This window comes from Pseudomonas sp. CFBP13508, assembly GCF_005233515.1.
GTDB classification, from domain to species: domain Bacteria; phylum Pseudomonadota; class Gammaproteobacteria; order Pseudomonadales; family Pseudomonadaceae; genus Aquipseudomonas; species Aquipseudomonas mercuritolerans.
Map to the genome: position 1 here is coordinate 57,539 of NZ_QFZZ01000010.1, position 57,671 is coordinate 115,209.

The 57,671-nt window shown below is 61.6% G+C and carries 46 protein-coding genes (2 of these 46 running past the window's edge); 16 read left to right on the forward strand and 30 right to left on the reverse strand.

From position 1 onward, the window contains the following. The 3 genes from PspCFBP13508_RS23820 to PspCFBP13508_RS23830 all read left to right on the forward strand — a co-directional run. Positions 1–171, forward strand: partial view of an NAD(P)H-dependent oxidoreductase gene (locus tag PspCFBP13508_RS23820; RefSeq protein ID WP_137215860.1) — the 3' portion only. The gene continues 468 nt to the left of window position 1, outside the view; 171 of the gene's 639 nt are visible here — the last part of the coding sequence; its start codon lies off the left edge, out of view; its stop codon occupies positions 169–171. Next, on the forward strand, positions 172–477 hold the full coding sequence (locus PspCFBP13508_RS23825; protein WP_130910645.1) for a multidrug efflux SMR transporter: 306 nt from the start codon (positions 172–174) through the stop codon (positions 475–477). A gap of 90 nt (positions 478–567) precedes the next feature. Next, entirely contained in the window at positions 568–1,446 is an 879-nt protein-coding gene (locus PspCFBP13508_RS23830; protein WP_137215861.1) for a triacylglycerol lipase, read from the forward strand. Between the two features lie 96 nt (positions 1,447–1,542). Here PspCFBP13508_RS23830 and PspCFBP13508_RS23835 read toward each other — a convergent pair whose 3' ends face one another. Continuing rightward, positions 1,543–2,430, reverse strand: coding sequence for a DMT family transporter (locus PspCFBP13508_RS23835; protein WP_137215862.1), 888 nt, complete (start codon positions 2,428–2,430; stop codon positions 1,543–1,545). A gap of 96 nt (positions 2,431–2,526) precedes the next feature. Here PspCFBP13508_RS23835 and PspCFBP13508_RS23840 point away from each other — a divergent pair, with 96 nt between their 5' ends. The 3 genes from PspCFBP13508_RS23840 (at position 2,527) to PspCFBP13508_RS23850 (ending at position 4,959) form a co-directional block, all read left to right on the forward strand. Beyond that, complete coding sequence (locus PspCFBP13508_RS23840; RefSeq protein ID WP_137215863.1) at positions 2,527–3,321, forward strand: helix-turn-helix transcriptional regulator; 795 nt, start codon at positions 2,527–2,529, stop codon at positions 3,319–3,321. A gap of 63 nt (positions 3,322–3,384) precedes the next feature. Beyond that, entirely contained in the window at positions 3,385–3,690 is a 306-nt protein-coding gene (locus PspCFBP13508_RS23845; RefSeq protein WP_016771900.1) for a PsiF family protein, read from the forward strand. A 255-nt stretch (positions 3,691–3,945) separates the two neighbouring features. After that, positions 3,946–4,959 carry a hypothetical protein gene (locus tag PspCFBP13508_RS23850; protein ID WP_101158351.1) on the forward strand — a complete coding sequence of 338 codons (1,014 nt, stop codon included), beginning with the start codon at positions 3,946–3,948 and terminating at the stop codon, positions 4,957–4,959. Positions 4,960–5,068: 109 nt separating this feature from the next. On the opposite strand, the gene PspCFBP13508_RS23855 is transcribed toward PspCFBP13508_RS23850, so the two are convergent. Then, complete coding sequence (locus tag PspCFBP13508_RS23855) at positions 5,069–6,337, reverse strand: Hsp70 family protein (protein WP_130912266.1); 1,269 nt, start codon at positions 6,335–6,337, stop codon at positions 5,069–5,071. A 290-nt stretch (positions 6,338–6,627) separates the two neighbouring features. On the opposite strand from PspCFBP13508_RS23855, the gene PspCFBP13508_RS23860 reads away from it, so the two are divergent. The 4 genes from PspCFBP13508_RS23860 to PspCFBP13508_RS23875 all read left to right on the forward strand — a co-directional run bounded on the left by PspCFBP13508_RS23860 (position 6,628) and on the right by PspCFBP13508_RS23875 (position 11,305). Continuing rightward, the gene (locus PspCFBP13508_RS23860) at positions 6,628–7,572 is read left to right on the forward strand and encodes a DnaJ C-terminal domain-containing protein (RefSeq protein WP_110603615.1); all 945 of its coding nucleotides are present in this window, start codon (positions 6,628–6,630) and stop codon (positions 7,570–7,572) included. A 23-nt stretch (positions 7,573–7,595) separates the two neighbouring features. Next, entirely contained in the window at positions 7,596–7,901 is a 306-nt protein-coding gene (locus PspCFBP13508_RS23865) for a chaperone modulator CbpM (RefSeq protein ID WP_016771896.1), read from the forward strand. A gap of 205 nt (positions 7,902–8,106) precedes the next feature. After that, positions 8,107–9,684, forward strand: coding sequence for a hypothetical protein (locus PspCFBP13508_RS23870; protein WP_137215864.1), 1,578 nt, complete (start codon positions 8,107–8,109; stop codon positions 9,682–9,684). A 214-nt stretch (positions 9,685–9,898) separates the two neighbouring features. Next, entirely contained in the window at positions 9,899–11,305 is a 1,407-nt protein-coding gene (locus PspCFBP13508_RS23875; RefSeq protein ID WP_241669547.1) for a hypothetical protein, read from the forward strand. A 60-nt stretch (positions 11,306–11,365) separates the two neighbouring features. Here PspCFBP13508_RS23875 and ureC read toward each other — a convergent pair whose 3' ends face one another. The 11 genes from ureC to urtA all read right to left on the reverse strand — a co-directional run bounded on the left by ureC (position 11,366) and on the right by urtA (position 21,729). Further along, entirely contained in the window at positions 11,366–13,066 is a 1,701-nt protein-coding gene (ureC, locus tag PspCFBP13508_RS23880; RefSeq protein ID WP_137215865.1) for an urease subunit alpha, read from the reverse strand. 159 nt (positions 13,067–13,225) lie between these two features. Beyond that, on the reverse strand, positions 13,226–13,534 hold the full coding sequence (locus PspCFBP13508_RS23885; RefSeq protein WP_137215866.1) for an urease subunit beta: 309 nt from the start codon (positions 13,532–13,534) through the stop codon (positions 13,226–13,228). After that, complete coding sequence (locus PspCFBP13508_RS23890) at positions 13,531–14,067, reverse strand: GNAT family N-acetyltransferase (protein ID WP_073471741.1); 537 nt, start codon at positions 14,065–14,067, stop codon at positions 13,531–13,533. The genes PspCFBP13508_RS23885 and PspCFBP13508_RS23890 overlap by 4 nt, the downstream gene beginning before the upstream one ends. A gap of 5 nt (positions 14,068–14,072) precedes the next feature. Then, entirely contained in the window at positions 14,073–14,606 is a 534-nt protein-coding gene (locus PspCFBP13508_RS23895) for a GNAT family N-acetyltransferase (protein WP_130912245.1), read from the reverse strand. A gap of 9 nt (positions 14,607–14,615) precedes the next feature. After that, positions 14,616–14,918 (reverse strand): urease subunit gamma, encoded by a 303-nt coding sequence (gene ureA / locus PspCFBP13508_RS23900; RefSeq protein ID WP_003221215.1) that lies wholly within the window; start codon positions 14,916–14,918, stop codon positions 14,616–14,618. A 161-nt stretch (positions 14,919–15,079) separates the two neighbouring features. Further along, positions 15,080–15,919, reverse strand: a complete 840-nt coding sequence (locus PspCFBP13508_RS23905; RefSeq protein WP_137215867.1) for an urease accessory protein UreD — start codon at positions 15,917–15,919, stop codon at positions 15,080–15,082. Between the two features lie 44 nt (positions 15,920–15,963). After that, the gene (gene urtE / locus PspCFBP13508_RS23910; RefSeq protein WP_137215868.1) at positions 15,964–16,662 is read right to left on the reverse strand and encodes an urea ABC transporter ATP-binding subunit UrtE; all 699 of its coding nucleotides are present in this window, start codon (positions 16,660–16,662) and stop codon (positions 15,964–15,966) included. A 116-nt stretch (positions 16,663–16,778) separates the two neighbouring features. Then, entirely contained in the window at positions 16,779–17,621 is an 843-nt protein-coding gene (gene urtD / locus PspCFBP13508_RS23915) for an urea ABC transporter ATP-binding protein UrtD (protein ID WP_172834043.1), read from the reverse strand. 23 nt (positions 17,622–17,644) lie between these two features. After that, positions 17,645–18,724 carry an urea ABC transporter permease subunit UrtC gene (gene urtC, locus PspCFBP13508_RS23920; protein WP_137215869.1) on the reverse strand — a complete coding sequence of 360 codons (1,080 nt, stop codon included), beginning with the start codon at positions 18,722–18,724 and terminating at the stop codon, positions 17,645–17,647. Then, the gene (urtB, locus tag PspCFBP13508_RS23925) at positions 18,724–20,226 is read right to left on the reverse strand and encodes an urea ABC transporter permease subunit UrtB (protein WP_130912242.1); all 1,503 of its coding nucleotides are present in this window, start codon (positions 20,224–20,226) and stop codon (positions 18,724–18,726) included. Before urtB ends, urtC begins: the two co-directional genes overlap by 1 nt. Positions 20,227–20,463: 237 nt before the next feature. Beyond that, positions 20,464–21,729, reverse strand: a complete 1,266-nt coding sequence (gene urtA / locus PspCFBP13508_RS23930; protein ID WP_016771886.1) for an urea ABC transporter substrate-binding protein — start codon at positions 21,727–21,729, stop codon at positions 20,464–20,466. A gap of 294 nt (positions 21,730–22,023) precedes the next feature. Between urtA and PspCFBP13508_RS23935 the strand changes: the two genes are divergently transcribed. Continuing rightward, positions 22,024–26,880 carry a DUF4329 domain-containing protein gene (locus PspCFBP13508_RS23935; protein ID WP_137215870.1) on the forward strand — a complete coding sequence of 1,619 codons (4,857 nt, stop codon included), beginning with the start codon at positions 22,024–22,026 and terminating at the stop codon, positions 26,878–26,880. Between the two features lie 62 nt (positions 26,881–26,942). Here the strand turns inward: PspCFBP13508_RS23935 and PspCFBP13508_RS23940 are convergent, their stop codons facing one another. The 9 genes from PspCFBP13508_RS23940 to cbiE all read right to left on the reverse strand — a co-directional run bounded on the left by PspCFBP13508_RS23940 (position 26,943) and on the right by cbiE (position 35,660). After that, entirely contained in the window at positions 26,943–28,313 is a 1,371-nt protein-coding gene (locus PspCFBP13508_RS23940) for a PepSY domain-containing protein (RefSeq protein ID WP_137215871.1), read from the reverse strand. 126 nt (positions 28,314–28,439) lie between these two features. Continuing rightward, positions 28,440–30,560 (reverse strand): TonB-dependent copper receptor, encoded by a 2,121-nt coding sequence (locus PspCFBP13508_RS23945; protein ID WP_137215872.1) that lies wholly within the window; start codon positions 30,558–30,560, stop codon positions 28,440–28,442. Positions 30,561–30,644: 84 nt separating this feature from the next. After that, entirely contained in the window at positions 30,645–31,091 is a 447-nt protein-coding gene (locus PspCFBP13508_RS23950) for a DUF2946 domain-containing protein (RefSeq protein WP_137215873.1), read from the reverse strand. A 21-nt stretch (positions 31,092–31,112) separates the two neighbouring features. Beyond that, positions 31,113–31,592, reverse strand: a complete 480-nt coding sequence (locus PspCFBP13508_RS23955) for a copper chaperone PCu(A)C (RefSeq protein WP_137215874.1) — start codon at positions 31,590–31,592, stop codon at positions 31,113–31,115. Positions 31,593–31,640: 48 nt separating this feature from the next. Then, positions 31,641–32,039 (reverse strand): DUF2946 domain-containing protein, encoded by a 399-nt coding sequence (locus PspCFBP13508_RS23960; RefSeq protein ID WP_137215875.1) that lies wholly within the window; start codon positions 32,037–32,039, stop codon positions 31,641–31,643. A gap of 48 nt (positions 32,040–32,087) precedes the next feature. Further along, positions 32,088–32,399 carry a hypothetical protein gene (locus PspCFBP13508_RS23965; protein ID WP_133337093.1) on the reverse strand — a complete coding sequence of 104 codons (312 nt, stop codon included), beginning with the start codon at positions 32,397–32,399 and terminating at the stop codon, positions 32,088–32,090. 246 nt (positions 32,400–32,645) lie between these two features. Further along, complete coding sequence (locus PspCFBP13508_RS23970; protein WP_137215876.1) at positions 32,646–33,362, reverse strand: cobalt-precorrin-6A reductase; 717 nt, start codon at positions 33,360–33,362, stop codon at positions 32,646–32,648. Then, a complete protein-coding gene (locus PspCFBP13508_RS23975) occupies positions 33,359–34,456 on the reverse strand; it encodes a cobalt-precorrin-5B (C(1))-methyltransferase (RefSeq protein ID WP_137215877.1) in 1,098 nt (365 codons plus the stop codon). The genes PspCFBP13508_RS23970 and PspCFBP13508_RS23975 overlap by 4 nt, the downstream gene beginning before the upstream one ends. Next, positions 34,449–35,660: a precorrin-6y C5,15-methyltransferase (decarboxylating) subunit CbiE gene (gene cbiE, locus PspCFBP13508_RS23980; RefSeq protein WP_137215878.1), complete on the reverse strand. Its 1,212-nt coding sequence runs from the start codon at positions 35,658–35,660 to the stop codon at positions 34,449–34,451. Before cbiE ends, PspCFBP13508_RS23975 begins: the two co-directional genes overlap by 8 nt. Before the next feature lie 132 nt (positions 35,661–35,792). Between cbiE and cobG the strand changes: the two genes are divergently transcribed. From cobG to PspCFBP13508_RS24005, 5 genes are all read left to right on the forward strand, one after another. Continuing rightward, complete coding sequence (gene cobG, locus PspCFBP13508_RS23985; RefSeq protein ID WP_343287077.1) at positions 35,793–37,091, forward strand: precorrin-3B synthase; 1,299 nt, start codon at positions 35,793–35,795, stop codon at positions 37,089–37,091. Next, positions 37,084–37,710, forward strand: a complete 627-nt coding sequence (locus tag PspCFBP13508_RS23990) for a precorrin-8X methylmutase (RefSeq protein WP_130910593.1) — start codon at positions 37,084–37,086, stop codon at positions 37,708–37,710. Before cobG ends, PspCFBP13508_RS23990 begins: the two co-directional genes overlap by 8 nt. After that, positions 37,710–38,441, forward strand: coding sequence for a precorrin-2 C(20)-methyltransferase (locus tag PspCFBP13508_RS23995; protein ID WP_039757046.1), 732 nt, complete (start codon positions 37,710–37,712; stop codon positions 38,439–38,441). The genes PspCFBP13508_RS23990 and PspCFBP13508_RS23995 overlap by 1 nt, the downstream gene beginning before the upstream one ends. Beyond that, positions 38,441–40,141, forward strand: coding sequence for a precorrin-3B C(17)-methyltransferase (gene cobJ, locus PspCFBP13508_RS24000; protein WP_137215880.1), 1,701 nt, complete (start codon positions 38,441–38,443; stop codon positions 40,139–40,141). Before PspCFBP13508_RS23995 ends, cobJ begins: the two co-directional genes overlap by 1 nt. A 587-nt stretch (positions 40,142–40,728) precedes the next feature. Next, the gene (locus PspCFBP13508_RS24005; protein WP_241669548.1) at positions 40,729–47,592 is read left to right on the forward strand and encodes a TcdA/TcdB pore-forming domain-containing protein; all 6,864 of its coding nucleotides are present in this window, start codon (positions 40,729–40,731) and stop codon (positions 47,590–47,592) included. Positions 47,593–47,678: 86 nt separating this feature from the next. Here the strand turns inward: PspCFBP13508_RS24005 and PspCFBP13508_RS24010 are convergent, their stop codons facing one another. The 8 genes from PspCFBP13508_RS24010 to prmA all read right to left on the reverse strand — a co-directional run. Then, positions 47,679–48,275: a MarC family protein gene (locus tag PspCFBP13508_RS24010; protein WP_016771870.1), complete on the reverse strand. Its 597-nt coding sequence runs from the start codon at positions 48,273–48,275 to the stop codon at positions 47,679–47,681. Positions 48,276–48,337: 62 nt separating this feature from the next. After that, positions 48,338–51,115: a hybrid sensor histidine kinase/response regulator gene (locus tag PspCFBP13508_RS24015; protein ID WP_130910590.1), complete on the reverse strand. Its 2,778-nt coding sequence runs from the start codon at positions 51,113–51,115 to the stop codon at positions 48,338–48,340. A 99-nt stretch (positions 51,116–51,214) separates the two neighbouring features. Continuing rightward, positions 51,215–52,510, reverse strand: coding sequence for a phosphoribosylamine--glycine ligase (purD, locus tag PspCFBP13508_RS24020; protein ID WP_137215882.1), 1,296 nt, complete (start codon positions 52,508–52,510; stop codon positions 51,215–51,217). A gap of 173 nt (positions 52,511–52,683) precedes the next feature. Beyond that, the gene (gene purH / locus PspCFBP13508_RS24025) at positions 52,684–54,291 is read right to left on the reverse strand and encodes a bifunctional phosphoribosylaminoimidazolecarboxamide formyltransferase/IMP cyclohydrolase (protein WP_137215883.1); all 1,608 of its coding nucleotides are present in this window, start codon (positions 54,289–54,291) and stop codon (positions 52,684–52,686) included. 83 nt (positions 54,292–54,374) lie between these two features. Then, the gene (gene fis, locus PspCFBP13508_RS24030; RefSeq protein WP_002555375.1) at positions 54,375–54,695 is read right to left on the reverse strand and encodes a DNA-binding transcriptional regulator Fis; all 321 of its coding nucleotides are present in this window, start codon (positions 54,693–54,695) and stop codon (positions 54,375–54,377) included. Then, on the reverse strand, positions 54,692–55,702 hold the full coding sequence (gene dusB / locus PspCFBP13508_RS24035) for a tRNA dihydrouridine synthase DusB (protein WP_041480672.1): 1,011 nt from the start codon (positions 55,700–55,702) through the stop codon (positions 54,692–54,694). The genes fis and dusB overlap by 4 nt, the downstream gene beginning before the upstream one ends. Positions 55,703–55,887: 185 nt before the next feature. Beyond that, entirely contained in the window at positions 55,888–57,156 is a 1,269-nt protein-coding gene (locus tag PspCFBP13508_RS24040; RefSeq protein WP_137215884.1) for a DUF3426 domain-containing protein, read from the reverse strand. Between the two features lie 30 nt (positions 57,157–57,186). Then, on the reverse strand, positions 57,187–57,671 hold the 3' portion of the coding sequence (prmA, locus tag PspCFBP13508_RS24045; protein ID WP_137215885.1) for a 50S ribosomal protein L11 methyltransferase. The gene runs 394 nt beyond the window's last position; only the last 485 of its 879 coding nucleotides appear in the window; its start codon lies beyond the right edge, outside the window — the gene reads right to left on this strand; the stop codon is at positions 57,187–57,189.

Here is a 57,671-nt window from a genome sequence, read left to right on the forward strand (position 1 = left end):
CTGGCGGCGCTCAATCATGCCGATCCATGGCTGCGCACCGCGCTGGGCTTTATCGGTATCAATGACGTCAGCGTGGTCGCGGCCGAGGGCGAGGAGTCCGCTGAACGCAGCTTTGCGGTGTCGGTGGCCGAAGCCGAGCAGCGGCTGCTCGAGCTGGCCCGGGAGTTCTAAATGGCCTGGCTCTTTCTGCTGATCGCCGCCGGCTTCGAGGTGACCTTCGCCATGGGTATGAAGTACGCCGACGGCTTCACTCGTTTGTGGCCGTCGCTGATCACCGTGGTCGCGGCGGTCGGCGGCATCGGCTTTCTGACCCTGGCCATGCGTGACTTGCCGGTGAGCATCGCCTATCCGATCTGGACGGCGATCGGTTCACTCGGCACGGTGTTTCTCGGTTTCGCGCTGCTTGGCGAGAGTCTGACGCTGGTGAAACTGCTTTCGGTGGGGCTGATTGTGGCGGGGGTGGCGGGGCTGAAGTAGGCTCATCGTTCAGTTGTCATCGTCAAGGAGGATGCTTGGCGGGCGTCTTGCACGTCTGGCATCCACTCACCGCGCACAAGGATGTAACCCATGTCGACACGTTATCCACTGGTGCTGGTGCCGGGCATGCTCGGCTTTATCCGGCTGGTGCTTTACCCGTATTGGTTCGGCATCATCAAGGCCTTGCGCCGTGGTGGTGCGACGGTGGTTGCTGTGCAGGTTTCGCCACTCAATTCCACGGAAGTGCGCGGCGAGCAATTGTTGATGCGGATCGAGGAGATCCTGCGCGAAACGGGGGCGCAGAAGGTCAATCTGTTCGGCCACAGTCAGGGCGCGTTGACCGCACGGTATGCAGCGGCGAAACGCCCGGATCTGGTTGCTTCGGTGACGTCGGTGGCCGGGCCGAATCACGGTTCGGAGTTGGCAGACTATCTGGAAGATCACTATCCGGCGAACAGCGCCAAAGGGCGTCTGCTCGAAGTCTTGTTGCGCTTGATCGGCTGGGTCATGGCATTGCTCGACACTGGTTATCACGGGCCGAAACTACCGATGGATATCCACGCTTCCCACCAATCGCTGACCACGGCGGGCGTTGCAATATTCAATCAGCGTTATCCACAAGGACTGCCGCAAACGTGGGGCGGGCAGGGGCCGGAAGAGGTCAATGGCGTGCGCTATTACTCCTGGTCAGGGACGCTGCAACCGGGCAAGACCGATCGTGGTGGCAATCTCTTTGACGGCACCAATCGCAGTTGCCGCTTGTTCGCCAGGACCTTTGTTCGCGAGCCGGGGCAGTGCGACGGCATGGTCGGGCGTTACAGCTCGCATCTGGGCACGGTGATCGGTGATGACTATCCGCTGGATCATTTCGACATTGTCAATCAGTCGCTGGGGCTGGTGGGCAAGGGCGCAGATCCGGTAAGGCTGTTTGTCGAGCATGCGGCGCGGCTGGAGGCGGCTGGGTTATAGCCAAACAGACCGCGTCATCGTTCTTCGCGAGCAGGCTCGCTCCCACAGGTGTCTGCATTTCAACGTGGGAGCGAGCCTGCTCGCGAAGGGGCCTTATCAGGCAGCGCCGATCCGCCGGCCCAACACCGTGGTCCAGCGCTCCGACAAAACCACCCCACCCAAGGTCAGCAACCCGCCCACCAGGTGATACATCGCCAACTGCTCCTTCAACACCAGCGCCGCAATCAGCGCGGTAATCAGCGGCAGCAGATTGAAGAACAACGTCGTCCTGCTCGGCCCCAGCCGCTGCACCGCTTGCATCCACGCCAGCGGCGCGACCATCGAAGCCAGCAGGCACGCATACAGCACCAGCGGCACGTTCTGCAGGTTCAGCCCGGTCTTCGGCGACATCGCGAACAGCGGAAACAACACCACAATCGCCACCAGCACCTGCAAGTACAGCAACACCAGTGGCGGCAGGCGCAGTTGCCACTTTTTCAGCAGGGTGCTGTAAACGGCGTACGCCAGCGTGGCGATCAGCATCATCGCATCGCCCAGATTGACCCCGTGTTGCAACAGCGCACCGAGGCTGCCGGATGACACCACCACCAGCACGCCAGCGAACGACAGCAGCGCACCGACCAACGCACCAGCGGTCAGGCGCTGGCCAAGGCTGATGATCGCCATGGCCAGCGACATCAACGGCATCAGCGACAGGATGATGCCCATATTGGTTGCGGTGGTCAGTGTTGCGGCGAAATAGGCGAGGCTCTGATACACCGCCATGCCGAGTACGCCGAGGACGAAAATCCGCCCCAGGTTCGGCCGAATCTGCGGCCAGTGCGCGATGACTTTGCTGAGCATGAATGGCGTGAACAGCACGCCGGCCAGCAGCCAGCGATAGAATCCGATCTCGGCGGGGAAGATCGCGCCGACCGCCAGTTTGTTGATCACGGTGTTGCCGGCCCAGATGAAAATCGCCAGCAGGGGAAACGCGTATTGCATGGGACAAAACCAGAACGTTGATGAAGCGCGATTATCGCCTGTCTGGATGCAGGCCTATACTGCAAACCGGACAACCTGCCTCTGCATCCGGACAGCATGAACAGCAAACACATCGACCTGCTCGATTTCAGCGAACTGCCGTCAGCGGTGTATTTCCGCTACGCCGATTTCAATGCCCACGAATATGCCGCGCCACACCGGCATCCTTGGGGCACGCTGGAATACGCGGCCCATGGCGTGCTGCACATGGATGTCGACGGCAGTCGCTTCATGTCGCCGCCGCAGTACGCGGTGTGGGTGCCGCCCGAGGTCGAGCACAGTTTCTACAGCCATCAGCCGGTCAACTATCGCGCGGTGTGTCTTGATCCCAGTGTTTGCACACGGTTGCCGGCGCGGGCCTGCACCTTGGCGATCAGTGACATTCTCAAGGCGATTCTCAAGGACTTCGCCGCCCGCGATGTGAAGATTCCCGAGCATGAAGCCGATCAGCGTCTGGCCCAGGTACTGGTCGATCAACTGCAACAGGCACCGGTGCAGGAATGTTTCCTGCCGTATGCGAGCAGCCCGGGCTTGCTGACGATTCTCGAGGCCTTGCAGGCCGAACCTGGCAACAATCAGCCTCTGGCGCACTGGGCGGCGCAAGTGCATGCCAGTGAACGGACTCTGGCGCGGCAGTTCGTTCGTGAACTGGGCATGAGCTTTGGCGAATGGCGCCAGCGCTTGCGTTATCTGGCGGCGATCGAGGCGCTGGAAACCTCGCGTTCGGTGCAGGAAATCGCTTTCGACCTCGGCTACAGCAGCGGCTCGGCCTTCATCGCCATGTTCGCCCGCCAGGCCGGTTGCACGCCGGAGCAATATCGACGCAGCCACCTCGAGGGCAGGAAGGTGTAACAAGCTTTGGCTACACTGCGACAGAGGCCGCACCCATCGGTGCGGCAACAAGGAGAAAACTCCATGAAGATGTTGCGTGTGCCGTTGTTGATGATCGGGCTGCTTGTGTGTTCCCAGGGTTTCGCCGCCACGGCGCAACAGAACAAGATGACCACCTGCAATGCCGATGCGACCGCCAAGAGCTTGAAGGGCGACGAGCGCAAGGCGTTCATGAGCACCTGCCTGAAAGCGGCACCAGCGGCCAACGATGGCAAGGAGCTGACCCCGCAGCAGCAGAAAATGACCACCTGCAATGCCGATGCGAAAACCAAGGCGCTGACCGGCGATGCGCGCAAGGCGTTCATGAGTGAGTGTCTGAAGAAGAAATAAGATCAAAAGATCGCAGCCTTCGGCAGCTCCTACATGAGACCGCGGTCCTGTAGGAGGCCGCGATCTTTTCGGCGTGCCGGCCTCTTCGCGAGCAGGCTCGCTCCCACATTTGAAATGCATTCCCCTGTGGGAGCGAGCCTGCTCGCGAAAGCGTCGCTGAATGCACCGCCAATCCCACGCCCCGCATATCCCTAGTGCTAACCCCGGATCGCTGGCAGACTGCCCATCCTTTCACGCCGTTCGTTTTGAGGCTGTATGCCAACGTTTTCTCAGCGTCATGTTGTGTTCTGGGTCAGTTGCATAATCATTTTCGGCGGTTTGCTGCTGGTGCTGCCGCTGCGCCTGTTGCCGAGCCTGCTGGCCGGGTTGCTGGTGTTCGAGCTGGTCAACATGCTCACCCCGCAATTGCAACGGCTGATCGAAGGGCGGCGTGCGCGCTGGCTGGCCGTGGCGCTGCTCGGCACGCTGGTGGTGAGTGTGCTGGCGTTGATTTTCGCCGGGGCAATCAGTTTCCTCCTGCATGAAGCGGAAAACCCCGGCGCCTCGCTGGATAAGTTCATGGGCGTGGTCGATCGCGCGCGCGGACAGTTGCCGCCGTTCATCGACGCTTATCTGCCGGCCAGCGCGGCGGAATTCCGCGTGGCGATCGGCGAGTGGGCGAGCAAGCATCTGGCCGACCTGCAACTGGTCGGCAAGGACGCCGCGCACATGTTCGTCACCCTGCTGATCGGCATGGTGCTCGGCGCGATCATCGCCCTGCAGCGCATCCCCGACGTGACCAAGCGCAAGCCGCTGGCCGCCGCGTTGTTCGACCGTTTGCATCTGCTGGTGCAGGCGTTCCGCAATATCGTCTTCGCGCAGATCAAGATTTCCCTGCTTAACACCGTGTTCACCGGGATCTTCCTCGCGGTGATCCTGCCGATGTTCGGCATCAAGCTGCCGCTGACCAAAACCCTGATCGTGCTGACCTTCCTGCTCGGCCTGCTGCCGGTGATCGGCAACCTGATGTCGAACACGCTGATCACCATCGTCGGCCTGTCGCTGTCGATCTGGGTGGCAATCGCCGCGCTGGGCTACCTGATCGTTATCCACAAGCTCGAATACTTTCTCAACGCGCGCATCGTCGGCGGGCAGATCAGTGCCAAGTCATGGGAGTTGCTTCTGGCGATGCTGGTGTTCGAAGCCGCGTTCGGTTTGCCGGGGGTGGTGGCGGGGCCGATTTATTACGCGTATCTGAAGAGTGAGTTGAAGCTCGGAGGAATGGTCTAGAAAAGCAGCTTCGAGTTGCAAGCTTCAAGCTGCAAGTTAAAGCAGAAGCGAGAGCCGCAGTGGCTTTTGCTCTTACTTGCAGCTTGCAGCTTAAAACTTGCAGCTGCCCCTAAACGCCATAGCGTTTGCGGGCTTCAATCGCCAAACCGCTACCAATGCTGCCAAAGATGTTCCCTTCCACATGCCGCGCTTTCGGCAGCATCGCCGAGACGCTGTTGCGCAGGGCCGGGATGCCGCTCGAACCACCAGTGAAGAACACCGTGTCGACCTGATCGACCGCCACGCCGGCATCATTGAGCAATTGCGTAACGCTGCCGCGCACCCGCTCGAGCAGGGCTTCGATCGCCGATTCGAACAACGCGCGACTCAGCTCGACGCTCAGCCCGGCTTCGATGCGGTCAAGCGGCACATGGCGGCTGTCGGCGTGGGTCAGCTGGATCTTGGTTTCCTCCACTTCCATCGCCAGCCAGTGCCCGGCGCGCTGTTCGATCAGCTTGAACAGACGATCGATGCCGCCGGTGTCTTCGATGTCGTAGCGCATGCTGCCCAGCGCCAGCGTGGACTTCTGCGAGTACACCGAGTTGATCGTGTGCCAGGTCGCCAGGTTCATGTGGTGGCTGGTCGGCATGTAGGCGCCGCTCTTCATCCGGCTGCCATAGCCGAACAGCGGCATCAGGCCTTGCAGGCTCAGCTGTTTGTCGAAGTCGGTCCCGCCGATGTGCACGCCGCCAGTGGCGAGGATGTCGTCATGACGGTTGTCGACACCGCGACGCTCGGGCGAAAGACGTACCAGCGAGAAGTCAGAGGTACCACCGCCGATGTCGACGATCAGCACCAGCTCTTCTTTCTCGATGGTCGACTCGTAGTCGAATGCCGCGGCGATCGGCTCGTACTGGAACGACACCTCTTTGAAGCCGATCTTGCGAGCCACTTCGACCAAAGTGTCTTCGGCTTCCTGGTCGGCGAGCGGATCGTCGTCGACGAAGAACACCGGGCGGCCCAGCACCACTTGCTCGAATTCCCGACCGGCGGCGGTTTCGGCGCGACTCTTGAGCTGGCCGATGAACAGCCCGAGCAGATCCTTGAACGGCATCGCCGTGCCGAGGACGCTGGTGTCGTGCTTGATCAGCTTGGAGCCGAGCAGGCTCTTGAGCGAGCGCATCAGTCGGCCTTCGTAGCCTTCCAGATACTCGTGCAGGGCCAGGCGACCGTAGACCGGGCGACGTTCCTCGATGTTGAAGAAAACCACCGACGGCAGGGTGATCTTGTCGTCTTCCAGCGCGATCATGGTTTCCATGCCGGGGCGCAGCCAGCCGACGGTGGAGTTGGACGTGCCGAAGTCGATGCCGCAGGCACGGGCTGGAGAGGCGTCTTTCATGTCTTTCGGATTCCGGTGAAAAAACGGCCGCGCAGTGTATGCCAGTGCGCGGCAGATTCGAAGGCCGGTCATCCGCTATTTCGCCGGCAGACAGCTTGAAAAGCGCCGCTTCGCCCCAAACTTGCTGGCATGGGCCGGCAGACACACCGGCGGTCGCAAGAACCGTCGTCCACTGCCGATAAACTTCTGCGGCGCCACCCGGTCACAAACTTGAGATCGGTCAACCCGGCACGTGCCAATCGGCGCATGCTGGGCTCGGCGCGAAATCGATAACGGATGGTGATCCTTCCATGGACTTCAAAGACTATTACAAGATACTCGGCGTGGAGCCGACAGCTGACGACAAGGCCATCAAGGCGGCCTATCGCAAGCTGGCGCGCAAATACCACCCCGATGTCAGCAAGGAAAAAGACGCCGAGGCCAAGTTCAAGGACGCCTCGGAAGCCTATGAAGCGCTGAAGAGCGCCGACAAGCGCGCCGAATACGACGAGCTGCGCCGTTATGGCCAGCACGGTCAGCCGTTTCAGGGCCCGCCGGGCTGGCAGAGCCGTGGCGGCTTCGGCGGTGGCGGTGGCGACACAGGCGACTTCTCGGACTTCTTCAGTTCGATCTTCGGCAATCGCGGCCCCGGTTTCGGTGGCGCCGAGAGCCGCCAATCACGCGGACGCCGAGGGCAAGACGTGGAAATGGAACTGCCGGTCTTCCTCGAGGAAACCCTGTCGAACGAATCGAAGAAAGTCACCTTTCAAGTGCCGCAATACAACGCGCATGGCCAGCACGTCAGCAACACCAGCAAGAGCCTGAACGTGAAGATTCCGGCCGGCGTGACCGACGGCGAGCGTATTCGCCTGAAGGGCCAGGGCGCACCGGGCATCGGTGGCGGGGCGAATGGCGATTTGTACCTGACCATCCGGTTTGCGCCGCACCCGAAATTCGATGTTGAAGGCGAAAACCTGATCATCACTTTGCCCCTGGCTCCTTGGGAATTGGCATTGGGCACTGAAGTGGCCGTGCCGACCCTGACCGGCAAGATCAACCTCAAGGTGCCGGCCGGCAGCCAGAACGGCCAGCGCATGCGCGCCAAGGGCCATGGCCTGCTGAACAAGGCCGGCGAGCGCGGTTACCTGTTCGTGCAGCTCAAGGCCGTGATGCCGAAAGCCTCCGACGAGGAGGTCAAGGCGCTGTGGCAGGAACTGGCGAAGAAAGCCGCGTTCAATCCGCGAGAGAACTTCTGAACCCGACGACGGAGTAGCCCATCATGAGCAGCCCCCTGATCGTTCAACTGGACCTGGCAGAATTCTGTGAGGCGGCCGATTTGTCGGACGTCTACGTGATCGAAATCGTCGAGCACGGCATCCTCGAACCTCAGGGCGCGCAGCCCCGGGAATGGCGCTTCACCGACTACGAATTGGCCTTGGCCAAGCGCGCGGCGAAGCTGCGCCGTGATCTGGAACTGGAGTGGGAAGGCGTGGCACTGGCACTGGATCTGCTGGACGAGGTGAAGCAGTTGCGCGCCGAGAACCGCATGTTGCGCCAGCGTTTGGGGCGCCTCGTAGTCGAGTAGCCAGTTGAGGTTTCTTCCAGGGGCCGGGCTGACAGTCCGCGAGCAGGTCATTTCCTGCCGGGTTATGTTTGCGAGTGTTTCACCTGGTGTTAACCGCCAGTTCGGTCTGATAGTTTCCTGCACAAGGATCGGCAATGGACGCCGATCACAGCAGCTCCACCCATGCAGGCGAGGGGGCGGCTAACACTTACAGGGAATCGTAATCATGCCAGTGAAAAGCAAATCCTCGACCACGGTGCGCGGGACAGCGGACGTTGAATCGCTCCAGCGTTCGGTTTCCGATGTGCCTCCTGTCCGGTCTGAAACGCAGGTGCATTCAACCTCTGACATTGTTTCCCAAGGCGTCGGCGTTGCCAGCGCAAGTGGCAAAAGCGCGGTTGAGGCCCGCGTGACAACGACCTCATCGAGAGTGCAAGTGCACGGTGCGACAAGCGCCTCCAGCGTTCGAACAGACACCACGGCGTTGTCGCTTGATGATTACCTGATTCCTGCTCAGGTTGCTCTTTCGAGCGCCGATGCCCAGGGATTCAGGGTATTCAAGGGGCGTCGCTACGTTGATATCCATGCTGGCGGCAGCGTGCAGGTAGGTGTCGACCCGGTCACCGGTCAGCACCGGGCAAGGTTGTCGAGTGAAATCAACCCTTCGGGCCCGGTCCTGGTCCGTGGCCCGGAAAGCGATGTCTGGTATCCACTGGATACGTCCGAGTCGATCGTTTTCCGCTCAGCCGGGAGCAAGGCACAGGAAATCGAGTTCAACGGCAAGCGATACTTTACGGCGCCACGACCTGATGCGGGCGACGGGCAGCATCATGTGCTGCGAGTGCTCGACCCGAACAATCCATCCGCATTGGTCAGTAGCGGGATCATCGCCGCGCCGGACGCCCTCGGCGTATGGAAGCGTCGGGGCCGCAAGGGCGGTATGCAAGGCGAAGAGTCTGACGAAGAGTACGTGCTGGCAGCGGAATTTGCGCCACGCAAATCGTCTGCCGACGAGGTCTTCGAAATGGCTTCCGAATCCATGCCCTTCAAACCGTATACCGCTGAAGAGTCGAGCATCATGCGCCAGCCTGTGCCGTACTCTGCAGCGAACAACCAATTGGGCTCTTACAATCGCGCCAACAACGGCAGGTATCCGATCCGCGGAGCGGATGGCCAGCCCATGTACATCAAAGCGATCGAGGGCAGCTCGACTCTGGTCAATGGCAACGTCTATGCCGTGACGCCGGTCATGCCTTACCTCAAAGCCGGTGGATTCGAAAACGTTGCCAGGCTTTACGAGGAAAAACTGCAACTGCGCACTTTTACCGAAGCCGACATCGTAGTGCCCGGCGAGAAAGCTCTGGTGGGGCAGTCCATGGTGGTGGCGAACCGTCGCATCGTCAAAGGCGAAGTCATTGGTGTGTATGGGGGCGATCTGGTGCCTCACGTTTTTCTCTCCCGTGAAGAACAGGTTTTCGCCATGACAGCAGCCACTGGTATCGCGATAGAGAGCGGCAGGGCCCGTGAGGTAAAAATCGCCATTGTCGGCGATAACATTGTTTCCCGGATCAACACCAACTTCGTCTTCAACAAGGAAGGCCGGCCGATCCGCCAGGCACCCGCTGGGTACAACGTTGAAACCGTGCCATTTGCAGTGGAGGTCGAGGATCGTTCTGGCGGTCAGGCAGTGCGCAGAGGGCTGGACCTGAGCACTGTTTTCGCCACGGCCGATATACCCGCCGGCCAGGAGCTGAGGCTCAATTACAATTACTCTCCGAGAGACATGCAATTGTTCTTCGGCTGACCCTGCAGCATCGATGCCGCTGCCCGGCCGTATTGTCGGTCGTCTGCGGCATCGCCCCCTCAGACAGGGTTAGTGTTTGCAGGTATTTCCGCAGGTGTTAACCAATAGCGCGGTCTGATAGTTTTTCTGACATCTGTCGGCAATGGACGTCGACGCTCGCAGCACCAGCCAGTACCGGCCGGTCGCTGCGCATTTTTTCGCAAGGAAGCGGTTCATGCCAATCAAGTCAAAGTCTTCAAAATCCTCTGCTGTCGATGTCAGCGCCCACCAGCGCACATCTTCCGATTCCAATGCCTCCGGCTCCGACACGGTGCGTGTCTCAACCGATCCGTCAATGCGCCAGACCTCGACGCATACGGCCGAGTCCGGTCAAGGTGCGGCTCACGTCGAGACGATGACGGCGACGGCCATGCGCAGTACGCACGTACTGCCGATAAGTGGTTCGTCAGGCGCAGGCAGTGATGCCGCTTCGCTGGCGCACTACCTGATTCCTTCGCCAACGGCTTTGCCAGATGCAGATGCTCAGGGATTTCGCGTATTCAAAGGTCGGCAGTACGTCGATCTGCAGGACGGTGGTGTCGTGCTGATCGGTGTCGATGCCGAGACGGGCCTGTACCGGGCGAAACTGCCCAGCGAGGCGCACGCCTCGGGTCCTGTGCTGGCGCATGATGCGCAGACCAATCGCTGGTATCCGCTGCAGGATTACAGCACGGACACGGACGGTGGCTCGGCGATCATGCCGGGGCGCAGCCGCGAATCCTCCCCGCACAGTGATGATGAATTCGAATCAGCGCTCGAGGATGTCTTCAGCGAGTCCGCAGAGGCGGGCGAGCGCTTCTACCTCGCCTCCGAATCGATGCCGGTCAAACCGTACACGACAGAGGAACTGGAGTGGATGCGGGCGGAAACGCCCTACTCGTTTCTGAGCAATCGCCGCGGTCACTACAATCGCGCCAACAACGGTAAATACCCGCTCAGGGATACCGCCGGCATGCCGATTCGCATCAAACGGATGCAAAACAAAGTGCGCCTCAAAAGCGGCGAGTGGTACAGCTCAGAGCCGATCAAACCATATATCAAGTTTGGCGAATATGAGAAAGTCGCGCAGTTATACGAAGAAAAACTGCAGTGGCGATTGTTTACCGAGGCCGATGTAAAAGTACCCGGTGAGCGGTCATTGATCGACCAGTCAATGGTCGTGGCCAACAGGCGTCTGGCCAAGGGCGAGGCGATTGGTGTTTATGGGGGTGTCATAACCCCGAAACGTTTCGTTCGACGCCACGAACAGACATTTGCGACCCTGGCCGGCATGCGTTTCCAATACGGCCCGGGGCATCTCATCCCCGACCCGCTGGTTGTACTGGGTGACAACATCCTTTCCAGGATCAATTCCAACTTCGAATACGACGCCACAGGCAGACCGGTGCGTCAGGCTGCGAGTGGTTATAACGTGGAATTCGTGTCGTTCAGCATCGAGGCGCAGCAACTAATGGGTAAGGATCTGGTGACGAAGGAGTTCATACTCAACGGGATAATCGCCAGCGAAGACATACCGGCAGGCACCGAGTTGCGTCTGGATTACGGCTACAGTGAACAACAGATGTCCTTGATATTCTCCTGACCAGCCAGTGTCGTATTCTGAATACGGACGCGCACGTCCGTATTCAGTCCCGCGCGGTTATCAGAACAGAAAATAACGCTGCGCCATTGGCAGCGTTTCCGCCGGCTCGCACCACAGCAACACACCGTCAGCCTTGACCTGATAGGTCTGCGGATCGACATCAATGTTCGGCAGATAGTCATTGTGGATCAGGTCGGTTTTCTGCACGTCGCGGCAGCCCTTCACCACAGCGATCTGCTTTTTCAACCCCAGGGCTTCGGGCAATCCGGCCTCCTGCGCCGCCTGGCTGATAAAGGTCAGGCTGGTGGCGTGCAGCGAGCCGCCGTAGCTGGCGAACATCGGGCGGTAATGCACCGGTTGCGGTGTCGGAATCGAGGCGTTGGCATCGCCCATCAAGCTCGCGGCAATGGCGCCGCCCTTGAGGATCAGCGTCGGTTTCACGCCGAAAAACGCCGGGCGCCACAGCACCAGATCGGCCCACTTGCCGACTTCGATCGAGCCGACTTCATGGCTGATGCCGTGGGTGATCGCCGGGTTGATGGTGTACTTGGCGATGTAGCGTTTGGCGCGGAAGTTGTCGTTGCCCTCGCCATCCTGCGGCAGCGGGCCGCGCTGTTTTTTCATCTTGTCGGCGGTCTGCCACGTGCGCGTGATGACTTCACCGACGCGGCCCATGGCCTGACTGTCGGAGCTGATCATCGAGAACGCGCCGAGGTCGTGGAGGATGTCTTCGGCGGCAATGGTTTCGCGGCGGATGCGGCTTTCGGCGAAGGCGACGTCTTCGGCAATGCTCGGGTCGAGGTGGTGGCAGACCATCAGCATGTCGAGGTGTTCGTCGATGGTGTTGCGGGTGAATGGCCGGGTCGGGTTGGTCGAGCTCGGCAGCACGTTGGGGAAACCGCAGGCCTTGATGATGTCCGGCGCGTGGCCGCCACCGGCACCTTCGGTGTGATAGGTGTGGATGGTGCGGCCCTTGAATGCGCCAAGGGTGGTTTCGACGAAGCCGGATTCGTTGAGGGTGTCGGTGTGGATCGCCACCTGCACGTCGTACTGGTCGGCGACGTTGAGGCAGTTGTCGATGCTCGACGGGGTGGTGCCCCAGTCTTCGTGCAGCTTGAGGCCGATGGCGCCGGCCTTGACCTGTTCGATCAACGGCTCCGGCAGGCTGGCGTTGCCCTTGCCGGTCAGGCCGATGTTCATCGGGAAGGCATCGGCGGCCTGGAGCATGCGCGCCAGATGCCACGGGCCGGAGGTGCAGGTGGTGGCGTTGGTGCCGGTGGCCGGGCCGGTGCCGCCGCCGATCATGGTGGTGACGCCGCTCATCAGCGCTTCTTCGATCTGCTGCGGGCAGATGAAGTGGATATGCGTGTCGATGCCGCCAGCGGTGAGGATCATGCCTTCGCCGGCAATCACTTCGGTGCCGGCGCCGATGGCGATGGTCACGTTGGGCTGCACGTCGGGGTTGCCGGCCTTGCCGATCGCGGCGATGCGCCCGTCCTTGAGGCCGACGTCGGCCTTGACGATGCCCCAGTGGTCGATGATCAGTGCGTTGGTGATCAGCGTGTCGACCACTTCGGCGGCGAGCAATTGGCTCTGGCCCTGGCCGTCGCGGATGACTTTGCCGCCACCGAACTTCACTTCTTCGCCGTAGGTGGTGAAGTCTTTCTCGACTTCGATCCACAGCTCGGTATCGGCCAGGCGCACCTTGTCGCCGACGGTGGGGCCGAACATGTCGGCGTAGGCGCTTCTAGAAATCTTCATGTGCTTGCCTTGGGATTCAATTGTTTTCGAGATCGCTCGCATAGCTCGCTATCGCAGCCTCGCTGCGCTCGTCAGCTCCTACAGTCAGTGATTGGCTTGAGACCAGGGGACATTGGTAGGAGCTGCCGAAGGCTGCGATCTTTTCGGGATACGCCGATCTCAGTCGAGATCACCCATGATGCGGCCGGCAAAGCCGAACACCCGGCGATGCCCGGCGTAATCGACCAGCTCGACTTCACGGCTCTGGCCTGGCTCGAAGCGCACGGCGGTGCCAGCGGGAATGTTCAGGCGCATGCCGCGACTGGCGGCGCGATCGAAGTTCAGCGCGTCGTTGGTTTCGAAAAAGTGAAAGTGCGAACCGACCTGGATCGGCCGGTCACCACTGTTGGCGACTTTCAGGCTCACGGTGCGGCGGCCGACGTTGAGTTCGATGTCGCCGGGCTGGATCTGGTATTGGCCAGGAATCATCGCTGGGCTCCTTGCAGGACTTTGTAATAGAGAGCGGTCGGGCGATAGGTGCCGTTGGGATCGCAGGCGTAATCGGGGATTTCGCCGGCGCGCACGTAGCCCAGCGCCTTGTAGAAATCTTCTGCCGGCGAGCCGGCCTCGGTGTCGAGATAGAGCATGCCGCGCTTGTGCTTGGGCGCTTCGAGTTCCAGTGCCTGCATCAGTTGCTGGCCGAGACCACGGCGCCGCGCGTGTTCGCGCACCAGCAACTTCTGCACTTCGGCGCGGTTCAGGCCATTGGCCTTCTGGCACAGGCCCAGTTGCACGCTGGCCAGCACTTGCTCGTCCTTGACCACCACCCAGAGCAGCGTGCTGCCCTTGTTGATGTTGTCCTGCACCTCATCGAAATACGCGCGCGCCTGCGCGGCATCGAGGTCGGCCATGAAGCCGACGCTGGCGCCATAACCGACGGCGTCGAGCAGCAGATCGATCAGGCCCTGGCGATAGTGGGCAAAGCTTTCAGCGTTGACGCGGCGCAACTGGGCGGCGTTCATCGACATCACTCCTTGTGGGCATCCGGTGGCTGTGCGCCGGGATTGAGGGTCAACTGCATGAAGGTCAGATCGAGCCAGCGGCCGAACTTGGTGCCCACTTGCGGCATCTGCCCGGTGATGCTGAAACCGGCGCGCTCGTGCAAGCGGATCGAGGCAGCGTTGCCGCTTTCGATGGCGGCGACCATGACGTGTTTACCGCAGGTGCGGGCGCGTTCGATCAGCGCGGTCATCAGTTGCGGGCCGAGGCCGTTGCCGCGTTGATCGCTGCGCACGTACACCGAGTGTTCGACGGTGTGACGGAAGCCATCGAACGGGCGCCAGTCGCCGAACGAGGCGTAACCCAGCACTGCGTTTTCACGGTCGACGATCACCAGAATCGGGTACGCCTGCAACTGACGCGCGTCGAACCATGCCTGGCGATTGCCGAGGTCGACCGCTTGTTCGTTCCAGATCGCCGTGGTGTTGAGCACGGCGTCGTTGTAGATGTCGCGGATCGCCGGCAGGTCGGCCCGGCTCGCATCGCGAATGCTGTAAGTCATGGTGCGGCCTCAGACTATCGGCTGGTGAACGGTGACCAGTTTGGTGCCGTCGGGGAACGTCGCCTCGACCTGGATTTCCGGGATCATTTCCGGGATGCCTTCCATCACTTGTTCGCGGCTGAGCAGGGTGGTGCCGTAATGCATCAGCTCGGCCACGGTCTGGCCGTCGCGCGCGCCCTCGAGCAGCGCGGCGGAGATGTAGGCCATGGCTTCCGGGTAATTGAGTTTCACGCCACGGGCCAGCCGCCGCTCGGCGACGAGGCCGGCGGTGAAGATCAGCAGCTTGTCTTTTTCGCGTGGGGTCAGGTCCATGTTGGAATCCAATATCGGCAGTTAAGAATGATCAGGTCGATCGCGATCTGTAGGAGCTGACGAGTGAAACGAGGCTGCGATCTTTTGATCTTGTTTTCGAAGATCCAGATCAAAAGATCGCAGCCTCGTTTCACTCGTCAGCTCCTACAGGGGCATGCATTTCAGGTGTTCCAGATTCGCGGTGGCTGGGCCTCGCGGCCCAGCAGCGCTGGCCTTAGCAGTCGCCATAAATCAATCAGCCAGGCGCGGGCGAGTAACGCTTCACCGGCCAGACACCGCGCCACCAGCAACCCTGGCAACTGCGTCAAGTCTCCACGCACTTCGTGCCCCAGCGAGCGGCAGCGCTCCAGCAACCCGGCGTCTATCTCACCGGTGACCAGCATCGTTGCGAACACCGGATTGCCATCCAGGCCGATCGGCGAATCGAGTAAACCGTCCGCACCGACAATGCGCTGCCGTTCGTGCCAGAGCAACCGACCATCGCGGCGGATATCCAGGTGCGCCTGGAAATGCCCGAGGTCAAAACGTTCGCCGCTGGCCGGACGACCGAGCGCCACCACATCCCAGTAGAACAGCTGCGCATCGCCTTCGAGCTCGATCGTTGTGGCCAACTCGGCCTGCGCGGCGCTGTAGACGATGGTTTCCTGCGGCAGCCATTCCAGAGTCGCGCCGGCGGCGACTTTCAAGTCGAGTTGCTGATAAGCCGGTCCACCGGCGCGATACCATTTGGCGGCGCCGGGGCTGGTGATTTGCGCCCAGGCGTTGGGTTCGACGCGGGCCTTGATGTCCAGCCGATCACCACCGGCAATTCCGCCCGGCGGATGGACGATGATGTGCTGGCAGACTTGCGGACCTTCGGCGTACAGATGCTTTTGCACGCGCAGCGGGCCGAGGTGACGGCGCATGACCGGACGCGTGCAATCGCCGAAACGTGCGTAGGCCAGTTCCAGCTCGGCGTGCCAGCTCGGGGTAAACAGGGCAGGTGCAACAATCGAATTCATGGTTTTGTGATTATCGTTAGGAAGCTACAGATTAGACCGCCGCGTTAGATCGTGACCAGCCCGCGTACACCTTCGGCCTCCATATTTTCGCCGCGACCCTGCTGGACGATCTCGCCCCGCGACATCACCAGGTATTGATCGGCCAGTTCGGCGGCGAAATCGTAGAACTGCTCGACCAGCAGAATCGCCATGTCGCCGCGGGCCGCGAGCTGCTTGATCACCGCGCCGATTTCCTTGATCACCGACGGTTGAATGCCTTCGGTCGGCTCATCAAGAATCAGCAGGCGCGGGCGGCTGGCCAATGCCCGGCCGATCGCCAGTTGCTGTTGCTGACCACCGGACAGATCGCCGCCACGGCGCTGCTTCATTTGTAGCAGCACCGGGAATAGTTCGTAGATGAAAGCCGGGACTTCCTTCGCTTCACTGCCAGGAAAACGTGAAAGACCCATCAGCAGATTCTCTTCCACGGTCAGACGCCCGAAGATCTCCCGGCCCTGCGGCACATAAGCGATACCGGCATGCACGCGCTGATGCGGTTTGAACGTGGTGATCGGTTTGCCTTCCCAGTTCACCGCGCCTTCCTTGGCCGGCAGCAGGCCCATCAGGCATTTGAGCAGGGTGGTCTTGCCCACGCCGTTACGCCCGAGCAGGCAAGTGACTTCGCCGACCTTCACGTCAAAGCTCAGGCCGCGCAGGATGTGGCTACCGCCGTAGTACTGATGAAGTTGTTGGACTTGTAGCATCGGAACTCCGTTAGTTGGGCTTCAAGCCGCAAGCCGCAAGCTGCAAGCAAGAGCAGTGCTGTTTATGACTTTGCTTTTACTTGCTGCTTGAAGCTTGTCGCTTGCAGCTGGCCGATTCATCGGCCGAGGTAGACCTCGATCACCCGCTCGTTTTCCTGCACCTGTTCCAGCGAGCCCTCGGCCAGCACGCTGCCCTGATGCAGCACCGTGACGTGGTCGGCAATCGAGCCGACAAAGCCCATGTCGTGCTCGACCACCATCAGCGAATGCTTGCCCGCCAGCGACTTGAACAGCTCGGCGGTGAATTCGGTTTCGGCGTCGGTCATGCCCGCCACCGGCTCGTCGAGCAAGAGCAGTTGCGGGTCCTGCATCAACAACATGCCGATCTCAAGGAACTGCTTCTGGCCGTGGGACAGTAGGCCGGCCTGGCGATTGACCGAGGTGGTCAGGCGAATCGTCTCAAGCACTTCGCTGATGCGGTCCTTCTGTTCGCCGCTCAGGCGTGCACGCAAACTGGCCCACACCGACTTGTCGGTCTTCTGCGCCAGCTCCAGGTTTTCGAACACGCTCAAGGCTTCGAACACCGTCGGTTTCTGAAACTTGCGGCCGATGCCGGACTGGGCAATCTGCACTTCGCTCATCTGCGTCAGGTCCAGGGTTTCGCCGAACCAGGCCTTGCCGTGGCTGGGCCGGGTCTTGCCGGTGATCACGTCCATCAGCGTGGTCTTGCCCGCGCCGTTGGGGCCGATGATGCAGCGCAGTTCGCCGACGCCGATGTAGAGGTTGAGATTGTTCAGCGCACGGAAGCCGTCGAAACTGACGCTGATGTCTTCCAGGGTCAGGATGGTGCCGTGGCGCGTATCGAGGCCGGGGCCGACGCGCTGGCCGAGGCCGATCGAGTCGCGACTGGTGCCTTCGTCCTTGTTCGGTTCGACGGGGAAAAACGCCGGCTCCAGCATGAATTCCGCACTCGCTGTGACTCTCATTGTTCACCTCGTTTCTTCAGCAGACCGATCACGCCTTTGGGCAGGTACAACGTCACGACGATGAACAGCGCGCCGAGGAAGAACAGCCAGTATTCCGGGAAGGCCACGGTGAACCAGCTCTTCATGCCGTTGACCACGCCGGCGCCGAGCAGCGGCCCGATCAGCGTGCCGCGCCCGCCGAGGGCGACCCACACCGCCGCTTCGATCGAGTTGGTCGGCGACATTTCGCTGGGGTTGATGATGCCGACCTGCGGCACGTACAGCGCTCCGGCGAGACCGCACAGCACCGCACTCAGCACCCAGACGAACAGCTTGAAACCACGCGGGTCGTAGCCGCAGAACATCAAACGGTTTTCCGCATCGCGCAACGCCGTCAGCACCCGGCCGAACTTGCTCTGCGCCAGGCGCCAGCCGATGAACAGGCTCGCCACCAGCAACAACACCGTGGCCAGAAACAGCACCGCGCGGGTCCCCGGTTCGGTAATGCCGAAGCCGAGAATGGTGCGGAAATTGGTGAAGCCGTTGTTGCCACCGAAACCGGTCTCGTTGCGGAAAAACAGAAGCATGCCGGCGAAGGTCAGGGCCTGGGTCATGATCGAGAAATACACGCCCTTGATCCGCGAACGGAAGGCGAAAAAGCCGAACACCAGCGCCAGCAGACCCGGCGCCAGCACCACCAGACACATGGCCCAGATAAAGCTGCTGGTGCCGGTCCAGTACCACGGCAACTCGCTCCACGACAGGAAAGTCATGAACGCCGGCAAGCCATCGCCGGCCGCCTGCCGCATCAGGTACATGCCCATCGCGTAACCGCCGAGGGCGAAGAACAGACCGTGGCCCAGCGACAGCAGGCCGGCATAGCCCCAGACCAGATCCAGCGCCAGAGCAACGATGGCGTAGCAGAGGATTTTGCCGACCAGGGTCAGCGTGTAGGCCGAGACGTGCATTGCATTGTCCGGCGCGAGCAGTGACAGCAGCGGCAGAACGATCAGCAGCGCGAGGATCACCCCGCCGACCGCGAGCGTGACTTTCGGCCCGGCCTTTTGTGTGGCCGTGACTAACAGAGGCTGGTTCATCAGTCGATCACCCGTCCTTTCAGTGCGAAGAGGCCTTGCGGACGTTTCTGAATGAACAGAATGATCAGCGCGAGGATCAGGATCTTGCCGAGCACCGCACCGATCTGCGGTTCGAGAATCTTGTTGGCGATGCCCAGGCCAAACGCCGCGAGCACGCTGCCGGCCAGTTGGCCGACGCCGCCGAGCACCACCACCAGGAACGAGTCGATGATGTAGCTCTGGCCAAGGTCGGGACCGACGTTGCCGATCTGGCTCAGCGCCACACCGCCCAATCCGGCGATGCCCGAGCCGAGACCGAAGGCGAGCATGTCGACGCGCCCGGTGGGCACGCCGCAGCAGGCGGCCATGTTGCGGTTCTGGGTGACGGCACGCACGTTGAGGCCGAGGCGGGTCTTGTTCAGCAGCAGCCAGGTCAGCACCACCACGAACAATGCGAAAGCGATGATGACGATGCGGTTGTACGGCAGCACCAGATTGGGCAGCACTTGGATGCCGCCGGACAGCCATGCCGGGTTGGCCACTTCAACGTTCTGCGCACCGAATACCAGACGTACCAGTTGGATCAGCATCAGGCTGATGCCCCAGGTCGCGAGCAGCGTTTCCAGTGGTCGACCGTAAAGGTGGCGGATGACCGTGCGCTCCAGCGCCATGCCGATGGCGGCGGTAACGAAAAACGCCACCGGCAGCGCGATCAACGGATAAAACTCGATGGCCTGCGGTGCGTAGCGCTGGAACATCAACTGCACCACGTAGGTCGAGTAGGCGCCGAGCATCAGCATCTCGCCGTGGGCCATGTTGATCACCCCGAGCAGGCCGAAGGTGATCGCCAGACCGAGGGCGGCGAGCAGCAGAATCGAGCCCAGCGACATGCCGCTGAACGCCTGGCCGAGGACTTCGCCGATCAGCAATTTGCGCTTGACCTGAGCGAGGCTGGTTTCGGCGGCGGTGCGCACGCCGGCATCGCTTTCCACTCCGGGTTCGAGCAAACCTTCGAGGCGTGTACGGGCCAGTGGGTCGCCGGTTTCACCGAGCAACCGCACCGCTGCAAGGCGCACCGCCGGGTCGCTGTCGACCAATTGCAGATTGGCCAGCGCCAGGCTCAGGGCGGCATGCACGCTTTGGTCTTTTTCCCCAGCGAGCTGCTGGTCGAGAAATTTCAGCTGCGCGGGTTTCGCGCTTTTCTGCAATTGCTGTGCGGCGCTTAGACGGATTTTGCTGTCAGCGGCGAGCAATTGATGGCTGGCCATCGCGGTGTCGATCAGACCCCGCAGGCGATTGTTCAGGCGCAGGGTTTTCGCTTGGCCGTCGATCGTCAGTTCGCCTTGTTGCAGGGCGTTGAGCAATTCGATACGGGCCGGATCGGGCTGCGCGGCCCAGGCTTCCAGCAGTTTGGCCTGTTGCATCGGATTGGCCGCGACGAAGTCTTCGGCATCGCCGGCGTGGGCCAGGAGTGGCAGCAACAGTGCGATGGCACAGATGAATCGGAAAAGGGCAGTGGGCATAGTCAGTCGCCTTGACGCGGACATTGTGGGAGCGAGCCTTTGTGGCGAGGGGATTTATCCCCGTTCGGCTGCGAAGCAGTCGTGATATCGGTCGACGCGATCAATCTGATACACCGCGACCGATGGCTTTGGGGCTGCTTCGCAACCCATCGGGGATAAATCCCCTCACCACAAAGGCTCGCTCCCACAGGGAATTGCATCAGCCTCACGCCAGGCGCGAGACTGACATCCGGTGACTCAGTTGCTCTTCACCGCATAATCCGGCTTCTTGTCGTTGCCCTGAATGTACGGGCTCCATGGTTGCGCGCGGATCGGGCCTTCGGTCTGCCACACGACGTTGAACTGCCCGTCGCTCTGGATTTCGCCGATCATCACGGGCTTGTGCAGGTGGTGATTGGTCTTGTCCATGGTCAACGTGTAACCGGACGGCGCAGCAAAGGTCTGCCCGGCCAGTGCTTCGCGAACCTTGTCGACGTCAGTGGATTTGGCTTTCTCGACCGCCTGCGCCCACATGTGGATGCCGACGTAGGTGGCCTCCATCGGGTCGTTGGTCACGGCTTTATCGGCGCCCGGCAGGTTGTGTTTCTTCGCGTAGGCTTTCCAGTCCGCGACGAATTTCTTGTTCGCAGGATTTTCCACCGACTCGAAGTAGTTCCACGCCGCGAGGTTGCCCACCAGCGGTTTGGTGTCGATGCCGCGCAGTTCTTCTTCGCCGACCGAGAAAGCCACCACGGGCACGTCGGTGGCTTTCAGGCCCTGGTTGGCCAGCTCTTTATAGAACGGCACGTTGGAGTCGCCGTTGACGGTCGAGATCACGGCAGTCTTGCCACCGGCGGAGAATTTTTTGATGTTGGCAACGATGGTCTGGTAATCGCTGTGACCGAACGGCGTGTAGACCTCTTCGATGTCCTTGTCGGCCACGCCTTTGGAGTGCAGGAACGCGCGCAGGATCTTGTTGGTGGTGCGCGGGTAGACGTAGTCGGTGCCGAGCAAAAAGTAGCGCTTGGCGCTGCCGCCTTCTTCGCTCATCAGGTATTCAACGGCGGGGATCGCTTGCTGGTTCGGCGCGGCGCCGGTGTAGAACACGTTCGGCGACATTTCTTCGCCTTCGTACTGCACCGGGTAGAACAGCAGGCCATTGAGCTCTTCGAACACCGGCAGTACCGATTTGCGCGATACCGAGGTCCAGCAGCCGAACACCACCGCGACCTTGTCCTGGGTCAGCAACTGTCGGCCCTTTTCGGCGAACAGCGGCCAGTTGGAAGCAGGGTCGACCACCACCGGCTCGAGCATCTTGCCGTTCACGCCGCCCTTGGCGTTGATCTCGTCGATGGTCATAAGCGCCATGTCCTTGAGCGACGTTTCGGAGATCGCCATGGTCCCGGACAACGAATGCAGAATCCCGACCTTGATGGTCTCGGCGGCCTGGACAGTCCAGGTCATGCCCATCGCGGCAATGGATGCCGTGAGTGTGAAAGCCTTGATCAAACTGCGACGCTTCATTGTGCGATCTCCATGAACATTCGATTTTTTCTGGTTGGCAGATGCGGACGACTGAAGGTGTGTTTTGCAAAGGCTGTGCCCGGTCGCGTTCAGGCAAGAAAATGTCGTGCCAGAGCGTTTGCGCTCTCAAGACTTGCACCATGAGGGCACGCGCTATGGGCGATGGTGCGCAGAGGTGCGCCAGATTGGGGCGCGCAAGCGGCGCCGTTACAGAAACGATAAACATGTACCGCAGCCTCACGGCAGCTGCGACACACACTCGTCTGCTCATCCCGATTTTCTGCGCAGGTTTTTATGAATGATGTGTCTGGGCGTTCCGGTCGCGCCGCAAGTTCTCCGAAAAAATTCAAATTGCCCCCCCTTGGCCCGGCGTTCCTGAGCGAAGAAGACGCCGCCTATTGGGTGCATACACGGATCCCGCTCAACCCGGACAAAGAATACGGCAGCGTGATTCTGCGACGTCCCGACGGCAAGTTCCTGGCGACCTCACCCATCGCGGGCGAAGCCACAAGTTTCGAATTTGGCTCCATTCTCGAAAGCGGGGTGCTCGGCGAGCTGCGCCATCCCTTGGGCTACCGATGCATCGCCAGCGTACACAGCCATCCGCCACTGCATGACGAGTTCCGCAATGGCAATCCGCGTCAGGATGAAATGCTGCTCAGGTTGTTCATCAGTTTCTATTCTGCAGGCGACTTTCTGGGTGATGTGTCAGCGCGGGATTTTTTCCGTAGCGCCTATCTTTCCGGCCCTGACGGCAGCCTGCTCAAATATGTGTCGAGCGGCTCCCCGGAGGAGCGCGCATACGTCCTCTGGCATCAGTCCGGCGCGCCGTCCGGTCGGCCTCCAGCGATCAACGATGTGATGGGGCTGATCAACAAACTGGCGACGGTCGGCGAGCTCAAGGTCATTGTGTCGAATGCCGATTGGGGGCACTCGGTGGGGCGGGTACCTGCGGACTGGAAGGCCGGCACGCCTTTTTCGACCGGGACAATCACCGAAATGCCGTTGATGACCCGGGTCTGCGTCAATCCTGAACGCGCCGTACTGGCCGCATTGAAATCCCGTGGCGCACAGAGGTCGGGATTGCTGCTGAAGAAAAGCACGAGCGAGGAGTATGTAGCGACCCACGCGCGCGCTGCACAAGCGACATCCTGGGATCCTGCAAAGGTTTTTCCCGAAGCTGGCGATGGTCAGTTGCGATTGCCGCGAGGCTACGTGCTCGAAGGTTTTTACTTCGCATCGCGGCCCGATCCGGCGCGAGCGCCCGCGACCGAGCAATGGCTGGCAGAGAACTTTTTTGCGCCGCAGGACGTGGCGCTGGCGATCGCCCGTCGGCGCCGCGCATTACCTCTGGCGGCGCCGGGCAAGCCTCTTTCACTGTACATGCAGGCAAGGGACACCGCCATGTTGAAGTACACCTTCAGCGGCAGTCAGGTCGAAGCGGCCTTCAGTCAGGAGCATCCCGACGGAACCGTCAGCGATGGCGGCATCGAGGCGAGACTGTCGAGCGGAACACTTCGACCACGCGAATTCGTGTCGATGCTGATCATCGCCGGCAGGCTGCAAGTGCTACGCGGCAGTGCCTTGTGGTCTCGCCTCGGGGTGCTGGATCTGCAATGGACGCCGTATCCGGATTTCACCTGGCCAGTGTTGAGCCGGGAATTTCTGACGTCCGATGATGCCGCGCGTTATGCCCATCAAGCGGTCGGCAATCGCCGCGACCGGCAATTTGCGGGCTACATTTTCCAATGCAGCAATCAACGCTTCGTGGTCACCGAACCGCTGCCAGGCGATATCGATGTGCTCGGCCAGGGGCGGCTTTATCCCCACGACAACCAAGGACGGGCCATTTTTCCGGATGATCATCGCCTGCACGCGCGCTATGTGTCCCATGTTGCCGTGTCGCAACTGGAACCGGTGGAGGTCGATTATCTGCAATGGACCCCGCACGAAGCCGTGCTCAGTCTGCAGATGCTCAGTGTCGAGGAAGTCCGGCGGGTGCTGCTTGATGAGATTGTCCTGTATGTATCGGCCGCTGCGGACAGTCTGCTGCGCTTTGAGGCCGACGCTTCAGCGCCCGCTGCGGAACTGGGCAGGCGTCTGGGAACCAGCCGGCATCCCGGTGCCCTCGCCACGGAACTGGGCAATGGCAGCAAGCGGCCGCAGGATTTTATCCGTGAGCAAGCGGCGGCCGGTCGGCTGACCAGCCTGGTCGATAACCCATTGTGGGGCTATCGCGGCCGGATCGCCTCGACCTGGTCGGTGCGTGAAGCGCCGCCCGCGCCCGACGCGCCGGTCTGGCCGGTGATTCATCCGTTTTCCCCGGACTACCCTGTGCTTCCAACGCCGGTATTGCCTGGGCTGACCCCGCCAGCGATCGCCGCGCCTCAGTTGATGCTGCCATTGCCGTTGCCGTGGCGCCGACCGGAAACGGTGGCCTACGGTGCGGTGTTCGCTTCAGCCGACGAGGTGGCACAGAGTCAGCATGAACGCGCCAGGCATTGGCAAGAGCAGGTCAACGCCTGCTTCGGGTTCATCCTCAAACACCGGCAAAATGAAGAGTACATTGCCACGGAGCTGATTCCCGTCAGCGATGGGCAGAGCAGTCTGTTTCAACTCAACAGCCTGTTTGCCGCGCGAAGATCGGAGCCGTGGTATCAGTTTCCCGAGGGCTTCGATCTGTACGCCAGCTGGTATTCGCACCGTCGTTCAGATGACCCGAGGAAAACGCCGGATGACTGGCTCAACCATTACTTCATCTCGCCGGACAATCTCACCACCTCGATGTATTACGGACGTCGGCGTCCGGTTGTGGCGTCGCAGCTTCCGGTAGCCCTCTATATCGCAACGTGCGACGGTGCGCTGTTGAAATATGCGAGAAGCCCGTCCAGCAAACTCTTTTATGACGCCACGTCGCAGAGCACGCTCGACACGATCAAGAGCGATCTGGCGTCCGGACACTTGGTGCCTAGCGATTTCGTCCACGAGGTGGCCAACAGTGGCGAACTCTCGGTGATGCATGCTGGCTTGTGCTGGGACCGAACGGGGCTCGTCGGGGTGACCTGGCAGCCATACGCACACCTGCAGCGGCGCTGGCTGGGGCCGGTTTTTCTGACGGCTGACGATGCTGCCATGCATGCTGCAACCCTGCTCGCTGCAGTGAGCGACCGGGTGTTTGGCGGGGTAATCCTGGAGACGGCCGACAAGCGCTTCGTGGCGACTGCGCCGATTGAAGTCAGCCGTGAAGATTTCGACCTTTTCGAAATCTGCCCTGAGGAAAGCCGGACCTATGGATTTTTTCCGCTCGGTTGCCACATCGTGGCGCGCTATCGGTCGCGCGCCGTCCGAGAGGCCTCGCTGGTGCTGTCGCGCGTCCAGAAACAGATCTACCTGAACATGTTTACCGTCGATGTGCTGGAGTCGGCCTTCAACAAACGCGGGGTGAGGGAGGAATATCGGGTTACGGCAGACGGCTCGCTGGTTGCTTACAAACCGGCGTCCTTGCTTGAATTTCTCTTTGCTCCGGACGGTTCAGTGCTCAGGTATCAGCCGCAGGCCGAACTGTTTTCGCAGTTGCTTGGCCAGGGCGACCGGTTCGCGGCCGTCGATGCGAAAGCGATCAAGCAGGGCTTGCGCAGCAGACATCTGCAGCCCGTTGAATGGATCAATGCCCTGGCCAAGGGCGGGCATCTGCAAGTGATCAAGGGCAGCGAGATCTGGGGGTTGCCGCGACAGGTATCGGTGTGGGCACCTTTTTCCGAAGATCTGTTGCCGGCCAGAGAGTATGACAAGGCCTTGAGCAAGCCGCTCTGCAGTGCACTGTTCGTGCAGGCAGACGCTGCCGCCCAATATGTTCATGACGCGTCCGTCAGCAGGGATACCCAGACTTTCGGCTATCTTTTGCGCAACCAGCAAGGCGTATGCCTCGCCACCTTGCCGGTCGAAGTTCAGGGCTCGGCGCTGGCCCTTGATCGCGTGTTCGAAAACGGTGAGCTGATTTCGGGCTTTGCGCTCGACGCGATTTATCTGCGGGCACCGCTACCGCCACTGGGCGCGCGATCCGGCGACGTGCGCGAGGTCTTTCTGCTGCCCAATGATGTTCTGTCAGTCTGCGTTCGAGCCAATACCCCACAGGGTTATCGGCCGATCTACTTCTCATGCGCCGACGGGGCGTTGTTGAAACTGCAACTGCATGCCTTCGAGCCGGGCGAGTTCTACGACCGCCGCGGGCAGATCGAGCTGCGCCCCAATGCATTTGTCTCTGCGGTACAAGCCGCCAACGATGAGCGAGACATCGCCAAAGGCTCGTTCGACTTTCCTGCATATATCCGCCGAATGGCAGCTGCGGGCCGGCTCGAGGTGATCCAGAGCAGTGAGTACTGGTCCAGACATGGCCTGGTGGATGACAGTTGGCAGCCGCGCCAGGCCGATGTCAGCGCTGAGCAGCGCTGGCGAGAAAATCCCGTCCCGGCACTCGGCCCGGTTTTCCATCACCCCGACGACGCTGCACGCTATGCACAGCAGCGAGCGGCCGAGGCCATTCTCGATGTCGGTTACGAGAGTGCAATTCTGGCGCCAGCGGTCGCCAGTCAATTTGTACCGCTCGAACCCATCGCCTGGTCCGCGCAGGATCCGAGCCCGCTGGCGCGGATATTCCGGAAGTCGACGGACTCTTCGGTGAGTTGGCAGCACCCGGCGCCGCGTTATCCCGATGGTTACCATCCGATCGCCGCTCATCAGATGCACCTTTCAGGCAACACCACTCTGGTGCCGGACGCAGAGGGAATCAGAGCCAATTTCGCGACGCCAGAGCTCGTATACGCCCATTCCCACGACCTGAAAAACAGGGGCTTCGATATTCGGCATTATTTCTATTCGACGCCGCACAATGTCCTGCTCAAATACACGCCTTCCTATTCGGCTGCCGAGCGTGATCTGCTGTTGACCCGGTCGGTGTTTTTCGAGAACGGCCGATGGACCAGCCACCTGAGTCCGGGCGAATTCGTTTCCCGGCTTATGGCGCTGGGCGAGTTCCGGGTGTTGGTCGCCGGTTACTACTGGGCTCAGACCGGGCGCATGGGACGTGCCTGGAAGGTGCAGCGCAAGCAGCCATCGTCGCCAGGCACGGTGCGCATCCGCGACGAGTTGTAATTCGCCGCGGCTGGCTCCGGGGAGCGTGCCGCTATTGGCGGCCGCTCCTCATGGCGCATCGCTCAAGTCGAGGCCCGCGCACTCCGGCCAACACGCGACAGCAGCAGGCGATCAAGCAACCAGACCACCACCAGCGAAGCCCCCACCAGCGGAAACACCACCGCCAGCACCAGCATGATCGCCACGCCGGTTTTCCACTTCGGCAGATCATGGCGCAGCGGCGGCACACCGAATTTGCCTTCAGGCCGACGCTTCCACCAGATCACCACGCCACTGACGGCGCTGAGCAGAATCATCAGGCAGATCAGCAGCACGACAATCTGGTTGAAGGTGCCGAACATCTTGCCTTCGTGCAGCATCACGCCGATTTCGGTAGCGCGAGCAACGGTGCCGTAGTGCTCGAAGCGCACATCGGCGAGGACCTTGCCGGTGTACTGATCGATATGCAGGGTGGCGTCGTTGCGCGGGTCATCGGCGAATACGGCGATGGTGAACACGCCGGTGGCGGTGGTCGGCAGGGTGATGCTGTAGCCGGGTTCGACCTTGCGTTCGCTGGCGATGTTCTGCACATCCTGCAGGCTGACTTCGGGTGCAGCGGGGCCGGCATGGGCATTGCCGTGATTCATGTGTTCGGCGTGGTCGCCGGACATCGGCATCGGTGTGTTCTCCATCGCCCATGGCACGGTCTGGCGCGTGGCGCTGTTGAGGCTGCGCGCTTCAACGTCGGAGGTCGGCACGTTGTTCCACATCGCGGCCGGGAACACGTTCCATACCGCCGCATATTGTTTGCCCCAGAAACCGGTCCAGGTCATGCCGCTGAGCAACATCACCAGCAGCAATGTAGCGCCCCAGAACCCGGTGACCGCATGCAGATCGCGCCACAACAGCCGACCGCGGCTGCTCAGGCGCGGCCACAGAATGCCTGCTGCCTGACCGCGCGGCCACCACAGAAACAGCCCCGACACCACCAGCACCACGCCCCAGCCAGCGGCCATTTCGATCAGCCGATCGCCGACCGTGCCGATCATCAACTCGCCGTGGATCGCGCGGGCGATGGCTTGCAGATTCTGCTTGGCATCCTGCTCGCCGAGGATGTCACCGTGATACGGATCGACGAATACGTTGAGTTCGTGACCTGCGTTTTTCACCACGAATTGCGCGCTGCGCTGGGCGTTCACCGGCGGCAGGTACTGAGTGACCTGGCCCTGCGGATAGGCAGCTTTCACCCGTTGCAGCAGGTCATCGGCCGGCACGGTGTGGTGCCCGGCCGGTACTTCGAGCAGGCTGCTGTACATCAGCGAATCGAGCTGCGGTTTGAACAGATAAATGATCCCGGTCAGGGCCAGCATCACCATGAACGGCGCGACGAACAGCCCGGCATAAAAATGCCAGCGCCAGGCCAGGTTGTAGAAATTGGGTTGAGGCTTTTGCATCACGTGTGCTCCGCTGGGCGAATCATTTTTTTAAGATCAAAAGATCGCAGCCTTCGGCAGCTCCTACAGGTCGTACGCGATCCCATGTAGGAGCTGGCGCAGCCTGCGATCTTTTGACTTTTCTTGTCAGAAACTCATATCCACTTTGGTCCAGAGCGTGCGCCCCGGTTCATTAATTGCCTGTGGGTCATTGGCCGGGTAACCGAACCCGGCGTTGCCAGCCAGATTCAAGTGTTCGGCGTAGGCTTTTCCGAACAGGTTGTCGACGCCGCTGCTGACCTTCCAGTGCTGGTTGATGCGGTACGCGCCGTTGAGCGAGAACACGCCGAAGCCCGAGCTCTGGTCGTAGTCCTTGCCGACCACGTTGCCCTTGTTCGCGTCGATGCGGTGCTGCGCGGCGACCACTCGCCAGAGTGCGCCGGCGCTCCAGTTGTCTTGGCTGTAGGTCAGGCCGAAACGCGCGTCCGGCGGCGGCATCTGCGGCAGTGCCGAGCCGTCACTGCTGTTCTTGCCCCAGGCGTAGGCCAGGGTCGCATCGGCTTTCCAGTTGTCGGTGAGGTTGTAGGCAGCACCGAGTTCGCCACCCATGATCCGCGCATCGATGTTCTCGGCGCGCGAAGTGCTCATGCCCATCATTCCCGGCGTGTAGTCGAACAGGATGTAATCGCGTACCGCACCGATGTAACCCGAGGCCCAGGCTTCGAGGTCGGCGCTCTTGTAGTTCACGCCAAAGTCGAACTGCGTGGTCTTTTCCGGTTTGATCGAGTCGAACGCATTGACCGATCCTGCCGGGCCGGACTTGGGCGAAAACAACTCCCAGTAATCCGGGAAGCGTTGCGCGTGGCCGAGGCCTGCATAGAGCGTGGTCGGGCTGTTGGCGAGGTCGTGCTCGTAACGGATGAAGCCGCTGGGCAGGGTGTCGGCGCGGGTGTCGTCGGCGGTCGGGTTGGCGCGGCTCATCATTCCCGAACCGGTGGTCTGCCGGTAATCCTTCGCCGAAGCACGGTCGACACGGGCGCCAGTGATCAAGCGATCACGCTCGGCGGCGTACCAGGTCATTTCGCTGAACACGCCGTAATTGTGGAAATCGGCGTCCTTGCTGTACGGCAGCTGCTTGTAGGTATCGACGCCCATTGCACTGCGCTGACGGTGCTCGTTGGTCTGTGCGTCGAGACCGGTGATCAGCTGAACATCAGCCCAGCGCCAGGTTGCTTTGATCCGTGCACCGAGGGTGCGCCGATCAACGTTGGACGCCATGGGCCCGGACATCATGCCGGTGCCGGACGGCGTGCGCAGGGTGTAGTTGTCCATCACATGGTCGGCGTAGTTGTAGTAGACCTGCGCCTCGAGTTTTTCCAGCACCTCGCTGATGTTGGATTTCTCGAAACGCAGGCCGAGGCTTTCGCGCAGGAACTGCGAGCCGTCCATGCCGCGCCCGGCATACCGCGCCTCGCCGTCGCCCTTGCCGGCGGTGAGTTCGATCAGGGTGTCGGCATCCGGCGTCCAGCCCAGTGCGACATCGCCGTTCCACTTGTCGTAACGCGAGGCGACGATGTCGTTGTTGCCATCGCGGTAATCGTCGGAATGCGCGGTGTTGCCGATCACCCGCAGGTAACCCTGAGGGCCGCCGGCAGCGGCATCGATGACCTTGTCGAAACGGCCGTGGGAGCCAGCCAGGATGCTGGCGTTGACGCGAGTACCGAGTTCGCCGAAGTTCTCCGGCTCACGGTCGAACAGCACCGTACCGGCCGATGCGCCCGGCCCCCAGAGGACCGTCTGCGGGCCTTTGATCACCGTGAGCTTGTCGTAGGTTTCCGGCGAGATGTACGAAGTCGGCGCGTCCATCCGGCCAGGGCAAGCGCCGAGCATCATGCTGCCGTTAGTGAGGATATTCAGGCGCGAGCCGAACATGCCGCGCAGCACCGGATCGCCGTTGGTGCCGCCATTGCGCACCAGAGCGAAGCCGGGAATGGTCTTCAGATAATCGCCACCGTCACTGGCCGGCACCGGTTGGCGCGGATCCTTGGGGTTGGTGACGATCGTCAGTGGCGAGCTTGGGGCGATGGCAGTGATCACCGTCGGGCTCAGTTCGTTTTGATGGCCGGCGTGATCGTCGGCCAGCGCCAGCGGTGTCAGCAGTACGCCGCAAAGGACGGCAATAGCGTGCCTGCAACGAATCCGCGATTCATTCAGGGCAAAGTGCGCGCGGGCAGATTCCGCGAAGGGGACAGCAGTAAACCTGGACATGACAATTTCCATCGAACAGTCGTAAACACCACGGCCGGCAGCGTGAAGCTGTCTTCTCAACCGTGTGCAGTCAGAGGTGCGTGTTTACGTGGCGATGGGCGGGGCGCGGGTGCGGGCGCCGGGGAAGAAGGGTTGGCGGGCATGGCCCAGACGCGGGGAGGATGGGGTAAAGGTGTCGGGCGGCGGGATGTTGAAAGTGACGAAATCGCCGGCGCCGGTCAGTGCCGGGCAATTGAACAGCAGGCTGCAATAGCCGCATTTTTCCCACAGCACGTGATGCGAAGATTGCGGCGGGCAATGCTCGGCCGCAGGCTGGGCTGCATGGCCGCTGTGATCCATGCCGGGCATGTCCATCGACATGTCCATGCTCATTGGCATCGATGTCGAGGCGTGTTGATCCATCGGCATCGACTGAGAAATCAGTGGACCGATGAAAATCATCAACATGGCGAACAGGGCGATCCAGCTGCCACGCGTCAGCGCTTGAGTCTGACGGTGATGCGGGACGGGCCTGACGCGCAACGGGCGCATGGGCGAAGTCAGCCGGGTCGGTTACTGAGCGTGAACGTGGCCCTGGGCGGATTCCGGCGGTTTTTTCTGCACGGCGACATCGACGGTGACATCTCCGGCTTTCTCGAAGTGCAGAGTCATCGCAAAGCGCTTGCCGTCGCTGAGCAGGCTGCGATCAGTCGGGTTGAGCAACATTACGTGGTAAGCCATCGGCGCGAAGGTCACGGTGCCGCCGGCGGGGATTTCCACGCTCGGTACTTGCTGCATCTTCATCAGATCGCCCTGCATCACGTGCTCGTGTAGCTGCGCTTCGGCGGCAATCGGCGAATCGACGGCGAGCAGGCGATCGGCGCTTTTGCCGGTGTTGTGGATAATGAAATAGGCGGCGACGGTCGGCGCATTGGGCGGCAGTTCCTGCGACCACGGGTGGGCGATTTCCAGCGCACCCGCCTTGTATTCATGGGCATGGGCGAAGCACGCCGGCAACAACAGCGCAGCGAGGACGAAGAGTTTCTTCAACATGGCAGTTCTCCAGAACGATTTGAAACGCGGATTTTTGGCGCGAACAAATCAGACCAGAGGGGAAGCACGGGGATTGAGACTCGGCCATTGCTGGCGCGGCGTCGGGGCTTGCAGGGAGGCGGGCGCAACGCTGCGGTTGCTTTCAAATTGCGCGAAATACAGCTGCGGCGAATGCCCCGGCAGCGCCAGCATTGGCGCCCCACCTGAGCAACACCAGCAATGCTGCATGTTCGAATGGCTGTCGTTCTGCGGGGCCTTCTGATCCGTGGCACCGATGTCGATCGCCACCATCTTCATGCCGCTGCCGGTGCAGAAACTGCTCCAGAGTATCTGCTCGGCCGGTGAACTGGCCGCCTGCGCCATCGCCCCGCTCAGCGGCATGGCGAGCATGTTGAACAGCACTGCAAGGCAGGCGATCCAGGCAAATGCTAACCGGCGTCGGTTCATGGGACAGGTCCGTTGGGTGGGCGATCAGGCGCGGCCCATTTAGCCTGATCAGGGCCGATAAGTAAAAAAGCGTCGTGCGGTTTGGTGTCGCAGTGCTTGCTGCAACAGTTGTAACAGTCTGCGCCCCGTTTCGATTTCGCCGTTGTGAATGAGTGTAGCGGCTTCGATTCGCAATGCCTGGGCGAAATCCGCATCGGTCTCTATTCGTGCTCGTATGGTCTGCATAACGTCTCGACCTGCTGCTCGGTTAAGTTGCCCATCGCCCGAATCTTCCAGTGCACATCCTTCGATGTACTGGCCAAGATCGGCAGGAGTTTTCAGATAGTCCCGAACATCAAAACGAAGAAATTTCTCGGACATTGAATATCACGCCTTTGGGTTCAAAGGCCGAAGGGTAGGTGGTGTGCCTGAACGCTGAAAGTCGGTGTTGTTCTGAATTGATGTGGGTGGTGTCTGGCCGGGTTGTAGGAATCGAGACATAAATTCCGCCGAGCCGGAGTCATGTGGGAGCGAGCCTGCTCGCGAAAGCGCTGTGTCAGACAATGGAAGGCTACTGGTGCTGACGTCTTCGCGAGCAGGCTCGCTCCCACAAAGGGCCGTGCCGATTCAGTGGGAAAGGGCAGCGAGGACTTCAGCGACTGATTCAAACTCCTGATCAACCCCCGGCAACCCCGGTCGCTTCAACACCAGCACCGGCACTCCCCGCTCACGTGCCACTTCAAGCTTCGGCTCGGTGGCGCTGCTGCCGCTGTTCTTGCTGATCAATACATCGATCTGCCGGCGCTCGAACAGCGCTCGCTCGTCTTCCAGCAAAAACGGGCCGCGTGCGCCGATCACTTCGCAGCGCGGGTTGCCGGGATAAACGTCGAGGGCGCGCAGGGTCCAGAACTGGTGGGCGGGGATTTCGTCGAGGTGTTGCAGCGGTTCGCGGCCGAGGGTGAACAGCGGGCGGTGGAACGGTTCCAGCGCTGTGATCAGTTCGGCCCAGTCAGCCACCTCACGCCAGTCATCGCCCGCTTGCGGTTGCCAGGCGGGGCGGCGCAAGGCCCAGCAGGGGATGCCGGCGAGCTGTGCCGCGCGGGCGGCGTTGGCGCTGATTTGTGCGGCGTACGGGTGTGTAGCGTCGAGCAGCAGATCGACGCCTTCATCGGCTATGAACTGCGCCAGACCCTCAGCGCCGCCATAGCCGCCGACCCGAATCTGGCAGCGCAAATCGCTCGGCACCCGGCCAACGCCGGCGAGGCTGTAGATATGTTGCGGGCCGAGCGTGCGGGCAATCGCCAGCGCTTCAGTCACGCCGCCGAGCAGCAAGATCCGCTTCATACAAAACCTCTGGCATGTCCGACTATCCCGCCCTGACGATCAATGGCAAACACCTCGACCTGGACCTGCGCCGGCACTACGCTGCGAGCGAAATTCAGCGCATGGCGACAAACCTCATCCCCCAAAGCAATGCCCGCCGCACTGGCCAAGGCCAAGGCTTGTTGGCTGGTATTGGCTTCGCGAATGCCTTGCTGCAACGCCGAATCCGCGCCAATTGCCGCCGCCCACTCGGCCAGCTGCGGCAAATCGATGCTCGAATGCCGCGAATGCAGATCCATATGCCCGGCGGCGAGTTTGCTGATCTTGCCGAAGCCGCCGCACAGGCTGAGTTTATCCACAGGTACTTTGCGCAGATGCTTGAGCACCGCGCCGACAAAGTCACCCATCTCGATCAGGGCAATTTCCGGCAGGTCGTAGACCCGGCGCATGGTGTCTTCGCTGGCGTTGCCGGTGCAGGCGGCGATGTGCAGATAGCCGTTGGTTTTCGCCACGTCGATGCCCTGATGGATCGAGGCGATGTAAGCGGCGCAGGAAAACGGCCGGACGATGCCGCTGGTGCCGAGGATCGACAGGCCGCCAAGAATGCCCAACCGCGGATTCATGGTTTTCAGCGCCAGTTCTGCGCCGCCCTCGACATTGACTGTGACCTCGAAGCCGGCGCCGTAGCCGGTTTCGGCGGCGAGCAAGGTCAAGTGATCGCTGATCATTTTGCGCGGCACCGGATTGATCGCCGGCTCGCCGACGGCCAATACCAGACCGGGTCGGGTCACCGTGCCGACGCCGACTCCGGCGTTGAAGCGAATCCCCGGTTCGGCGGACAGTCGCACCTGTGAATAAAGCAGTGCACCGTGGGTGACGTCAGGGTCATCGCCGGCATCCTTGATCGTCCCGGCTTCGGCGCCGCCCTCGCTCAGGCGACAGAACTCCAGGCGCATCTGCACCTGTTTGCCCTTGGGCAAAGTGATGTGCACCGCGTCGGCAGCGATGCCGGTGAGCAACAGGCGCGCGGCGGCGAGGCTGGTGGCGGTGGCGCAGCTGCCGGTGGTGAGGCCGCTGCGCAGGGGCGCGGGTTGTTCGGCGGTTTCGTCACGCATCGAGGGGTTTGACCAATTCCAGCAGGGTGATCGGCAATGCCTGACGCCAAGTATCGAACTCGCCGAGCGGTTGCGCCTGGGCGACATGGATGCGCGTCAGCTCACCGCCGTACTGTTCGCGCCAATGCATCAGGGTGACTTCGCTTTGCAGGGTCACGGCGTTGGCCACCAGACGGCCGCCGGGCTTGAGCTGATCCCAGCAGGTTTCGAATACGCCCTCACGGGTGACGCCGCCGCCGATGAAAACAGCGTCGGGACGTTCAAGGCCATCGAGCGCTTGCGGCGCCTTGCCGCGAATCAGTTGCAGGCCGGGTACGCCCAGCGCATCGCGGTTGTGTTCGATCAGTTGTTGACGGCCCTCGTCGGCCTCGACCGCCATGGTCCGACAGCTTGGGTGCGCACGCATCCACTCGATGCCGATCGAACCGCTGCCAGCGCCGACATCCCAGAGCAGTTCGCCGGGCCTCGGCGCCAGGCGGGCAAGGGTGATGGCGCGTACGTCGCGCTTGGTCAACTGACCGTCGTGGCGGAACGCCGAATCGGGCAAACCGGCGAGACGCGACAGGCCGGCAACACCGGGGTCGGCCAGGCACTCGACAGCGACGACGTTGAGGTCGGCGACCGCCGCATCGTCCCATTCACTGGCGCAGCGGTCGATACGCCGCTCGGCGGCACCGCCCAGATGCTCCAGAACTGTCATGCGACTTGGGCCGAAACCACGCTCGCGCAGCAATTGCGCAATGGCGGCCGGGCTGCTGCCGTCATTGCTCAGCAACAACAGACGCACGCCGCTGAACAGATGCGCATTGAGCGCCGCCAGCGGACGCGCCACCAGCGACACAACCGTCACCTCCTGCAACGGCCAGCCCAGGCGCGCCGCCGCCAATGCGCAGGACGAAGGGGCGGGAATGATCGACATCTCGTTGCTCGGCACCTGCCGCGCCAGACTGGCACCGACGCCGTAGAACATCGGATCACCGCTGGCCAGCACGCAGACCGGCTCGCCACGCGACTCGAGCACCGGCGCGAGGGAAAACGGACCCGGCCACAATTGCCGCTCGCCGCCAATGCACGGCGGCAGCAGATCCAGCTGACGCTGGCCGCCGACGATCCGCGAAGCGCCCAGCAGAGCACGCCGGGCATTCTTGCCCAGGCCCTTGAAGCCGTCTTCACCGATTCCCACGATCGTCAGCCAGGGTGACATCTATATTCCTCAAAACGTGGCGTTCCGACGGGCAGACTTTTCATGCCGCCGGACAAAGCAGGCATAATACCGCGCCTTCGCCCGCGAAGCGCCTCTGCCACGCAACCGGTCAGCCCCTTGAACGAACGCCCGATGTCCACCGCCTTACGCCCCTCGGCCTGCCCGGGGTTGCTGCGTATCGTCCAGGCACTGGACGGCGGTATCTGTCGGATCAAGCTTGATGGTGGTTCGATCAGCGCGGATCAGGCCGATGCGGTGGCCGCTGCCGCCGAAGCGTTTGCGAGCGGTGCGATCGAAGCGACCAATCGCGGCAACCTGCAGATTCGCGGCATCGGTGCGCAATCGGCGGCGCTGATCGAGCGCTTGCTGGCCGCTGGCCTTGGGCCGAAGAACGCTGCCGGCGACGATGTGCGCAATCTGATGCTCAGCCCGGCCGCCGGTATCGATCGGCAGATGCTGATCGACACGCGCCCGCTCGCAGGGCAAATCCTCGACACCTTGCAAAGCCATCCGCGCTTCCATGAGTTGAGCGCCAAGTTCGCCGTGCAGCTCGATGGCGGCGAAGCGCTGGCGATGCTCGAACATCCGCATGATCTGTGGCTGTCGGCAGTCGAGCGTGACGGCGATGTCCTCTGGGCATTCGGTCTTGCCGGTTGCCCGACCGATCGCCCTCTCGGCGCTGTGACTCAGGACAACGCTCACGCACTGGTGGTCGCCGCGCTGGAACTGTTCCTCGACCTGGCCCGGCCAGAGCAAACACGGATGCGCCATCTGCTCGACGAGTTGCCGAGGCTCGCGTTTCTGGAATCGTTGCGCGAGCGCGTATCGCTCAAAGCGATCAGCAACTGGCAGCGCCCGACGTCGGCAGACGCGCTGCACATCGGCGCTCATCAGCAAAACACGCAAGGTCGTTGCTACGTCGGCGCGGTGCCGCCACTGGGCCGACTTGATCCGGCGATGCTGCGTGGCGCGGCGCAACTGGCCCGACAGTCTGGCGATGGCAGTCTGCGCTTCACGCCGTGGCAGAGCCTGCTGCTGCCGAACGTGAAAGCCACGGATACCGACAACGTGCTTGAGCAGTTGCGGGCGTTGGGTCTGTTGACGACCGAGGCCGAACCACTGGCTCGCCTGATCGCCTGCACCGGCGCCGATGGCTGCGGCAAAGGCCTTGCCGACACCAAGCAGGATGCCTGGCAACTGGCACCTTTGCTGCCCGCAGGGCTCAGCGTGCACCTGTCGGGCTGCTCGCGCTCCTGCGCCGCCGCCCACTGCGCGCCAGCCACGCTGCTGGCCGTTGCCCCCGGTCATTACGACCTCTATTTTCGCGATGCAGCACAGCCCGGATTCGGCACGCTGCACGCCTGCAACCTTACTATTGAAGCGGCCGCGACCCTGCTCGACGCCCGCTCCCGGAGCCCCCTTGATGCTTGATTACATCCGCGACGGTCAGGAGATCTATCGCAACTCCTTCGCGATCATTCGCCGCGAGGCCAATCTGGCGCGCATTCCCGCCGATCTGGAAAAACTTGCGGTGCGGGTGATCCACGCCTGCGGCATGGTCGAGGCCATCGACGGTCTGCAATTCTCCGAGGGCGCGGGCAAGGCCGGGCGCGATGCTCTGGCGGCCGGTGCGCCGATTCTCTGCGACGCGCGGATGGTTTCCGAAGGCGTGACCCGCGCGCGCCTGCCGGCCAATAACCAAGTGATCTGCACTTTGCGCGACGACAGTGTGCCGGAGCTCGCCCGTGAGCTGGGCAACACCCGCTCGGCCGCCGCGCTGGAGCTGTGGCGCCCGCACCTCGAAGGCAGTGTGGTGGTGATCGGCAACGCACCAACCGCGCTGTTCTACTTGCTGGAAATGCTCGACGCCGGCGCGCCAAAACCGGCACTGATCCTCGGATTCCCCGTGGGTTTTGTCGGCGCTGCCGAATCGAAAGCGGCACTGGCCGCCGACAGTCGCGGCGTGCCGTTCGTGATCATGCAAGGCCGCTTGGGCGGCAGCGCCATGGCCGCCGCCGCCGTCAATGCCCTCGCTACGGAGATCGAATGATGCAGGCCAAAGGACGTCTGATCGGCCTCGGTGTCGGCCCCGGTGATCCGGAACTGATCACTGTCAAAGCCTTGCGCCTGTTGCGCGAATCGCCAGTGGTCGCGTATTTCGTGGCCAAGGGCAAGAAGGGCAATGCGTTCGGCATCATCGAGGCGCATCTGGTCGAGGCGCAGAATCTGCTGCCGCTGGTCTACCCGGTGACCACCGAAGCGTTGCCGGCACCGCTGTCGTATGAGCAGGTCATCAGCGATTTCTACGACGAAGCCGCTGTGGCGGTCGCCGAGCATCTGGATGCCGGCCGCGACGTGGCGGTGATCTGCGAAGGCGACCCGTTCTTCTACGGCTCCTACATGTACCTGCATGACCGCCTCGCCAGCCGTTATGAGGCTGAAGTCGTGCCCGGCGTGTGCTCGATGCTCGGCGGCGCTTCGGTGCTGGGAGCGCCGCTGGTGTATCGCAATCAGAGCCTGTCGGTGCTTTCCGGCGTACTGCCTCACGAAGAACTGAAGCGGCGTCTGGCCGATGCCGATGCGGCGGTGATCATGAAACTGGGGCGCAACTTTCCCAAGGTGCGTCAGGTGCTGGAGGAACTCGGCCTCGCCGAGCGTGCGTTGTATGTCGAGCGCGCGACCATGGCCAATCAGAAGATCGTGCCGATGGATCAGGTCGAGCCGATGTCCTCGCCGTACTTCTCGCTGATCATCGTCCCGGGCGAACGGTGGCAAGGTTGATGAGCCAAGCGACTCCCGCCATCGTCATTCTCGGCCAGGGCAGCCTCGCCACGGCGCGGCGCATTCAACAGGTCTACCCGGCGGCGCAGGTCCATGGCCTTGCCGGACGGGTTGAAGGCGCCGACAGCCGCTATGAGGAATTCGGCGCGACCCTGCGCGCGTTGTATCAGCAGGACACGCCGATCATTGCCCTGTGCGCAGCCGGCATTGTCATTCGCACGCTGGCGCCGCTGTTGCTGGAGAAAGGCGCCGAACCCGCCGTGCTGGCGGTGGCCGAAGACGGCAGCGCGGTGGTGCCGTTGCTCGGTGGCCTCGGCGGGGTCAACGTCATGGCCCGGGAGATTGCGGCGGCGCTGCAAGTCGCGCCGGCGATCACCACCAGCGGCGAATTGCGCTTTGGCACCTGCCTGCTCAATCCGCCAAGCGGCTACGCACTGGCTGATCTGGAATCGGGCAAACGCTTCGTTTCCGATCTGCTCGCCGGGCACAGCGTGCGCATCGAAGGCACGGCGCCGTGGCTGGATCAGGCGCAGTTGCCGCAGGATCCGCAGGCGCAGCGGTCGATTCATGTGAGCAGTGCGCAGCGGGTGGCCAGCGCCGATGAATTGCTGATTTACCCGCGCAGTGTGGCGGTGGCAGTGAGTGCTGAGGTGGCGGATCTGCCGAACGCCATTCGCGCTGCGTTGCACCAGGCCAGCGTGGCCTTGCCGGCACTGGCGTGTCTGGTGGCAGCGGACGCTGAAATGGCCGCATCGAATCTGCGCGAGGCTGCGCTCGAGTTAGGCGTGCCGCTGCGCTTCGTCGCAGCGCAAAACGATCTTCAGGCGTTGGCCCGAGTTGCAGTGCCTGCGGCGAAGGTGATCAGCGCAGAACATCTGGCGATCGCGATTGCCGAGCAACCGCTGGACGTGTCGCAAATCGGCCGTCCGCGCGGTCGCCTCGCGGTCATTGGCCTTGGCCCCGGCGCCGCCGAACTGATGGTGCCCGCGGTGAAAGCCGAACTGGCCCGCGCCACCGATGTACTGGGCTATGAAACCTACGTGCGCATGGCCGGCCCGTTCCGCGACGATCAAGTGCAGCACTGCACCGACAATCGCGAAGAAATGCAGCGTGCCCGCCATGCTTTCAGGCTCGCCGCCGAAGGCCGCTCGGTGATCGTGGTTTCCTCGGGCGACCCGGGCGTATTCGCCATGGCCGCCGCGGTGCTCGAAGCCCTGCACGAATCGGACGATCCGGCGTGGCACAGCGTCGATCTGGAAATCCTCCCGGGCGTCTCCGCCTCGCTGGCCACTGCGGCTCAGGCCGGTGCGCCGCTGGGCCACGACTTCTGCGTGATGTCACTGTCGGACAACCTCAAGCCCTGGGCGATCATTGAGAAACGTCTGGATCTGGCCGCCGAAGCGGATCTGGTCCTGGCGTTCTACAACCCGATTTCCCGGGCGCGCCCGTGGCAACTGGGTCGGGCGCTGGAGATCGTCGCGCAGCACCGCTTGCCTGAAACACCGGTGGTGCTCGGTCGGGACATCGGCCGACCGGGGCAGACGCTGCGCACCACGACGCTGGGCGCGTTGACGCCGGAACAGGTGGACATGCGCACGATGGTGCTGATCGGCTCTTCGACCACCTGCACGTTTGCTCGTGCCGGGGGCGGTGACTGGGTTTATACGCCGCGTTGGTACGGGGACAAGCCGCTTTGCTGAACCTGACGCCGAGGCAAGTTGTAAACAAGTTGCCTCGGCGTGACATCCAGTCAAACATCACTGGCAGGTTCTTCAGTCTTCAACTGAGCGCTGCAAGCGTTGGTCAGGCTGTTGACAGCGTGCGAGTAATAACCCCAGCATGAACTTATATATTTCCGGATCATGCGCATAAGCAACTACATCGTTGGTGTATGTTTCCCGGGAAATTATTTGAGTCTTGTGCTTTTTGAAGTCGCCTCGCCGACAGCATAACTTCATTCGGATTCTTTAATTGAATCAGGTGAAGTCTTATGGGTGTCATGGAACAGTATGTTGGCGAGTCGGGTTTCATTTCCGCTGAAGACTTCTCAACGCTGAAACGAAACTTCAAGGAGTTCTCCGCTTCTGCCGACTATTTACAACTGGTTGAGATATACGAGCGCGGGGGGCAGGCGGCGAGCCTTGCGGAAAAACTGCAGGCAATAACCCTCTTTCTCGCCTGTTTTGATCGCTTGGCCAACCGCAAGTCGGCGCGTGGCTCCACGGCCGTTTACACAGTGGCAAACAGACTGCGCGGTTATGCGGTGCGCTTGACGAAGACTGTGAGCATGCTCAGCGACGCAGCCCCGCCAGTGCCGAAAATCATGCATTTTGTCTGGGTCGGCGGCAGTGAAGTTGGCAGTATCCAGCGTGATTACATGAACATTTGGCGCCAGGTTCTGGCCGCCGAGGATTACCGGTTCAGTCTCTGGTACGACAGTGACGCCTTGCTCGCGTACGAGATGAACCGGGTCATTACCGACAGCGCCAGAGTCGATGCGATGGAATCGGGCGGTGACACAATCAGCAAGCCCGCTGTATTGGCAAAGATGATCGAAGATCGTGCGCGGGTATTGAAGCGCGAGATGTTCGAGTTCCTGCAACAACCGCAATGGCGAGGCGACGCCGATCAGGCCCGTATCGAGCTGATGGTGTGCGCTTACGGTAAAGACCGTGCGACTCTGGAAAACTTTCGCCAACACTGCCTGCAAACCCATCAGCAAATGGCGGGCGACGACTTGCAGTTGCGTGATGTTCGCCGGGAGTTTGCCGGGCATTTTCTGGAAGATATCTATCAGCGTGAAGTGGCCATGCGCGGCAACTTTGCAGCGGCCAGTGATGTTGTGCGCTTGCAGGCTCAATACCAGGAGGGCGGTCGTTACAGTGACATGGATTACTTGCCGCCGTTGGTTGAAAAGCTGGGCGATGTCGATATCAGCAGTTACAACGCAGAACAACGTATTGGCGTGTTGCAGGTGTTGCTCAATAACGATGAAACATTGATGCCGGGTCGCGATCGTCAGCGTTATCTCGACAGAATCGGCACCATTGCCGCTGCGGATCTGGCAGCGTTGCAGACGTTTGCTCGCAATAAACACCGACCTGGCGAAATCTTTGTCGCCCCGCAAGAGCACTCGGCGCCGCTAGATGCGATGCGTCTTGGCACTGCTCATGGTATCCCCGTGGCGGGAGAAATGAATGCGCATATTCTTGCCCACGCGGAAAGTGGCATGACCATGGCGTACATGCAGATGATCCGCCTCAATTATGACTGTCTGCTGGAGGTCGAGCGTCGCGTGATTACCGATAGCATCGATACGACAGACGCAGGGCGGCTGGTCGCGGTTATTCAGAACGTGGTGAATGAAGCACTCGCGCAGCAGAAGTTTCCGGCTTCAACGATCCATTTCGCCGCTGGCAGACTCATCGAAGCTATCCATTCCTATTATCAGGACGGCATCAGAGTCGGCGCTCGCAGCACGATCACTCTTACCGGGCCGGGTGCCGCCGCAGCCGGGTTGACCAAATACATTGAAGAGTATCTGCTGCCTGAGCAGATCGATGGCATTCGCAATCATCTGAAGTTGGTTGACGGCTACAACGTGTTCACCGAAGAGGAAATGATTTCCGGCTGGACGGTTAATGACGATGAGACGCAATGGCTGGCCAATGAGCAGGAGAAATGGCGCAGCGGCAAACTCAAGTCGCGTTATACCGGCCAGCTGGCGGATCTGCTCAAGCCGCAACAGACGCTGACGTTCAAGCAGGGCTGGCCGGTGGTGGGCGGTAAACCGGTGTTGCTGACGGCGGTCTTGCAGCAATGGATCGATGACCTGGGCGAACCTTTTGTCTACGCCATGCGCGAAAAAATCAGCGGTGACATCACCTTCACCGATGCTGTTTCCATCGGCTTCGAAACGCGTCAGTTGATCCGTGCGCAAACGGTAAGCGAGTTGCCGGTTTCCCATGGCGCCGAAACGTCCAGCAATCTCAACGAATTGTTCAGCCGAATCGCCCACGACTCGCTGCCGCTGGAGCAACTGAGTCCGTTGGTGCGGGTCCTGCTCGGGGGGATTTTCGGCGCGGCCAGTCTCGACGAGGCGGGCTTCGCGGCTGCCTGGCAAACTACCCGCGAGCTTGCCGTTGAAACCGACGGCGACGGCACGTTCGCGCGTTTTGACGCCATCGAAAAAGCCATTCGTCAGCGCCAGGGGCCGGCCCTCGAGGCCGCCCTGATGCGCGGCGCGGCGCATCCCTTGCTGGCGGCGCGCGAGCTCAAGGTCCAGGCGCTCTTCGAACCGCTGACGGTGCGGCAGTGGGGCATACGTATCGGGCAAATCAATCGCACCGCGCAGCGCGAGTACCGCACCCGGATCCTTGAGCGCAGCGCGCAGGTGCGCGAAGTGTTCGTCGGCGCAGGAGCCCTTTGCGCCAGGCAATTGCCGCAGGATTTGCTGATGCAGACGATCAGCGACCCCGGGCGCCGCTGTTACCCGCTGGCGCTGTTGACGGGCGCGGCGTTGGTGGCAGGCGAGTCAGCCGAGCGCACACTGGTGGGGCGTGCCGCCACGGCAGATATTCACCCTGAACAAACCGGCTCAAGGGCTTTGCTCAGTGCGCTGAATGAACTGCGCAGCTTGCCGACCAGCGCCATCGGTGAGGCGCGCGGCCTGCAAAATCTGGACACGCTGATGCAAACGCTGGAGGCGAAGGATGCGTCTACCGTTCTGCTGCTCGACACCGGTGATCACGCGTTGCTGATGGCCAAAGTGCAGGTGGACGGCCAGTTCGTTTACCGCTTCTATGACCCGAACTTTGCCATCTATGCGTTCGCTGAAGGTGCCCATGCCAAGCTCGCCGTGGAGCGTTATCTGGGCGCAGGCGACAGTGCGCTGGCGAAGCTTTATGGACTGGGCGACATGGCCGGGGCGAAGTTCAACGTGATCGAACTGAACACCGAGGTGATCGCCGCACGCAGGCTCTCGTCGGGGTTGCGCGTGGACACTTTTCTGCACTCGCCTTCGAGCGACTCGCGCCGTGCTTCGGTCTGGGCCAGGCAAGCGCTGGCGCGCCAGCGGTCGCTCAGCGAAAACGCGCGGATGGGCGCAAGCCTGGCGCACGTGGATGCGCGTTACTGGGCACAGGCATTCAGCGATGCCACGCAGCAGTTGCGCAGTGCCCACTCGCTCGGGGGGGAATATCTGCCGCTGCTGGATACCCTCAAGCCCCAGGCGGACGGCACTTTTTCGCTGACCCTGGCCGACGCGCAGAAACCGCATCAGACACGAATGGCAAGCACTGCCGATCCGCGCTTCGAGCAGCTCAAGCAGCATCTGGAACGAATGGTCAAAGCCACAAAAGCCGCTGCTCCTGGCGAATCTGACGGCGGCAGCCGCCTGAGTTTCGCCTTTGCGCTCCAGACCCTGATCACTGAAATGCGTTATCGCGAATACCAGGCCGGCGATCAAGTGCCCGCCTTGTCGATCGCGCTGCAAGTGCAGACCTACGTCAGTTATGCGCAACTGGGTTTCGCCGTGGTCAGCGATAGCGCTCAGGTGATCAATCTGGTGCGACAAGTGGCCGCCAGTGAACAGGCACTGCGCCTGAGCCAGTCAGCGCTGGCCGGCCGGGTACTCGGGGCGGCAGCCACCGGTGTCGGCTTTGCATTTTCGCTGGTCAACATCGGCTTCGACATTTACAACCTTTCGCTGGCGGAGAATTACGAGCAGCGTTCGCGCTTATCTACGTCGCTGGCATTCAATGTCGCGGCGTTGGGGCTGGATATTGTCGCACTGGCCGCCGGTGGAGCAGTGGGCGCAGCGGCGGCTGTCCTGTCCGTGCCGCTGCTGGGTGTCGGCATCGGTGCGACGGCCATTGCCAGCAACCTGGGGCAGATCGCCGACAAGGCCACCGAGGTCGGCAATCATTTGCGTGCCATCCACAACGCTTATCAGCCAGGCGCTTTCAGGTTGACCGACGGGGTGTTGCACTTCCCGGCCGAAGCCGTGATTACCCACCTCGATCTGCAAGACCGACAGGTGCGTTTCGACAGTCAGCGGTTTTATCCGTGGAGCGGTGGCCCATTTGAATTGCCGCAGTACAACGATGATCCGAAACTGGTCCATCTTTCCCTGAACATTCGCCAGGCCTTTGGCCTGCCCGAGCGTGCAGCGCTGAACCTGCAGGCTGATACTGTGCTGTTGCCCTGCACGCCGCTGTGTTACTACGGCTACGAATACCAGTTGGGCGGTGCCGGCCATGTCTACGAGCCCCTGCCGGGCGAACAGGTCGAACCGCGCAGTGCCAGTGAACGTCCCGAGCCGAGCTGGTTTTCGCATTTCAACTCGTTGGGAGCGCTGGGCGATGCGCTGAGGGTAGAGCTGGACGAGCGCATCCACACCCGCTACCCGCAATTGCGCAACCGCCTGGCAGACAAGCTGGAATATGACGAACACGGCAGACAGCACTTTTACCTGCACAGCACGCCGTCGCTCAAACACATTCTCTACAAGCTCCTTCCTGTCTACAAACCGACGACGATCAGCGTGCAACTGGATGATCAGGTTCGCCAGATAGCGGTTGCGACCCTGCCCGATGAATGGCGGCAGAAACTCTCCTACGAAATTTCCGCTCCGCCAGGGCACCGTCAGCTGCGCCTGACTCCTGGTTTGAAGCAGGTGACATTGACCGGTTACGGCAAATGGCGGGTGCATGCGCCTTGGGTCAGTGTCGAGCAGGTCAGTTTCGGCACCACACCTTCACCGGAAGGTGATGGCGCGCGACTTTATCTGGCGGGGCGCCATTTGACGGTCGACGCTATCGTGCTGTCGGCTTTCGAGGGAACGATCGAGCTGGCCGGCGGCGAGTTGTTTGAGCTGGACTGGCAACGCAATGCATTGCGCCTGGTCTGCGTTACTCTCGGCGATACCAACAACTCAGGCGAAGTGATGGCCCGCCTGGGCAAACTGGATCGTGAACAACGTCTCACTGCGGGCTACCTGGCGCTTCAGCGATTCAACGTGCCGTTGCAACCCGCCACCCGCCCGCTGCGCACAACGGCCTACTACGACGTCGCGCAAAAGCGCCTGTTGTACGCGCGGGACGTACCGGTTGACGTCCACGAAGGCTTGTTGCTGGGTGCCGCCACCGCTGATCACGCGTGGTTCTATCACCCCGATCACGCTACGGTCTGGCGCGTCGATGCGATCAGCGGCCTGGTCGTGCGCCGCTATCGTTTACTGAGCGTCAAGTCCGCCACGAAAATCACCGCTTTCAGGCAACTCGCGGACGGCACTTTGCGTGTCTCGCAACAGTTGATTGAACGAAAGGACGTGAACGTACGCACCACGCTTGAATTTCATCTGACCGATCAGGGCGTGACGCTCACAGATATGAAGATGTGGACGGACGATCTGCAAGACTCTTTCCTGAAGCCGGAGCCGGGCACCAGAACAGCGTTTTTGCGCTACCGCCAGAAGACACGTCGCGCCTACGCTGACGGGGCCACGACCATGGCCTCGGCGATCCGCACCTGGACCTGCGCGCCCTATCTGCATGTTCAAGCTTATTGCCTCGATAAACTGCTCGAGCGAGCGTGGATCGGGGTCCGTAACGGTCGATACTTCGGGGCTGACACCGTCAGCGACACAGACCGAGTGCTGCTGATGCCCACATCGTCTGATCCGGGCACCGCGCTGCTGTTCTACAGCAAGCAAAGCCGCATGCTCAGCCACGGCATCGAACTGTCCGACAACGTTTTCTGGCACAAGGCGCTGGCCAGGGACGTGGTCGATCTCAGGCGCATCGGCTACCGCTACCTGGCTACCCTGAACGATGGTCGATTGTTCGAAATCGACCTTAACGCCAGGGACGATAACTGGCTGTCCGAAATCGACGGAAACGTTCTGCAGTTCGTTGGCCTCAGCCAGCGTTGGCTGCAACACAATCCCGACTGGCTGGCAGCGCTGCCGCCGCTGGCCAAGGAATACAGCGGTGCAGCGTTTGCGATTGTTGGCCTGCACGCTCAGGCCGGGCAGCCATTTCTGGCCGCCTGGTGCATTGACGAAAAGCTCGTACTGATGGATGCCAGGAGTAGCGGCGAGCTGACCTTGTTGGGGTTGACGCCGGACCGCGAGGCCGTCTGGCTGCTGAATGCGGAAGCCGGAACATTGTGGCGCCAGAGGCTGGTGTCATTCGAAGAAGCCCGCGAGGCGTTCGGTGGCACCAGCGTTGTCCGGCATCGGCAGACGTTGCCACGGGCCGAACCGGTCTGGTCTTCGTGGCTGTTCAGCGAAGTGTTGCCCCACGGCAATGGTTTGCTCGGTCGCACGCGAGACGGCGTGACGCTGCAACTGCAAGATCGGCAACCGGCACGAATTGTCGGCACGGAAAACCACTGGTCGCACGTTCCCGGACAGACCTCTGAACAATTGCGCGAACGCCTGAAGCAACTGCTGGATGGACAAGCCCATGCTGCGTTTCTGCCCGTGGAAAATACCGGTGATCGCTATCAGTACTACGCGCCGGCGCTCGACAAGCTTTTTGTGGTGAGCGCAAGGGACGATGGCAAATGGGCGACTTTTCTCGGTACGCACAATGGTGCCGATCCGCTGTTGTTCGACCCGATCGACGGGTTGATCTTCAGCGCCGCAACGGCGGACCGCTTATGGTTGCCGAACAGCTTCGCTCAGCGTGACGACAACGTCATGTCGCTACAGGTAAGCGATGACCTTACCGATGTGCAGCCATTGCTTGTCGACGGCGTGGACACGTTGATCCTGACCTTCGGTTCGAGCACGGAGGGTTATCGTATTTCGACTGAAAGCTGGCAGCGTCTGGATTGCGTTGTTGTCGATGCACGGCGTCCATCGGCAGTGCAGGCGGCGGAGCCGGGCCTGCTGGTGCTGGATCTGGATGAATGCGGGCATTTTCTGATATCGAAGGTCGATGCCGATATGCTGTTTGCCGATCCGGACAGTGGCCACACGCTGATCGTCCGCCACGCCGAAGAGCAGGGTGCCTGTGAGCTGGCGCTCAGGGTGGCCGGTCGCCCCTGCCAGTTCGCCTTGACGCAGTGGATGCGGGCATTCGCAGCAGTGCAGGGCAGCGATGCAACTGTCAGTTTGTCAGCGGTGGTTGAGCAGTTGTCCTGACGGGGCCTTTCACCTGGGCGATAAAAAACGCCGCGGACGTTAACGTCCGCGGCGTTTTGTTTTGCATTCGGCCATACGGTGCTCGCTCAAGGCACCAGATACCCCTTCACGCCGGTAAAAATGATCTGCGCGGCCAGCGCGCAAACAAACAACCCCATCAAGCGGCTGACAATCTGCAAACCCTGATCACCGAGAATCCGCTCGATGCGATTGGACAGGTACAGCACCACACCGACAGTGAAACTGGCCAGGGCGATACTCATGATCGCGGTGAGCTTGTCGTCCCAGTGCGGCTGGCTGACGCCCATCACCAGCAAGGCGCCGATGGTGCCGGGGCCGACCGTCAGCGGAATGGTCAGCGGCACGATGGTCACGTCCTGCTGGACATTGTCGGCCTGCACCGCCGGTTTGCCCTGAGCCATGCCCAGCGCGGAAATGAACAACACGCTGCCGGCGCCAATGCGGAAGGCGTCCACGGTGATGCCGAAGACATCGAAAATCACTCGCCCGAACAGATACAGCAGAACACTGGAAATCAGCGTCGCGAGGGCGACCTTCCAGGCCAGGCGCCGCTGTTCCTTGCGCGAATAGCCACGGGTCAGGCTGATAAAGCAGGACAACACGAAGAACGGGCTGTAGAGCACCAGCATCTTCAGGTAAACGCTGAACAACACATGGAGCATGATGCAAGCTCACTGGCGATGGAGTCGGGGGGAGTCTATCAGGCACCGGACAATCTGTCGGTTTACGACGGCTGGGTCGTGGCCCGGTTCTGCTGATCGCGTTCGGCGACCCAATGCTCGATCAGTTCACGCAGTTGCGACAGCTCCACCGGTTTGGACATATGTCCGTCCATGCCGGCCTGGCGGGCGCGTTCTTTATGTTCGGCGAGAATGTGCGCGGTGAGGGCGACGATCGGTGTGCGGATGCGCTGATTGCTGACTTCCCAGGCGCGCAGTTGCTGCGTCGCGGAGAAGCCATCGAGGATCGGCATTTCACAATCCATCAGCACCAGATCGTAACGCTGGGCCTTCATCGCTTGCAGCGCTTCTTCGCCATTGCTCGCGGTGTCCGGTTGCAGGTTGAGCTTGCCGAGCATGCCGCGGATCACTTTGGTCGAGATGGTGTTGTCTTCGGCGACGAGGATGCGGAAGTCGCTCGGCACTTTCGCCGCAGTGGCCGCCGTAACCACTTGCGGCTGGAACACCACCTGGCCCTTGTTGCGTTGATTGAGCTCGTCCGCCAGCGTGGTCTTGAGCGTATAACCGGCCACTGGTTTGGCCAGAATCCGTTTGATCCCGGAATTGCGCGCAATGATCTTGCTCGGCGCGTTGCTGATGCCGGTGAGCATGATCAGCAGAATGTCGTGGTTCAGGCTCGGGTCTTCCTTGATCTTCGCCGCCAGTTGCATGCCGGTCATGCCGGGCATGTTCTGGTCGAGCAGAACCACGTCGAAGTAATCGCGCAGGTGCGCCTTGGTGCGCAGCAGCGCCAGCGCTTCCTTGCCCGACGGTACGGCGCTGACATTCAGGCCCCAGGCGCTGCATTGCTGTACCAGCACTTTGCGGCAGGTGTCGTTATCGTCGACCACCAATACCCGCGCGCCTTGCAGCGGGCTGTCCAGATCGGACGTCGGATGTTCGAGGCGATCCGGGTCCAGTGGCAAGGTCAGCCACAAAGTGCTGCCCTGAGTGGCGCCGCTCTTGATGCCGAACTCACCTTGCATCAGACGAATCAGTTGGCGCGCAATCACCAGGCCAAGATTGCCGCCCAGGCGATTGGCCGAAAGGAAGTGCTTGCTGTGCAATTCGGCGTGCAACAGTGCTTCGCGCTCTTCCGGCTCCATCGGCACGCCGCTGTCCTGCACGGCGATGCGCAGGCGCGGTTTGCTGCTGCGCTCGTCCAGTGCAACGACGATCAGCACCTCGCCTTCTTCGGTTTTCTTCAGGGCGTTTTCCAGCAGGCTCAGCAAGGTCTGGCGCAGGCGCGTCGGATCGCCGCTGATTACCCGTGGCACTTGCGGCTGGATGAAGCTGATCAGCTCGACGTTCTGTTGCTCGGCCTTGGCCCGGTAGATGCTCAGGCAATCATCGATCAAGGCGTTGAGGTCGAACTGCACGTCATCGAGTTCGATCTGCCCGGATTCGAGCTTGGAGATGTCGAGGATCTCGTTGATCAGCGTCAGCAGTTCGTTGCCGGCGCTGTGGATGGTTTGCACGTAATCGCGTTGCTTGACCGACAGCGGCGTACCCAGCAGCAGCTCGGTCATGCCCAGTACACCGTTCATCGGCGTGCGGATTTCGTGGCTGATCTTGGCGAGGAATTCGGCTTTGGCGTTGATTTCGGCGTTGCTTGCCGCCAGGTCGCGGCTGATGCTGAAGCGGCTTTCGGTGATGCTTCGCTGTCGCTCGCCCAGGGCGATGCTCATCAGCAGGCCGCTGATGCAGATGAACACCATCAGCGTCATGATCAGGCCTTGCGGCGTGACCAGTGTCAGCCCCAGCAGCGCCGGGAGGATAACCAGCGTGCCGATGTTGAACACGACCATGGCGGCGACGAACAGGCGCGCCGGGCGATAGCCTTTTTGCCAGTGATAGAAGCCCACCAGCAACATGCTCAGGCCGGCCAGTGCGACCAGTGCGTAGGTGATGATGTTCAGCGGCAAGGTGTTGACGAACAGCAGCAACAGGCTGCACGTGACGATCAACAGAATGTCGCCCCACAGCAGTTTGTTCAGCGCGTGCTGGCCCAGTGGCGCAAAGAAGCGCAGGGCGAACATCAACCCGGCTGGAGCCGTCAGCAGCAATGCCAGATAAGCGCCCGGCGTCTGAATGGCTTGCCAGTTCGGCAGCCACGGACCGGCGAGGTTGAGCAACAGGAACAGACTCAGCCCCAGCAGGCCCTCACAGATCGCCAGCCACAGACTGCTGCGCGAGCGCGAGTAGGCGTAGCGCACCAGGTTGTGCAGCAGGAGCATGGCGAGGCAGCCGAACAGCAGGCCGAAAATCAGCGTCTGCTTCTGATCGGCGGCGCCTTCGATTGCCGCTTGCAGGGTGATGTGCGGGCGCAGTTGATGGCCGGAGACCATGCGCACGTAGACGTCCAGCGGCTTGTCAGCCTGGGGCAGCGGCAGCATGAAATCGCTGCTCGGCAAAGGATGTTCGGCCTGGGGCCGCTCGTTGCCGGTATTGCGTTGCTCGATCAGCCGGTCGCCGTCGAGCACGTAGAGATTGAGTTGTGACAGGTCGGGGGCAAAGATGCGCAGCACTTGTTCGTGCTTGCCCGGCGCCAGTTTGAAGCGCAGCCACAGGGCGCCCTCGGGTTCGGCCGCGGTCAGGCGGTCAAGCTCGGTGGGGCTGAATTGATTGGTGTAGCGAGCGGAACGGATGTCGCTCAGTTGCAGGATGCCCTGATCGTCAAGCAATACCGACCAGCCACTGCCTTGCGCGGCCTGGGCCGGGAGCATGCAGAGCAAGGTCATCAGCGTGACGGTGAAGCTTATGGCAATCCTGAGCCAGCGCACGGCGAAATCCCTTCGTAGGTTGATGCCAGAATATAACGATGCGCGACGACCGAACAGCCCGGCGAGGAATGGCATCCCGCGCCGGGCCTGATGGATCGCTTACTCCTGGGCTTCGCCGCGTTCACGGGCAATGGCGCGGTAGCCAATGTCCTTGCGGTAGAAGCAGCCTTTCCAGTCGATGGCAGCGGCCAGTTTGTAGGCCTGCTGCTGAGCTTCACCGACGGTCGCGCCCATGGCCGTGGCACACAGTACACGACCACCGGCGGTAACGACCTGACCGTCTTTCAATGCGGTGCCGGCGTGGAAGACTTTGCCTTCAAGACCTGCCGCCGCATCCAGACCATTGATCGCCGCGCCTTTGGTGTAGTCGCCCGGGTAGCCGCCCGCGGCCAGTACGATGCCGACGCTCGGACGCGGATCCCACTGTGCTTCGATCTTGTCCAGCGCTTGCGCCAATGCGGCTTCAACCAGCAGCACCAGGCTCGATTGCAGACGCAGCATCACCGGTTGGGTTTCCGGATCGCCGAAGCGGCAGTTGAACTCGATGACCTTCGGATTGCCGGCCTTGTCGATCATCAGCCCGGCATAGAGGAAGCCAGTGTAGACGTTGCCTTCCTCGGCCATGCCGCGCACGGTCGGCCAGATCACCTGATCCATCACGCGTTGATGCACCTCGGCGGTGACCACCGGGGCAGGGGAGTAGGCACCCATGCCACCGGTGTTCGGGCCGCTGTCGCCGTCGCCGACGCGTTTGTGGTCCTGGCTGGTGGCCATCGGCAGCACGTTCTTGCCGTCGACCATGACGATGAACGAAGCTTCTTCGCCGTCGAGGAATTCTTCGATCACTACGCGCGAACCGGCGTCGCCAAACGAGTTGCCGGCGAGCATGTCACGCACGGCGTCTTCGGCTTCGGCCAGGGTCATGGCGACGATCACGCCTTTGCCGGCAGCCAGGCCATCGGCCTTGATCACGATCGGCGCGCCTTTTTCACGCAGATAAGCCAGGGCCGGCTCGATCTCGGTGAAGTTCTGGTAATCGGCGGTCGGGATCTTGTGGCGCGCGAGGAAGTCCTTGGTGAAGGCTTTCGAACCTTCCAGTTGCGCAGCACCGGCAGTCGGACCGAAGCAGTCCAGGCCACGGGAGCGGAACAGATCGACGACGCCAGCCACCAGCGGCACTTCCGGGCCGACGATGGTCAGGGAAACATTCTTTTCCGCGAAATCGGCCAGTTGCTCCAGCGCCAGCACGTCGATGGCGACGTTTTCGCACTTGGCTTCAATGGCGGTGCCAGCGTTGCCCGGTGCAACGAAAACCTTCTGCACACGCGGATCCTGAGCCACTTTCCAGGCCAGAGCGTGTTCACGGCCACCGCTGCCAATGATCAAAATATTCAAAGAGAGACTCCTTCGGAGAAGCTGCAAGCTACAAGCTGCGAGTAAGGGCGGGTATGCATCGCGCCAGATGGCAGCTTGTGGCTCTGAGTTAGTGAGGCTGCAACTGCAAGGGAAAGCGACTCAGATCAGCTTTTTCTTGCAGCTTGCAGCTTGAGGCTTGTAGCTGCCGCAACTCAGTGCCGGAAATGACGCATTCCTGTAAACACCATCGCAATCCCTGCCTCATCGGCAGCGGCAATCACTTCAGCATCACGCATCGAACCGCCGGGCTGGATCACCGCAGTAATACCGACCTTGGCCGCGTTGTCGAGGCCGTCGCGGAACGGGAAGAACGCGTCGGACGCCATGACCGAACCGGCCACCTGCAAACCGGCGTGCTCAGCCTTGATCGCGGCGATGCGGGCCGAGTTGACGCGGCTCATCTGGCCGGCGCCGACACCGATGGTCTGGCGGTTCTTGGCGTAGACGATAGCGTTGGATTTGACGTACTTGGCGACTTTCCAGGCGAAGATCAGGTCGTGGATTTCCTGTTCGGTCGGTGCGCGTTTGGTCACCACTTTCAGGTCGTCGGCGCTGATCATGCCGATATCGCGGCTCTGCACCAGCAGGCCACCGTTGACGCGTTTGTAATCCCAGGCAGCGGCGCGGTCAGCCGACCACTCGCCGCAGGCCAGCAGGCGTACGTTGGCTTTCGCGGCAACAATGGCGCGGGCTTCTTCGCTGACCGATGGGGCAATGATCACTTCAACGAACTGGCGCTCGACGATCGCCTTGGCGGTCTCGGCATCCAGTTCACGGTTGAAGGCGATGATGCCGCCGAACGCCGACTCGGTGTCGGTGGCGTAGGCCAGTTCGTAAGCCTGACGAATGCCGCCTTCGGCGTCCGGGCTAACGGCAACGCCGCACGGGTTGGCGTGCTTGACGATCACGCAGGCTGGCTTGACGAAGCTCTTCACGCATTCCAGCGCAGCGTCGGTGTCGGCGACGTTGTTGTACGACAGTTCCTTGCCTTGCAACTGGGTGGCGGTGGCGATGCCGACTTCGGCCGGCTTGGCTTCCACGTAGAACGCCGCGCTCTGGTGCGGGTTTTCGCCGTAGCGCATTTCCTGGGCCTTGATGAACTGGCTGTTGAAGGTGCGCGGGAATTCGCTGCGACCTTCAGTGCTCAAGGTTTCAGCGGCCTGGTTCACGGTGCCCATGTAGTTGGCGATCATGCCGTCGTAGGCGGCGGTGTGTTCGAAGGCCTTGAGCATCAGGTCGAAACGCTGAGCGTAGGTCAGGCCGCCGGCCTTGAGGTTTTCCAAGACGTTGGCGTAATCGCTGGCATTCACCACGATGGCCACGTCTTTATGGTTTTTCGCTGCGGAACGGACCATGGTCGGCCCGCCGATGTCGATGTTCTCGATGGCGGTCGGCAGGTCGCAGCCTGGCTTGTTGATGGTCGCTTCGAACGGGTACAGGTTGACCGCTACCAGATCGATCGGCTTGATGCCGTGCTCGTTCATGATCGCGTCGTCAGTACCGCGACGACCGAGGATGCCGCCGTGGATTTTCGGGTGCAGGGTTTTCACCCGACCGTCCATCATCTCGGCGAAACCGGTGTAATCCGCGACTTCCACTGCGGCAACGCCGTTGTCACGCAGCAGCTTGAACGTTCCGCCGGTGGAGAGGATCTCGACGCCCAGCGCTTCAAGCTCCTTGGCGAATTCGAGGATCCCGGTCTTGTCGGAAACGCTGATCAAGGCGCGGCGGATCGGCAGGCGGGTAGTCTGGTCGGTCATCTCAATTTCCATCAAAAGCAAAGGAAGTCAGCAAAAAAGGCGACCGTTTTTTACGCGGGCGCCTTTCTGGTTTGATTGAATGCTTACAGCAGATCGTACTGCTTGAGTTTCTTGCGCAGCGTGCCGCGGTTCAGTCCCAGCAGCTCACTGGCCTTGGTCTGGTTGCCCTTGACGTAGTTCATCACGCTTTCGAGCAGGGGCGCCTCGACTTCGGACAGCACCAGGTTGTACACATCCGTGACGGACGCGCCCTCAAGGTGGGCGAAATAATTGTGCAGCGCCTTCTCGACACTCCCGCGAAGGGTCTGGCCTTCTTCGCTCGGCGTGTTGAGGTGCTGTTTCAAATTCACGTTGTCGCTCACGGGTGTTGTTCCACTCACTAAAGTCTCGGTCATCATCGTCATGCGGCCACCCCTTCTTCGTCCCCTGTCAGGCTCTTGTAACGCTCGGCGAAGAACTCCCGAACGTCGGCGCATTGTGTTTCCGTACCATCCAAACGATTGAAACGGGCGCGAAACTCCCTGGCGCCCGGCAAGGTTGCGAGATACCAGCCCACATGCTTGCGGGCAATGCGCACGCCCATCACGTCGCCATAGAAGGCGTGAAGGGCAGCCAGATGCTCCAGCAGGATGCGTTCAACTTCGCTCAGTTCCGGTGCGGGCAATTTCTCGCCGGTGCGCAGGAAATGTTCGATCTCGCGAAAAATCCATGGCCGCCCTTGAGCGGCTCGGCCTATCAGCAGGCCATCGGCACCGGTCGCGTCAAGCACGTAACGGGCCTTTTCCGGCGAATCGATATCGCCATTGGCAAACACCGGGATCGACACGGCCTGCTTGATCGCGGCAATCGTGTCGTACTCGGCTTCCCCTGTGTACAGATCGGCGCGCGTACGGCCATGTACGGCCAGCGCTGTGATCCCGGCCTGTTCGGCGATCTTCGCCACGTTCAGGCCGTTCTTGTTCTCGCGATCCCAGCCGGTGCGGATCTTCAGGGTGACCGGTACATCAACCGCGGCCACTACGGCCTGCAGGATCTCGGTCACCAGTGCTTCGTCTTTCAGCAACGCGGAGCCGGCGGCCTTGTTGCAGACCTTCTTGGCCGGGCAACCCATGTTGATATCGATAATCTGCGCGCCCAGCTCGACGTTGGCCCGTGCCGCATCGGCCAGCATCTGCGCGTCGCCACCGGCGATCTGCACCGAGCGCGGCTCAGGATCGCCTTCGTGGATCATGCGCATGCGCGACTTGCGGGTATTCCACAGGCTCATGTCGCTGGTGACCATTTCCGAGACTACAAGTCCTGCGCCCAGACGCTTGCACAGCTGACGAAAGGGCTGGTCGGTGACGCCCGCCATCGGGGCGAGGATCAAACCGTTCTGCAATGTATATGGGCCGATGCGTACCGCCGACATAGGACTTCCCTGAAGTGGGGCCGGATCATGAGAGTTCGAAAAAGGGTGGGCATGATACCCGCTCTCGATGACTGGTTAAAGGCTGAATTGAACAAAATCTGAACAGTTATTCTGTTATCGCCAACGGTTTGGTTGGCTGCGATCCAGTCAGAAAAATGCCGTCAATCGGGAAACGCTGAAGCGGTTCATTCCGGTGAATGGAAGTTCAGGCTGTAATTCACCGCTTTCGGCCCCGGATCGAGAATATCCAGGGCGATGTGGATCGGCGTCTGCGGCGGCATTTCCGCGAGGCCTTCGAGATCGCCGCTCAGATACTCGCCAGGTTTGAAGCGACGACTGGCGATCAGGTGACCGTTGAGGTCGGCAAAACGCAGCTCGAGCAAGGGAAACGGCTGGGAAAAGGTCGCGCGGTTGTAAATGATCGCGTCGACCACCAGCGCGCCGCTGAACTCGGGATGACTGCGCACCACCAGGTTGCTGCTCTTGATTTTGCCGATGTCGACTTTGGACGGCACGGTGCAGCCGATCTGCGGGCAGATCTGCTGAAACCATGGGCGGTATTGATCCTGCCGCGCCAGCTCCTCGAAGTGATAGGCAACGTATTGAGCGGCAAGACCGCCGGCCGCCAACACCACCAGCAGCAGCCAGAGCAGGCGCCGGCCCCAGGGCGAACGGCGTTGCTGCCAGTCCAGTTGCAGCGGGTCGTCGGTCAGATCCTGCAAGACCTCGGCGCGCACGCCGGGCTCGGCCCTTTCGCGTTTTTTGCGCGGCGAGGTGATCAATGGCAGATCGTCGTCATCGCTGTCGTCGCTGGCCGAAAATCGCTCACGGCGGACGTTGGGATCGATCGGATCGTGCAAGCGCAGTTGCGGGATCGGCGGCTCGTCATCCAGGTCCACCGGTTCCAGTGACAACGATGGCTCGGTGCGCTCGGTGCGCTCGGATTCGAGGGTTTCGATGCCGTCGATATCCGGCTCGACATCCGGCGCTGCGCTGCGCTCATCGGCAGGCTCGCTGAACAGGCTGTCGGGCCATGTGCCTTCGTCCGGTTCCGCGCTGTCGCGCCGCGCACTCAAGGATTCTTCGCGGGCCCGGCCGAATTCGGCGACCGGCTGGATTTCGCGCTGTTCGAGGCGGGCGAGTTCTTCGTCCAGATCGAGGCCGTCCAGATCCAGTTCCGACGCGCTCCATTGCTTTTGGCTGATGGCGCGCGGTGCGGGGATCTGTTCGACGACCGCAGAATCGCTGACAGGTGCGGGCGCTTCAGGCAGCGCTGGTGCGGTCGGCGTCACCGTGTCCTTACCAGAATGTTGCTCGAGCAGCTGCTTGGCGGCATTGAACACTTGCAGGCAGGAGCCGCAACGAACCACCCCGCGGGCCACGCTCAACTGAGCATGGTTGACGCGGAAACTGGTCTGGCAATGCGGGCACTGGGTGACGAAACTGTCGGTCATGCGGCGATCCGGTTCAGGCAAGCGGTCATTTTAGCGCCGACGCCCGGTGATGCGCACCCAGCCGTCGCGATTGGCGATCGGGTCGAGCTCGAAGTCCTGCGCATAAGCGGCGGCGACTTCTTCACCCTGCTCGGCGAGGATGCCCGACAACGCCAGGCGCCCACCGCTCTTGACCAGGCTGGACAATTGCGGCGCCAGGGCCACCAGCGGGCCGGCGAGAATATTGGCCACCAGCACGTCAGCCTGAACCTGCGGCAGATCCTCGGGCAGATACAGTGGGAACAACTCGTCGGCAATGTTGTTGCGCCCGGCATTGTCGCGCGAGGCCTCCAGTGCCTGCACATCGATGTCGGTGCCCACGGCTTCCTTGGCGCCGAGCAGCAGGGCGGCGATCGCCAGAATCCCCGAGCCACAGCCGAAGTCGAGCACGTGGCAGTCTTTCAGGTCCTGACCGTCGAGCCATTCCAGGCACAGCGCGGTGGTCGGGTGGGTGCCGGTGCCGAACGCCAGGCCCG

Bases quoted from the DNA above. Each gene is read 5' to 3' on its own strand.
- PspCFBP13508_RS23825 (WP_130910645.1), top strand. From the start codon at position 172: ATGGCCTGGCTCTTTCTGCTGATCGCCGCCGGCTTCGAGGTGACCTTC.
- PspCFBP13508_RS23830 (WP_137215861.1), top strand. From the start codon at position 568: ATGTCGACACGTTATCCACTGGTGCTGGTGCCGGGCATGCTCGGCTTT.
- PspCFBP13508_RS23835 (WP_137215862.1), bottom strand. From the start codon at position 2,430: ATGCAATACGCGTTTCCCCTGCTGGCGATTTTCATCTGGGCCGGCAAC.
- PspCFBP13508_RS23840 (WP_137215863.1), top strand. From the start codon at position 2,527: ATGAACAGCAAACACATCGACCTGCTCGATTTCAGCGAACTGCCGTCA.
- PspCFBP13508_RS23845 (WP_016771900.1), top strand. From the start codon at position 3,385: ATGAAGATGTTGCGTGTGCCGTTGTTGATGATCGGGCTGCTTGTGTGT.
- PspCFBP13508_RS23850 (WP_101158351.1), top strand. From the start codon at position 3,946: ATGCCAACGTTTTCTCAGCGTCATGTTGTGTTCTGGGTCAGTTGCATA.
- PspCFBP13508_RS23855 (WP_130912266.1), bottom strand. From the start codon at position 6,337: ATGAAAGACGCCTCTCCAGCCCGTGCCTGCGGCATCGACTTCGGCACG.
- PspCFBP13508_RS23860 (WP_110603615.1), top strand. From the start codon at position 6,628: ATGGACTTCAAAGACTATTACAAGATACTCGGCGTGGAGCCGACAGCT.
- PspCFBP13508_RS23865 (WP_016771896.1), top strand. From the start codon at position 7,596: ATGAGCAGCCCCCTGATCGTTCAACTGGACCTGGCAGAATTCTGTGAG.
- PspCFBP13508_RS23870 (WP_137215864.1), top strand. From the start codon at position 8,107: ATGCCAGTGAAAAGCAAATCCTCGACCACGGTGCGCGGGACAGCGGAC.
- PspCFBP13508_RS23875 (WP_241669547.1), top strand. From the start codon at position 9,899: ATGCCAATCAAGTCAAAGTCTTCAAAATCCTCTGCTGTCGATGTCAGC.
- ureC (WP_137215865.1), bottom strand. From the start codon at position 13,066: ATGAAGATTTCTAGAAGCGCCTACGCCGACATGTTCGGCCCCACCGTC.
- PspCFBP13508_RS23885 (WP_137215866.1), bottom strand. From the start codon at position 13,534: ATGATTCCTGGCCAATACCAGATCCAGCCCGGCGACATCGAACTCAAC.
- PspCFBP13508_RS23890 (WP_073471741.1), bottom strand. From the start codon at position 14,067: ATGAACGCCGCCCAGTTGCGCCGCGTCAACGCTGAAAGCTTTGCCCAC.
- PspCFBP13508_RS23895 (WP_130912245.1), bottom strand. From the start codon at position 14,606: ATGACTTACAGCATTCGCGATGCGAGCCGGGCCGACCTGCCGGCGATC.
- ureA (WP_003221215.1), bottom strand. From the start codon at position 14,918: ATGGACCTGACCCCACGCGAAAAAGACAAGCTGCTGATCTTCACCGCC.
- PspCFBP13508_RS23905 (WP_137215867.1), bottom strand. From the start codon at position 15,919: ATGAATTCGATTGTTGCACCTGCCCTGTTTACCCCGAGCTGGCACGCC.
- urtE (WP_137215868.1), bottom strand. From the start codon at position 16,662: ATGCTACAAGTCCAACAACTTCATCAGTACTACGGCGGTAGCCACATC.
- urtD (WP_172834043.1), bottom strand. From the start codon at position 17,621: ATGCTGGAGCCGGCGTTTTTCCCCGTCGAACCGAACAAGGACGAAGGC.
- urtC (WP_137215869.1), bottom strand. From the start codon at position 18,724: ATGAACCAGCCTCTGTTAGTCACGGCCACACAAAAGGCCGGGCCGAAA.
- urtB (WP_130912242.1), bottom strand. From the start codon at position 20,226: ATGCCCACTGCCCTTTTCCGATTCATCTGTGCCATCGCACTGTTGCTG.
- urtA (WP_016771886.1), bottom strand. From the start codon at position 21,729: ATGAAGCGTCGCAGTTTGATCAAGGCTTTCACACTCACGGCATCCATT.
- PspCFBP13508_RS23935 (WP_137215870.1), top strand. From the start codon at position 22,024: ATGAATGATGTGTCTGGGCGTTCCGGTCGCGCCGCAAGTTCTCCGAAA.
- PspCFBP13508_RS23940 (WP_137215871.1), bottom strand. From the start codon at position 28,313: ATGCAAAAGCCTCAACCCAATTTCTACAACCTGGCCTGGCGCTGGCAT.
- PspCFBP13508_RS23945 (WP_137215872.1), bottom strand. From the start codon at position 30,560: ATGTCCAGGTTTACTGCTGTCCCCTTCGCGGAATCTGCCCGCGCGCAC.
- PspCFBP13508_RS23950 (WP_137215873.1), bottom strand. From the start codon at position 31,091: ATGCGCCCGTTGCGCGTCAGGCCCGTCCCGCATCACCGTCAGACTCAA.
- PspCFBP13508_RS23955 (WP_137215874.1), bottom strand. From the start codon at position 31,592: ATGTTGAAGAAACTCTTCGTCCTCGCTGCGCTGTTGTTGCCGGCGTGC.
- PspCFBP13508_RS23960 (WP_137215875.1), bottom strand. From the start codon at position 32,039: ATGAACCGACGCCGGTTAGCATTTGCCTGGATCGCCTGCCTTGCAGTG.
- PspCFBP13508_RS23965 (WP_133337093.1), bottom strand. From the start codon at position 32,399: ATGTCCGAGAAATTTCTTCGTTTTGATGTTCGGGACTATCTGAAAACT.
- PspCFBP13508_RS23970 (WP_137215876.1), bottom strand. From the start codon at position 33,362: ATGAAGCGGATCTTGCTGCTCGGCGGCGTGACTGAAGCGCTGGCGATT.
- PspCFBP13508_RS23975 (WP_137215877.1), bottom strand. From the start codon at position 34,456: ATGCGTGACGAAACCGCCGAACAACCCGCGCCCCTGCGCAGCGGCCTC.
- cbiE (WP_137215878.1), bottom strand. From the start codon at position 35,660: ATGTCACCCTGGCTGACGATCGTGGGAATCGGTGAAGACGGCTTCAAG.
- cobG (WP_343287077.1), top strand. From the start codon at position 35,793: ATGTCCACCGCCTTACGCCCCTCGGCCTGCCCGGGGTTGCTGCGTATC.
- PspCFBP13508_RS23990 (WP_130910593.1), top strand. From the start codon at position 37,084: ATGCTTGATTACATCCGCGACGGTCAGGAGATCTATCGCAACTCCTTC.
- PspCFBP13508_RS23995 (WP_039757046.1), top strand. From the start codon at position 37,710: ATGCAGGCCAAAGGACGTCTGATCGGCCTCGGTGTCGGCCCCGGTGAT.
- cobJ (WP_137215880.1), top strand. From the start codon at position 38,441: ATGAGCCAAGCGACTCCCGCCATCGTCATTCTCGGCCAGGGCAGCCTC.
- PspCFBP13508_RS24005 (WP_241669548.1), top strand. From the start codon at position 40,729: ATGCTCAGCGACGCAGCCCCGCCAGTGCCGAAAATCATGCATTTTGTC.
- PspCFBP13508_RS24010 (WP_016771870.1), bottom strand. From the start codon at position 48,275: ATGCTCCATGTGTTGTTCAGCGTTTACCTGAAGATGCTGGTGCTCTAC.
- purH (WP_137215883.1), bottom strand. From the start codon at position 54,291: ATGACCGACCAGACTACCCGCCTGCCGATCCGCCGCGCCTTGATCAGC.
- fis (WP_002555375.1), bottom strand. From the start codon at position 54,695: ATGACGATGATGACCGAGACTTTAGTGAGTGGAACAACACCCGTGAGC.
- dusB (WP_041480672.1), bottom strand. From the start codon at position 55,702: ATGTCGGCGGTACGCATCGGCCCATATACATTGCAGAACGGTTTGATC.
- PspCFBP13508_RS24040 (WP_137215884.1), bottom strand. From the start codon at position 57,156: ATGACCGACAGTTTCGTCACCCAGTGCCCGCATTGCCAGACCAGTTTC.